This window comes from Chloroflexota bacterium, assembly GCA_016235055.1.
Taxonomy (GTDB): domain Bacteria; phylum Chloroflexota; class Anaerolineae; order JACRMK01; family JACRMK01; genus JACRMK01.
Genome location: JACRMK010000004.1, coordinates 1 through 57,671 on the forward strand (window position 1 = coordinate 1; position 57,671 = coordinate 57,671).

Sequence of the window (57,671 nt, forward strand, 5' to 3'; positions counted from 1 at the left end):
CTAACCGCAGAGCACGCAGGGAAAATAGAACTGACCGCAAAGGGCGCAAAGAGCGCAAAGCAAACCAACCTAACCGCAGAGCACGCAGAGTGTGCAGAGAAAACAAAACTAGCCGCAAAGGGCGCTAAACAAACCTGCCCAACCGCGGAGGACACGGAGGGCGCAGAGAAAACAAAACTAACCGCAAAGGGCGCAAAGATCTCAGAGGAAAACCGCAAACTGATGGATTTCTTTGCGTTCTTCGCGTTCGTAGCGGTGAAAGTGGAACTGCGCAGTCCCCGAACTATCGCTCGTGCTGCTTGCGATACTCCTCGATCGAACTGATCGGCGGGCGCTCGTGATCACGGATCTCCTGGATTTCCAGCCGCATGCGCTGCTGCTCGTGGCGGATGAGCTTCAGGCTCGTGTTCATCGCGTCCAGCAGCGCAATCTGCCGGCTGTCGCTCACGCGCTGCATGATAACCTGAATGATGGCGAACGCCATCTGGCTCAGCGCGCGCAGCGACTGGTTGCCATGGATCCGCTCCTCCAGATCGACCTGGCCGATTGCGTGCAGGCCGTGGCGCTGCAGGATGTCGATCAGCAGTCCGGTCTCGACGCCGTAGCCGGTGAAGAACGGGACGCCGGCCAGCGCCGCGCGGCGTCCGGCATATTCGCCCGCGAGCGGCTGCACTATGCCCGAAAGCTCCGGGTAGAACAGGTTGAGGAGCGGCCGCGCGACCAGTTCGGTCACGCGCCCGCCGCCGCGCGCTTCGAGCCGGCCGCCGACGCGCAGCGGGCGATGGTAGAAGCCCTTGATGTACATCAGGTGCGGGTGACGGATCAGCGGGCCGAGTATCCCGTACACAAAGCGCGGGTTGATGTTGACGATATCGGTGTCGATCCACGCGATCAGGTCGCCTTTGAGGACGTGCAGGCTCTTCCAGAGCGCCTCGCCCTTGCCGGTATACGCGCCCAGGCGCGGCAGTATCTCCGGATGGCGATAGACCGGCACGCCGAGTTGCTGCGCGATCTCGACCGTCTTGTCGGTAGAGTTGGAGTCGATCAGGACGATCTCGTCGAGCAGGCGGTGCGGGTGCATCAACGTCTGTACGGTCTGAATCACGTGACCGACCGTTTTGGCTTCGTTGAGCGCGGGCAGGCCCAGGCTGATCGTCAGACCTTGCCGTTCCTTCAATTCGACCAGTTGCGCGATGTCCGCGAACTCGGCCGCGTCGAACGTGTTCTCCGCGAACCACTTGTCCACGAGCACGGAGATGGTATAGTCGACCGGCTCGGCCGTCGCATCCGCGGCGGGCGTGAAAGCGCGGTGCGTCTTGACGATCAGCGTCGGCGTCTCGCTGCGCTGCAGCACGCGCGTCACCATCTGGCCGGCCGGCGGCTCGCCTGCCTGCGGGCGCGCGACGGCGCCCATTACCAGCAGTTGGTAGGGCAGCGTGCGCGCTTCGCGGGTGATCGCGCGCGCCGCGTCGCCCCGCATCTGCACGCGCCGCGTGATTTCGTCCAGTCCATGCAAGTGGTCGAGGAATTGCTGGTACGGGTGCCGTGGGGAGTGTGTCGCCCGTTCGGCGTGGAGCAGGGTGATGCCGGCCGCGTGAGCCTGCGCGACCGCAAGCGCAAGGCCGAGCGCCAGACCGGCGTAGCGCCCGCCGCGCACCGGCAGCAGGATGCGCCGCACCTTCGCGGGCAGGCGTCCGCGCAGAAACCCCAAGTCGCACGGCGTCTCGTTAAGAAACGAGGCCGGAATCGCGGACGACCAATTCGCCAGCAGCAGGCTGGCGCGCTCGCGTCGCACGATGTGCCGGATCTCGCGCCACGGATCGTGGGTGACGTGCACGCGCGGCGGCTCGTCCGGCGCGACCAGCGTCTCCAGTTGTTTGCGCAGCCGCTGGGCGGGCCGCGCGCCCGCGCTCAGCGTCTCATCCGCATCGACGCGCACCATCCCGACGACCCGTACTTCGCAGCGGCGTGCGCGCGCCAGCGGACGCGCGAGTCTCAGTAGGTTCGCCGCTTCCGTGCGCGACGTGCTCATGACGATGACGGGGCCAACACGCTTAGGCATCAGCGCCTCCTGCCAGCAACGGCTCGATGTGAAGCCGGAAGATCTGGTCCCAGGTGAAAGTGTTCGCGATCTGGCGCTTCAAGCGATAACGGGCGTCTCGTTCCAGCACGTCGCCGATGCGCGCGGCGATCGTCGCCGGCGGCTCGTCGAGTGCAAAGTAGTGCGCCCAGGCGCCTGCCGTCTCGCGAAACGGCGCGATGTCGGCGCAGAAGATCGGCAGGCGCGCCAGCCCCGCCTCCAGGATCGGCAAGCCGAAGCCTTCGCTCTGACTGGGGAATAGCAGCGCGTCGGCCAGCGCGTACAGGTCGCGCCGCGTTCGATTGTCCACCGCGCCGTGCTGCTGCAGGAAGATGATCCGGTCGGCGACGTTCTGCTGCACGGACTGCGCCTGCAGCGCATCGAGGTATGCGCGATTGGTCGGGTTGTGCGGCCCCAGCGGCCCCATGATGATGAGTTTGGGGCCAAGCCCGCTGTCGCGCAGCGCGGCGATAATCTCGATGGCCAGTTCGATGTTCTTGCGACGCGTGATGCGGGCGGGCAACAAGAACAGCGGGTTGGCGGCGGGCAGGTCGAACTGCCGCGCCCAGCGGATCGCCGGGTCGCCCAGTTCCAGGAACTCCGCGGCGTCGATGCCCGGCGGGACGACCGCAATCGCGTCGGCGGGCAGGCCGAGCAGGCCGGCCAGTGCAGCACGGCGGGACGTCGAGACCGTCACATAGCGTGCGCCGGGCCAGGCTTGTCGCAGGAGGTCCCAGGGCCGGCCGTCGTGCAGATCCGGCGCGTAGGTCGGATCGCACCACGCGAGATCATGCGCCCATTGGATCAACTGCATATGGGAGGACTGCGCGCACTCGTGCAGCGCGGCGGTCAATGCAAGATTCTTGTGTAGCGTGGCGATATTGTGGGCGATGCAGATGTCCACGCCGGCCAGCGCCGCCCGCAGCGACTGGCGCAACGCGCTCCGCACGGCGCGGAACTCATCGCCGACCGTGCCGGCCGCGAGCGCGCGGTTAATGGCCGTCACGCGCGGATGGCGCGAATCGGCCAAATCGATGCGCACCAGCGGCACGCGCGCGTCGCACGGCTCGCCAGCGCCCGCGACGACTTGCACGCTATAACCGGCATCGGCGAGCAAGCGCGCGTGGGCAGCGATGGTAGACTCGACGCCGCCGATCACCGGCGGCGCGCTGTAGTGCACAATGGCAATCCGCGGTTTGTTCATACGCTTCCCCCTTTCCAAACAAGCCACGTCAACGATCGCCAAACGCCTGCACTAAATTGTAACAGAGGGTGAGGGAAATGCGGCTTTGTGGGGATTGCCCGTGTCGGCGACTCGTTGCCGACTTTCAAGACTTGCTCGGCCTGCGGCCGGATAGCCAAACCGCAGAGCACGCAGAGATCGCAGAGAAGACCACGTTAACCGCAAAGGGCGCAAAGCAAACCAACCTAACCGCAGCAGCAATTCTCAATTTGGCTTTGTACGGGTACTTTCCAATGCCGCTTGCGATGCGCTGGCTCTCAGGCGCTTGTCACGCAAGCTGGCCCGCCGAAAAAATGGCGCTGCCCTCCCCCTCATCCCCTCCCAACGAAGTTGGGAGGGGATGAGGGGGCATATTGGCAGCCGACTCCAAAATGAGAACTGCTGTAACCGCAGAGCACGCAGAGGACGCAGAGAAAACAAGCCTACCCCGAAGGTCGCAAAGATCGCAAAGCAAACCTGCCCAACCGCGCAGGACGCAGAGCGCGCAGAGGAATAGCGCATGCTTATTGGTTTCTCTATGTTCTCTGCGCTCTCTGCGGTTAGATGCGGTTCAATCTTGCCTTTGACCAATCCCGCGGTGTCGCCTATAATGAATGTCGCATGAGCCCTTAGCTCAGTTGGTTAGAGCATCTGCCTTTTAAGCAGAGTGTCGTGGGTTCGAATCCCACAGGGCTCATCAGTGCAAAGCACAACGCGGCGAGTCATCACGACTCGCCGCGTTGTGTGTTTTCCGGCGCAGCCCGTTACGGCGCCGACAGGATCTCGTCGGCCACCTGGCGCATGCCGACCCGCCGCGTGCGGGCCATCTGCTGGATTCTCAGATATGCCTGCCGCTCGTTTAGTCCGTCCGACGCCATCAGCCGCCGCTTCGCCTCGTCCACCCGGTCGCGCGTCTCGAAGCTCTCCTGCAGGCCGGCCACCTCGGCGCGCAACTCCTTCCACTCCGCGAAGCGCGCCACGGCCAGTTCGAGCGTCGGGCCGAGCATCTCCTCCTTGACTGGCTTGACCAGGTAGGCAAAGACCGGCGCGCCGCGCGCCTGGTCGATGAGTTGTCGGTCGCTGTAGGCCGTCAGCAGGACAATCGCCGTCGGCTGCTGGTCCATGATCTGCCGCGCGGCGGTCAGGCCGTCCATCTCCGGCATCTTGATATCGAGGATGACCACGTCAGGGTGCGTCTCGTGCACCAGCGCCAGCGCGGCGCGGCCGTTAGTCGCCGTGCCGACGACCTCGTGGCCGGCTTCGGCCAGGATCGTCCGCAGTCCGATTCGAATGATCGCCTCGTCGTCTGCAATCAATACACGCATCTATCGTACCCCTTTGATGATGAACCGCAGAGAACGCAGAGAGCGCAGAGAAAACATCTGCTTCAGACTATCCATTTATGTGCTTCTGCATGCGTTGCGTCGCCATGGATTTATTGGCGTAAATTCGCATCATTCGCGGATAAGTTGGTGTGTGCTTTGCGGTCAGCCTTATACGTTGTGCCCGGATGCGAGCAGCATCTGCTTCGGCATCCGCACCTGGGCGGTGGCGCCCCGGCCATCGTCATTGTTCACCAGGCTGAACTCGCCGCGCAGGTCTTCGATCACCAGCGCCTCGACGATTTGCAGGCCGAGGCTGCGCGTGCGGTCGAAGCCGGGCGGCAGGCCGGTGCCGTCGTCGCGCACGCTCAGGCTGATGCGCTCTGCCTCCTCGCGCAACTCGACCAGCACCGCGCCCTCGCTGCGGCCCTCGAAGCCGTGCTCCAGCGCGTTCTGGATCAACTCGTTGGTCACAATGGCGATGGTCGTGGCCGGCTGGGATGGCATGCGCACCTCGCCGCCCGCGACCTGCACGCGCACGGTCTGGCCCGGCTTCAACATGGTCTGCGTAGCGATCTGCGCCGTCTGCCGGATCAGCGTCGTCACGTCGATCAGTCGGAAGCCTTCCTGCGAGAGCGCGTCATGCACGGCGGCGATGCTCATGATGCGGCTGACCGTCTGCTGGAGCGCGTCGCGCGCGGAGATCTCGCCGCCGCCCTGCAGTTGCAGGCGCAGCAGCATGGCGACCGTCTGCAAGTTGTTCTTGATGCGATGGTGCATTTCGCGCACCAGCATCGCGTTCATCGCCAGGTTGGCGTTCTCGATCGCCAGCGCGGTCTGGTTGGCGAGCGTGGTGAACAGCTCGATCTCGCGCTGGCTGAAGTCGTGCACGCTGCCCATGTAGCAGTTGAAGACGCCGATGATCTTGTCGCGCACGGTCAACGGCACGGCGAGGAAGGAGAGCAGGCCCTCCTGCTCGGCCAGCTCGCGGTTGCGGTAGAGCGGGTCGGCGCGCAGGTCGCGCACGGCGACCGGGTGGCCGCTCATGACGACGCGGCCGGTCAGGCTGTTGTGCACGGCCAGCGGCGCCTGCGTAATGTGCGCGCGCGTCAGCCCGTGCGTGGCGCGCATGACCAGCTCGTCGCGGTCCTTGTCGTACAGCATCAGCGCGCTGGCGCGCGCCTGCATGATCGCGGCGGCCATCTCGACGACGACCGACAGCATCTCGTCGAAGTAGAGCGGCGCGGTGACGGCGCGGCTGACCTGCGCCAGCGTCGCCAGCTCCTGGATCTGCCGCTGCATGCGGTCGTGCAGGTCGGCGCGCTCCAGCGCGCCCGCGGCGAGCTCGCCGATCAGCGACATCAGCTCGATTTCGGGCTGTCCGTAGTCGTGGTACGCCATCGTCTGCACGTTCATCGCGCCGATGGTGTTGCCCTGGCTGATCAGCGGCACGGCCAGCAGCGACTTGAAGCGCCGCTCGCGCGTGCCGCGCACATACTTGAAACGCGGGTCGCGCGCCGCGTCGCGTACGGCGACCGGCTCGCCGTGCTGTGCCGCGTAGCCGGTGATGCCTTCGCCCACTTCCAGACTGGCGTGATCGACCGCCGTCGGCGCCAGGCCGGTGCTCGCCTTCAGGATCAGTCGGTTTTGCGCGCGCTCCAGCAGGTAGATCGAGCAGGAGTCCATGCGCATCACGGCGGCGGTCGTGCGGCTGATCGCCTGCAGCGTCGCCTGCACGTCGTGCGCGGCGCTCATGGCGCGGCCGATCTCACGCAGTGCCTCCAGTTCGGCGTGCAGGTCGGATGGGGGGCGCAGGTTGGCGGGCTCGGGCACGGCGTGTGGCGGACGGTGCGTCATGGAACTGGAGACTGACTCAGTCAAGGTTGGCCGGGATCAGGCGCTCGATGATGACCACGTCACGCCAGAGGCCGTCGAGCTTGCCGTGCTTTTCGTAAACGCCGACCTCGCGAAATCCGACCGCGCGCAGGAGCGCACGGCTGGCGGTGTTCTCCACGAACGCGCGCGAGACGAGTTTCCAGAATCCGGCGCGCCCGGCGGCTTCGATCAGCGTCACCATGGCGGCGCGCCCGGCGCCCCGACCGCGCGCCTCGCGTGCTGTGTAGACCGAGAACTCCGCGATGCCGGCGTAGCAGTCGCGCGGGCGGTAGGTGGAGGTCGACGCAAACGCCAGCACCTGATCGCCGTCGACTGCCACGACAATCGGGTGCTTACCGTCGAACCAGCCGCGGATGTCGTCGGCGGTGCGCGGGCGCGTCTCGAAGGTTGCGACTCGGTCTTCGATGCCCTGGTTGTAGATCAGCGCGATCGCGGCGCTATCGTCCGGCGTGGCCATACGCGTCTGCATCGGGGGCCGTCCTTGCGTGGGATGGGATGCCGCGAATTATAGCGGGGCGCGCGGGGCGGGTCAAGCGAGATTGGCTGCTGCGACGGCCTTTTCAAAGCCGATGTTGCCCTCTCCCTAACTCTCTCCCGCGACGCTATAACGGCGCCGCAGGAGAGGGGATTGGCCCCATCCCCTGTTCGCGTCGTGTGCGAACGGGGGATGGTATGCCCTATGCCGCGGGGAGTACGCCCCGCCTGCACGCACCGCGTGCGGCATAGGGTGCGGAAGGGGGCACATAGGCACGGGACTCTGGAGAAGCCAAGGAGAGCGGGAAGCGACAACCTGTGCTTGAGAATTCGCCCGACTTGTTATATGATCTCCTTGTAATTGCGTGCTGGATACCCATCCGCGCGGCCGTGGCCGCGCCGTCTCTTGGAAGGAGAGCCAACGTATGAACCTGCGTATTCCCGGCCCGACGCCGCTGCCGCCCGAAGTTTTCGCCGCCATGCAGCGCCCGATGGTCGACCACCGCGGCGCGGAGTTTGCCGCCATGACGCTGCGCATCGTCGCCGGACTCAGGCAGATGATCGGTACGAAGGGCGACCTGTTCCTGATCACCAGTTCGGGCACCGGCGGGATCGAATCCGCGCTGGTCAACACGCTGTCGCCGGGCGACAAGGTGCTGGCGCTCGCGGCCGGCACGTTCGGCGACAAGTTCGCGACGATGGCGCGCGCGTTCGGCGCCGATGTGAAGACGGTGCGCTATGCCAACGGCGAAGGGGTCGATCCCGCGCGCGTTGCCGCCGAGTTGCAGGCGATGCCCGACTGCCGCGCCGTGGTGCTGACGCACAACGAAACGTCGACCGGCGTGCTGCACCCGCTGCGCGAGATCGCGGCAGCGGTGCGCCAGCACTCCGAGGCGGTGTTCATGGCCGACAGCGTCAGCGGGATGGGCGGCGTCGAGATCGACATGGACGCCTGGGGCGTCGATGTGCTGATCACCGGCTCGCAGAAAGCGCTGATGGCGCCGCCGGGCGTCGCCGTCATCGCCGTCGGTGAGCGGGCCTGGCGCGCCAACGCCGCCGCGAAGACGCCGCGCTACTACTTTGACTGGCGGATGCACAAGGAGAACATGGACAGCGGCGGCTTTACGCCGTCCACGCCGACGCTGCCGATCTTCTTCGCGCTCGATGCGGCGCTGACGCTGATGGAGAATGAAGGGATGCCGGCCATCTATGCGCGTCATCGCCGCCTGATGGCGCTGACGCGCCGGCGCGCGCGCGAAATCGGCTTCGCACTGCTGGCGAGCGAGCGCGTGGCGTCGCCCACGGTCACCGCGCTGCGCATGCCGGCCGGCGTGGACGCCGACGAACTGCGCCGCATGGCGCGCGAGGAAATGGACGTCGTCTTTGGCGGCGGTCTCGGCGATATGCGCGGACAGGTCATCCGTGTCGGTCACATGGGTTACACGAATGAAACCGACATCAACCAGGCGATGGATGCGCTGGCGGAGATCGCGCACCGGGTACTGCCGCACGCCTGACACGCGCGCAGGCGCCGCCGATTCCGCGCCAGCAATTCTCATTTTGAAGTCGGCTGCCAATATGCCCCCTCAGCCCCTGCCCCTGCTCCCCCGCGCGCGCGGGGGAGCAGGGGAAAAGCTAACGGGGAGGCGCGCGGCGGCGCAGCCGCCGCGCACCTCCCTTAAGAACCTCGCCCCCTCCCAACGAAGCTGGGAGGGGGTCGGGGGGAGGGCAGCGCCACTTTTTCGGCGGGCCAGCTTGCGTGACAAGCGCCTGAGAGCCAGCACATCGCAAGCGGCATTGGAACGTACCCGGCCAAAGCCAAATTGAGAATTGCTGGCAAAACAGATTGCGCCTTTCATCGTTCCCCCGTATAATAACAAAGGAACGGGGCCGGATCGGCGCGCCCCGTTATTCGTTTTGCGCCCATGCGGGCATGCGGAAGCCGGAACGATGAAAGGACGTGCATGAGTTCGCGCAGTTGGCTATTGGCTTTGGTCGGCCTGGTCGTCGTGTGCACGGGCGTGTTTGTGCTCGCGCTCGTCGCCGGGGCCGTTATGCTGACCCGCCGGGACATTCCGGAGGTGGTAACCTATCCCGCCTGGCAGGACCCCGCGCAGGTGGACAAGCTCAAGGTTGACCCGATCTTGAGTGCGGCGATGCTGGCGGGCGCCAACGATGTGGCGACGATCGGCCAGATGGTGGCGCGCGGCGAGATCGACTCGGCGTACACGGCCGCCATCTACTCGCCGAACCTGACGGACCGCCAGCGGCTGGCTCAACTGCAACTGGTGGGCGAGCGCTATACGGCGCTGGCCAAGACCGACCGCGCGCGGGTGACGTACCAGGCAGTGATGGATGTCGCCGCGCTCAGCCCGGCGCTGTCCGACTTTGAGCGCGCCGACGCGCTGGCCCAGACGGCCGCGGCATTCTACCGCCTGAACGACCGCAATTTGGCGCGGCTGGCGCTCGACAGCGGGCGCGACATCGCGCTGCGCAGCCCGTTCCTGAAAGACGCCAGCCGCTTCACGCTACTGAGCCGCCTGCTGCTCGCCGCGCAGAAGGGCGACGACCGCACGCGGGTGCAGACGCTGAATGACGACCGGTCAAGCTTCGTGGATCAGAGCGACGCCAATTCGCCGGCCGGCGCCGATTTGCCCGACCTGCTGCCGGCCGTCGACGCAATTAAAAAGGATGCAGCGCTGACCGCCGCCGAGACGAAGCGTATCGAGGCGGCCAAGCAGGTGGCCGCGCTGCTGGGCAAGAGCCAGACAGTGCCGGACGAACTTGGTACGGCGCTCGGCGATGCGTTGTTCGACGAGGATGAGCAGTACAAGCGCGTGTTCGCCGCGCCCTCGACGCAGACGTCGCTGGCGCAGAAGATCGCGCTGGCCCAGGCGCAGGTGAACTGGCTGACGATCAAGTACCGTGTGGCGCGCAAGGCGCTTGGGATCAGCCTGGTGGGCGAGTGGGAGATCGATGAACAAGTTGTCCGCGATGACCTGGCCCGCGCCAGCGAGACGCTGAATCTGCTGCGCAACGAACAGGCGGCCGGCCTGCCGAAGGGGCAGGATGTGGAACTGGCGACGAATGAACTGCTGCGCCGGCTGGTGCTGGCCGGGCGTTTGGGTCTGTACCCGGACTTTGACGAGGGCGCCCTGGTCGGGTCGTTGAACGACTCGACCGACCAGTTGATCGCCAGCCAGCCGCAGGCGAGCCTGCGCGTGAAGGTCGACGGCGGGACGGGCAAACGTTTCTATCATCTGGTGGACGACGACGGCTGGTACGGACAGACCGGCGCGACGCCCGTGCCGAAACGCACACCGGGACGCGGTACGCCAACGCGCCGCCCGGCCGCGACCGCGCCGCCTACGCAGGCGGGCGCGACACCGCAAACTCAGCAGACGGCGACGACCCCGGCGCGCACGCCGGCGGCAGGCAGCACGCCCGCCCCGCAGAACACGCGCGCCGCCAGTACGCCTGCGCCCGTGCCGCCGACCAACACGGCGCCGCCGGCGCCGCCGACGAATACACCCGTGCCGGCGCCGCCGACGAACACGCCGCGCCCGGCGCCGACCAACACACCGGACAAAGCGTATCCTTAACGCGGCAAGGAGCGAGCCATGCAGACGAACCGTGATGTCGCCGAGCCCGAAGTCGTCGTCGAAGGGGGCGAGTCCGCCGCCCGTTCGGAACGCACGTGGCGCATCGCCACGATTGCCGTCATCGTGCTAACGCTGTTCGTCTGCCTGTGTTTCGGCGGTATCCTGGTGCTGAACCCGTTCCAGCCGGGCGGTTCAAACGCACTGGCGGCGCCGACGGCCACCCGCCGCGGCGCAGGTTTCGCCGCCACGTGGACGCCGACGCCCACCGACACGGCGACGCCGACCGCGCCGCCGCGCCCGACGGCTACCTCGACGAGCACGCCGACGGCCACCGCGACGGCGTCGAACACGCCGGTGCCGGCGACGCCGACGCGCACGCCGCCGCCGCCGACGAACACGGCGCGCCCGCGGCCGACCAACACGCCGCGCCCGCCGACCAGCACGCCGGTGCCGCCGCCGACGGCGACCAACACGCCGTCGTACCAGTTCAGTGTGTCGTCGCCGACGTCGTACTTCAACCAGGGCAGCATGGGCGTGTTCGGCACGGTGCGCGATCGTAATGGTAACCTGGTCGGCGACGTAAAGATTGAAGTTATTGCGCCGTCCGGCAGTGGTCTTGAGGCCACAACTACACCAAACTTCAAAACTGGCAGCACGGATCGCAATTTCGAAGTTAGCAACGCCGATGGACTGACGCCGGGCACATATGCGGTATTTGCACGCATCAAGGTGGGAAGTGACTATATGGTCGTGTCGCCGTCGGTCACGGTGAACATCACGCCGCTCAACGACGCGTGCAACAAGGCGGGCGACGCGTGCACGCAGTGGTGGAAGATCGAATTCAAGCAGAACTGACATCGTAATACTGTTTCGATCTATCGGTATCCTAGTTTGTCATGTTGAGCGCGAAGGCAGGGCTTATGTCCTGTGGCTCGTTACGCGCGCGAAACATCTGAAATGCGCCAGTCCAGATTCTTCGCGCGCGAAACGTGTTGCACGCCATCGGTCTGGCCTCCGCGCTTCATCCTGCGCCCGCGCTTGCGGCGCGGAGCGGGGCGTAAGCCCCGCTGCGCAGGACATGAATGACAGTGGATTAGGACATGCTCATCGCAAATCAGTATAACGACGCTGGAGGGTGAATGGAAATTACGTGGTATGGGCATTCGTGCTTCCGCCTGCGCGGCAAAGAGGGCACGGTTATTACGGATCCGTTTGGTAAGGATTGTGGCTACGAGTGGTCGCGTCCGCGCGCCGATCTGGTAACGGTCAGCCACGCGCATGATAATCACAATGCGTGGTCGCGTGTGGCGGGCGATCCGAAGGTCGTGCACGGCCCGGGCGAGTATGAGATCAACAACATCTTTGTGACCGGCATCGGCTCGTTTCACGACAACAAGAAGGGCGCCGAGCGCGGCAAGAACACGATCTACCTGATCGAGTTCGAGGACCTGCGCATCTGCCACCTGGGCGACCTGGGGCATACGCCGAACGATTCGCAGGCCGAGGCGCTGGCGGATCTGGATGTGCTGTTCGTGCCGGTGGGCGGCCAGAGTGCGCTCAGCGCATCGCAGGCGGCTGAAGTCGTCAGCCAGTTGGAGCCGCGCGTCGTGATCCCGATGCACTACAAGACGAAGGCGTTCGAGGGCAAGCTGGATGGGCTGGACAAGTTCCTGAAGGAGATGGGGCTGAAGACCGTAGAGGAGCATGAGACGCTGAAGATCACCCACTCGTCGGATGACGAGGAGACGAAACTCGTTGTGCTAAAGTATTGACCGGCAGGCGGCATGGGCCGTACCGCCAGAGCGCAACAGATAACCCGCCGCGACTGATCCAGTCGCGGCGGGTTATCTGTTTGCTGACACAGCTTGCACGTACCTATGGATCGGCGCCCCATTCTTGCAGGGCGGCGCGTGCCGAATCGCGCCACGGCGGCTCGGCTTCAATGCGGAGCGATGTGCGCATGGTATCAATGGCAAGGTTCCGCTCGTTTGATTGATCAAGCGCAAGAGCGAGTTTGTACAATGTGCTCCCTTCACCGCGCTGGAAGCCGATCTCGCGATGGATGACGAGCGCTTGTTCGTAGTATTCGACGGCCTGGCTCGAATTGCCCGTCGATTGATAGGCCGATCCAATGCTCTCCATGCTCATGCCTTCGGAGCGCCGGTCGCCCAGGATGCGCGCATCAACCCGCGCCTGTTCGAAGAAATCGATGGCTCTCTGGGTGTCCCCATCGTCGAGGTAGGCGCGTCCGAGTTCCACCAGGACCCGGCACATGTTGACGCGATCGCCCGTCTCTCCATATATGGCATGGGCCTGCTCGTAGCAGTCTATCGCCTGCTTGACATCGCCAAGTGCCAGGCGGGCTGCTCCCAGGCTGTGCAGGGCCTTTCCTTCATCTCTACGATTGCCCGTGTCCCGCGCAATCTTGAGCGCCTGCTCGTAATGCTCAATAGCCTGTGTGCCGTTGCCTTGCCACATGCAGAGGTTGCCGAGACCCTGGTGTGCGTCCGTTTCTCCGCTTTGATCGCTGTGCTCGCGTGCGATGTTGAGTGCAAGCGTGTGGTTATCGCTTGCAAGATCGAACTCCCCGAGCACCGAGTGCGCGCTCCCCAGGCAATTCAACGCACTGGCCTCTCCAGTGTAGTCTCCCGTCTCACGCGCGCATGCAAGCGCCATGACAGCATGGTTTGCTGCCTGCTGGGTATCACCCCGCGCAAGGTGTGCATAGCCGAGGAGGTTGAGCAATTCGGTTTCTTTGCGGCGATCATGCGCATCCCGAGCGAGGGTCAGTTCGCTCGTATATTGTTTAATGGAACGACCGATGCTGACCTGTGTCCTGGACATGTAGCCAAAAATTGCGGCTGCAATAAGCCCCAGGATGATGAGGACGACAAGTGAAAAGGAATCCATGTTTGTGTGCCAATTCCAATGTGGCCGACTGCTGGAATGATAGTGAACTACCATTTGGTCTGTCAAGCTGCGTGCGCTTGCTGGGTATACCACCAAACTGTGAGGACTCACAAGTTCGTCATGCCGGCATGTAGTAAGCCGGCATCCACTCTGACCGCGCATCGCCCTTACAAGTGGATTCCGGCCAAAAACGAGCCGGAATGACGTCGGCGTAGGTCCCGCCAGCTTTGTTCCGACACTTTTGCGGTATACCCGCGCTTGCTGGCACCGTTGCCTGCTCACTGTATTCTCGCTCATACGACTGGCTACTGATCGATGCGGTCTGCGGTATAATCTTCGGGACATCATTTCGCCATTATGGGAGCCGCCCATGCAGAAGCCCGGTGGCATCGCGTCGCTGCTTAACGCGCTGATCGCGGTCGCCAATCTGGTCATCGTCTTCGCGGTGCTTGGCCCGGCGCTGTCATACGCGCCGCGCGACTCGATCGCCGCGACTGCCGCGCTCGTCAAATTGAACCCGGCGCCGCTGATCGCGCTGGAAGTCCTGAAGCTGCTGTCGGCGGCGTGCGGGCTGGTGATTGTGCTCGCCATCCGCGAGCGGATGACGGCGCGAACCGCGCCGAATGTGCGCTGGGCGATGCTGGCCGGGTTCGCCGGAACGGCCCTGCTGTCGCTGGCCGGGCTGGTCGGCGTCTTCGCGATCGCGCAGGCGGGCCGCGCCGGCGCGGCTGACGCGGTGGTCAGCGCCTACGAGGAGCTCAGCGCGCAGGTGACCTACATCGGCCTGTTCGCACTGCTGGCCAACGGCGTCTGGCTGCTGCTGACGGCCAGCGCGGCGATCAAGCGCGGCGGCCTGCCGCTGCGGCTGGCGCACTTCACGTTCCTGTTCGGCGCGCTCAACGTGCTCGGCTTCCTGCTGCCGCCGCTCGCGATCGTGGTGCTGCTGATCGGGCTGGTGTGGAACGTGACGTTTGGGCTGTTTGTCCTGCGAGAAGGGGAGTCTGCGTAGTGCCTATGGAACTGCATCGTCAAGTGATCCGGCTTGTGGTGCAGGGCTTATCCGAAGTCGGATTTGCCCCCTCCCTAACCCTCCCCCGCGACGCGTTGGTCAGCGGCTTCGGGCCGCTGACCGATAAGCGCGGCGGGGCCCGAAGCCCCGCCGCATCGGCGGCGTCGCAGGAGAGGGAATTGGCTCCTTCCCCTGTTCGCTGCATTTGCGAACGGTGGAAGGTTGGGATGGGGGCAAATTGGGCTTGGGTTATCGGAATGTCCAGGCTCCTACTGGTCACTGGCGTGCTGTTTGCCGTTTCGGCCTGTGGCGCGTTTGCGCCGCCGACGCCCACGGTCGCGCCGACTGTTACACCTACCGCGACGGCCACGCCGCTGCCGACGAGCACGCTGGCGCCGACAGCGACCGCTACGCCGACCGCTACGTCGACGCCGCTGCCGACACGCACCCCGACGCCGACGCCCCGGCCGCCGCACCCGCTGCAGATCGACCAGATGCGCAGCCGCAGTTACCCCGGCAGCGACTTCGTCTTTGAGGAGACGCTGGAGCCGGGCAGCAACTTCGCGCGCTACATCGTCTCATACCTGTCCGACGGCTACAAGATCCGCGCGCTGCTGACCGTGCCGAACGGCCCGAAGCCGCAAACCGGCTGGCCGGTCATCATCTTCAACCACGGCTTCATCGCGCCGAACGTCTACAAGCTGACCTCGAGCTACGTCTCGTTCATGAACGTGTTTGCACGGCTCGGCTATATCGTCGTCAAGTCGGACTACCGGGGGCACGACAAGTCGGAAGGGCCGGCGACCGGCGGCTATGCGACGCCGGACTACACGGTGGACGTGCTGAACGCGATCGGCGCGGTCAAGCGCTACGCCGAGGCCGACCCGAACCGGATCGGCATCTGGGGGCACTCGATGGGCGGGCAAGTCACGCTGCGCGCCCTGGTCGTGTCGAAAGATATCAAGGCGGCCTCGATCTGGGCCGGTGTCGTCGGCTCGTACCCCGATCTGATCGAGAACTGGGGCTCGCGGGGCGGCGCGCCTGATATTTCCGGTTCGGCGCGCGGCTGGCGGCAGAGCTTGATCAACCAGTACGCCACGCCGCAGCAGAACCCGCAGTTCTGGGCGTCGATCTCGCCGAACAGCTACCTGGCCGAGGGCGTCGCGCCGGTGCTGATCCACCACGGTACCGCCGACAAGAGCGTGCCGCTGATCCTGTCGGAGCACCTGGCGCAGCAACTGAAGGACGCCGGGCAGACCTACGCGTTCTACACCTATCCCGGCGACGATCACAACCTGTCGACGTCGTACAACACGGCGTTCGTGCGCGACATCGCCTGGTTCGACAAGTACGTCAAGCAGGCCGTCGCGAAATAAGCAAAGACCACCACAGAGACACAAAGAAACCCTCTTGTAGTTCTTTGTGCCTTTGTGTCTTTGTGGTGAGATTGGATTCTGGGGGAACGAGCATGGAACTTATAAAACCAAGAGCGCTGCGGCCGGGCGACACGATTGGCATCCTGTCGCCGTCGTCGGCGACGCCCGATGCGGGCAAGCTCGACCTCGCTATTGAGCGCCTGACGCGCAAGGGCTACCGGGTCGTGCTCTCGCAGAACGCGCGCAAGCGGCACGCGCACATGGGCGGCACCGATGCCGAGCGCGTGGCCGACATCCACGAGCTGTTCGGGCGCGACGACGTGCACGCGGTGTTTTCTGCGCGCGGCGGCGACAGCGCGCCGCGGCTGCTGCCCGACATCGACTACGACCTGGTCCGCTCACACCCCAAGATCTTCGTCGGCTACTCCGACATCACGTCGCTGCATCTGGCGTTCTTCAAGCGCGCCGGGCTGGTGACGTTCCACGGCCCGATGCTCGGCGAGCAGTATGCCGCCGAGTACAACCACGACTACTTCTGGCGCGCGGTCAGCCCCGCGCCGGTCGGCGTGGTAGGCGATCCGCCGGGCCCGGCCGAGTTCGGGCAGGAGTATCCGCCGCCGCGCATGGTGATCCGCGAGGGCGAGGCGAGCGGAACGTTGGTCGGCGGCAACCTGACGCTGATCGAGCAGACGCTCGGCACGCTGTACGAGATCGAGACGCGCGGGCGCATCGTCTTCATTGAGGACACCGGCGAGGAACCGTACGCGATCGACCGGATGCTGACGCACCTGCGCAACGCCGGCAAGCTGCAGGAGGCCGCCGCGATCCTGTTCGGCGAGAGCACCGACTGCCGGATCGGCAAGACGTTCGTCAGCAACTTCACGCTCGAGACGGTCGTGCGCGACCGGCTCTCCGACCTGCGCGTGCCGGTCGTGTACGGCATGCGCTTCGGGCACGGCAAGCATCTGTTCACGCTGCCGCTCGGCGTGCGCGCCACGCTCTCGGCCCGCCCCGGCAATGTGACGTTCTCCATCGACGAAGCGGCGACGGTCTGACCCCCAACGGACAATGACGCTATGCACAAACCGACACTGCTGAAACCCGGCGACACCGTCGCCCTGATTGCACCCGCCGACCGCCTGCGCGAGCCCAGCGAGGTATCCATCGCCGCGCGCGCGCTTGAAGCGCTTGGCCTGCGCGTAAAGATCGGCGCGCACGTTCACGGCCGGCACGGCTACCTGGCCGGGACCGACGATGAGCGGCTGGCTGACTTCCACGCCGCCTGGGCCGACGAAGACACGCGGGCGATCTTCTGCCTGCGCGGCCGCTGGGGCGCGTTGCGCCTGCTGATGCAGCTCGACTTTGACCTGATCGCGGCTAACCCGAAGATCATCGTTGGCTGCGGCGACGTGACGGCGCTGCTGGTCGCAATTCACCTGTCGACCGGGCTGGTGACGTTCCACGGGCCGAACCTGGTTAACCTGCGCTCGCCCGAGACGCGCGAGTCGCTACGGCGCGCATTGATGACGACCGAGCCGGCCGGCGCGATCCGGCGGCTGGACGACCCGGCGCCGACGGCGACCCTGCGCGGCGGCACGACGACCGGCAAGCTGATCGGCGGCAGCCTGGCGGCGCTCGTCGGGCTGAACGGCACACCGCACGCCTTGCGGCCACAGAACACCCTGCTGTTCCTCGAGGAGAGCGAGCAGCGCTTCAGCCAGTTCGACCGCGACCTGACGACCCTGCGCCTGTCAGGCATCACGACGGCGACCAACGGCATCGCCATCGGCGAGTGCGTTGGCGCGTTCAACTCATCGCCGACGTTCCTGTCGCTGGAGGAGATCTTCGCGGAGCAAGTCGCGCCGCTGAGCGCGCCCGCGTTCTACGGCCTGCCGATTGGGCAGGGTCTCGTGCAGCAGACGCTGCCGATCGGCGTGCACGCTGCGCTCGATGCCGACGCCGGCGTGCTGGAGATCGCCGAGAGCGGCGTCGCGCCGTAAAACCCGTCCACGAAGGGACACGAAGGAACAGCACGGCTATCCGCAAATAACGCGAATCTTCACGAATAACGACTACCCCACAAATCGGTGAGACCTGTGGGGTGTATATTTATGTTCGTGTCCGCTTCGTGTTTCTTCGTGGATAGCGGTTTGGGCATATCGCAAAAGTGTCGGGGCCGCACGGCTGGTCAATCCGTCATTCCGGCATGTTTCTGGCCGGAATCCACTCAAGCGGTTTGCACCAGTGGCCCAGGATTCCGGTTAGCGTGGATGCCGGCTAACTACATGCCGGCATGACGATCGATTGAGTCCTCGACAGTTTGTCGGTATACCCCGCGGTTTTCAGATGTTGGCATCTACGCGGCGTTTCGATTAGAATGATTGCACTAACCCAATCGCTATGACGCCGTGACCATGACGCACGCTACACCTGAAGGCACCACCCGCTACCAGTCTCGCCTAGGCGCGCAGGCCGACGCGACGCATTTCACCGAATTCGGCGGTCTGCGGCTGTCGTCACTCGGCCTGGGCACCTACCTGGGCGACCCTGACGACGCGACCGACGAAGGCTACCGCGACGCCATCGCACAGGCGTTGTCGCTCGGCTGCAACGTCTTCGATAGTGCGATCAACTATCGCTTCCAGTTGAGCGAGCGCGCAGTCGGTGCGGTGCTCGCCGGTACTCCGCGCGACGAGGTATTCGTCTCCACGAAGGGCGGCTATGTGCCGTTCGACGGATCTCCGCCGGCCAACTTGAACCGCTATCTCGACGAGACGTACATCCGACCCGGCATCGCCCGCGCCGAAGATTTCGCGCAGGGCGGCCGGCACTGCATGGCGCCGTCGTACCTCGCGCACCAACTGGCGCAGTCGCTGCGCAACCTGCGCCTCGACGCCGTCGACCTGTATTACATCCACAACCCGGAAGGTCAGCTTGGCGAACTGTCGCGCGACGACTTCAATGTGCGCCTGCGCGCTGCGTTCGTGTGCATGGAGGAGGCGGTCGCGGCCGGGCAGATCGGCGCCTATGGCGTCGCGACCTGGAACGGCTTCCGCACGCTGCCGTCGGCGCGCGACTACCTGTCGCTGGCTGAGATCGTCTCGCTGGCGCGCGACGTGGGTGGCGCGAACCACCACTTCCGTGCGATTCAACTGCCGGTCAATCTAGCCATGACCGAGGCACTCGACCATCGCAACCAACTGGTGGGGGAGCCGTGGCAGACGGTGCTCGACGTGGCGCGCGATCTCGGTATCGCGGTCTTTGCCAGCGCGTCGCTGATGCAGGCGCGGCTGACCCGCAATCTGCCGGGCGGTGTGCGGCGCGCCTTCGGCAGCGACCTGACTGACGCGCAGCGTGCTCTGCAGTTCGCGCGCTCCGCGCCCGGTGTCACGACTGCGCTGGCCGGCATGAGCCAGATCGGGCACGTCGCGGAGAACCTGCGCCTGGCGCAGCGCCCGCGCCTGTCCGAACCCGACTTCAAGAAAGCGCTGGCCGGCAAGTAGCCGGCAGAACAGGCAAACGCCACACGATGCTTGACCGGGCCGCTCTCCTGCACATTCCCGACCTGATGTTCTCCGCGCGCGTGGCCGACACGCTCAAGCCGCTCGGCCTTACGACGCGCGACCTGCGCCCGCGCGAGCCGCTGGAACCGCAGATCAGCGGCGCGGTGCTACTCGTCCTTCAGTTGGCCGGTTCGCTAGAGGCGTGGTCCGCGCTGATCGCGGCGGCCAAAGCGGCCGGTGTGCCGGTGCTCGCCTTCGGCGCGCATGTGGAGGCGGCGACGCTGCGCGCGGCGCGCCAGGCCGGCGCCGACCTCGCGGTGCCGAACTCGCAACTGGCGGCCGAACTGCCCGCGCTCGTCTCTTCTTTACTGAACCTATGAACACACTCGACTCGATCATCACGCACTACCAGCCGCAGGGCCGCGCGGGGCTGCTGCCCGCACTGCAGGCGGCCCAGGTGCTGGACGGCTGGCTGTCGCGCGAGGCGATTACCGCGATTGCACAGGGATTGGGCGTGCCGCTCGCTGAGGCGTATGGCACGCTCAAGTTTTATTCGATGTTATATGATGCGCCGGTCGGCCGCCAGTTCGTGCGCGTCTGTGACGACGTCATGTGCCGGATCGCCGGCTCCCGGAAGGTGCTGGGCGATCTGGAAACGCGACTGGGTGTGTCTGCGGGGCAGACGACCGCCGACGGCGCGATCACGCTCGAAACCGTGACTTGCCTCGGCGCGTGCCATCGCGCGATCGCGGTGCTGGCGGGCGACACGCTGTACGAGGAGGTGACCGGCGCCGACGACGTGCTGGCCGACGGCATGGCGCCGCCACGCAACCGCCACGCGCCGCCGACCGGCCCACACCTGCTGCGCGACATGTCGCTGCTGGCCCTGCATCACCTGCGCGTGGCGCTGGAGCAGGGGCGCTACCAGGCGCTGCGCAAGGCGCTGTCCACGCCGCCCGAGCAGATCGTTGCGGAGGTCAAAGCCGCCGGGCTGGTTGGCCGGGGCGGCGCGGCGTTCCCGACCGGTGTGAAGTGGGAGGGCGCGCGCCGCGAGATCGCCGCGCGCGAGCCGGGGCCGGGCGGCGTGACCGGCTACATCGTCCTCAACGGCGACGAGAGCGAGACCGGCACGTTCAAAGACCGCCTGCTGATGGAGCGCGACCCGCACCGCTTGGTCGAAGCGATGGCGATTGCCGGCGTTGCCACCGGCGCGAACCGTGGCTTCATCTACGTGCGTGGCGAGTACCCGCTGGCGCTGGCGCGAATTCGGGAATCGCTGGACGAGGCGCGCGCGGAAGGACTGCTCGGCCGGAATCTCCTCGGCAGCGGCATCGACTTCGACATTGAACTGCGCTCCGGCGCGGGCGCGTACGTCTGCGGCGAGGAGACGGCGCTGTTCGAGTCGATCGAGGGCAAGCGCGGCGAGCCGCGCGTCAAGCCGCCGTTCCCGACCGAGCGCGGGCTGTTCGGCCGCCCGACCGTCATCAACAACGTCGAAACGCTGGCCAATGTGCCGGGCATTGTGTCTAACGGCGCGTCGTGGTACCGCCAGTGGGGCACCGCACAGTCGCCGGGCACGCGGCTGGTCTGCCTGAGCGGCACCGTACGGCGGCCCGGACTCTATGAAATCTCGATGGGCTTGCCGCTGCGCGATCTGATCTTCGACCTCGGCGACGGCATGCGCGCCGGGCATACGCTGCGGGCCGTACTGGTCGGCGGCGCGGCGGGTGCGTTCCTGACACCGGATCAACTCGACGTGGCGCTGGATTTCCAGTCGCTCAGCGCGGCTGGCGCGACGTTCGGTTCCGGCGCGGTCATGGTCTTTGACGACAGCGTCGACCTGTGGAGCGTGCTGGGCGGCATCACACATTTCTTCGCGCACGAATCGTGCGGCAAGTGCTATCCGTGCCAGCTTGGCACCTGGCGGCAGATGGAGATCGTCGAGCGACTGTCGCATGGCGACGCGCGCGGCGGCGACGAGGCGCTCCTGCGCGGCCTGGGCCAGACGATGAAAGATGCCAGCCTGTGCGGGCTGGGCCAGGCCGCGGCGAATGCGCTCCTGAGCGCGTTCGACCGCAGGCTGGTGCATCTGCCCGCAGGGCAGGGGTGATCCATGGACGATATCACGCTCACGATTGACGGCCAATCCGTCACCGTGCCGGCCGGAACGACGATTCGCGCGGCGGCGGCGAGCATCGGCATCACGGTGCCGACCGTCTGCTTTCACTCGCACTTCACCGCCAACTCGCTTTGCCGCGTCTGCGTCGTCGAGGTCGAGCGTTCGCGCGTGCTGATGCCGGCCTGCTCGCGCGCCGTCGAGGCGGGCATGGTCGTGCGCACGGACTCGCCGCGCGTGCGCGAGGCACGCCGCACCATCCTTGAACTGGTCGGCTCGACGGTCGACCTGTCGCAGGCGCCGGAGTTGCAGGCGCTCTGCCGCGAATACGGCGCGGACCCGGCGCGCTTCGCCGGCGGCGAGCGGCGCGAGTTCCCGTTCTACGACGACAACGCCCTGTACGTGCGCGATTACAGCAAGTGCATACTCTGCTGGCGCTGTGTGCAGGCGTGCGGCACCGACGTGCAGTACACGTTTGCGCTGACGCTGACCGGCCGCGGCTTCCACACGCGGGTCAACACGTTCGCGGGCGTGCCGATCCCCGAATCGACCTGCGTCTACTGCGGCAACTGCGTGGCGGCGTGCCCGACCGGCGCGCTGAAGGGCAAGCGCGAGTACCAGATCGAGAACGGCCTGCCGCTGGATGCGATGCCTGCCGGGCCTGGGCGGCGTCGCCGGCGCGACGCGGCCGGCAAGCTCGACCTGACGCAGAACAAAGACCAGGTGTAACCGCGCATGGCCCGTTACGCCGCGCGCGGCGAACCGGTGCGCTATCGCGTTGAGGGCACATGGATCGGCGCGTGCCTGTTCCGGCCGGACTTGCAGCCGCCGCAGCCCGCCATCGTGCTGTTGCACGACGAGCCGGGCGTCGATAACCATTTCCTCGGCCTGGCGGAGCGCTTCGCGCATGTCGGTTATGTGACGCTGGCCGTCGACCTCTATCGCGGGACGGTGCCCGCGTCGCCCGCTGAAGCCGCCACGCTGGCCGCACAAGTTGAACCGGCGGCCGTGATGGCGCACTTAAGCGACGCGCTGCGCTGGCTGCGCAGCCAGCCGTTCGTGCGGCGCAAGCGGATCGGCAGCGCCGGCATCGGGCTGGGCGGCGCGTATGCGCTGCTGCTGGCTGTATGTGACGAGCCGGTACAGGCCGCCGTGTCGTTTGGCGGCGCGCCCGCGCTGGTGGCCGCCCGCGCCGACGCCGTGCAGGCGCCGCTGTTGGGGCTGTTTGCTGCGCAGGACGATCGCATCAGCGCGGCCGACATCGAAAATGCGGGCCTGCGGCTGGCGGAGCACGCCAAGCCGCATGACTTCGTCGTGTACCCGGAGCGGCAGCGCGGTTTCTTCGATGAGCGTAATCCGTCGTTTCACTTCGATAGCGCCGAGGACGCCTGGTCGCGGTCAAACAAGTTTTTCTATCACTATCTCGGCGAACCCGGGGTTGACTAACCGCAAAGCGCGCGAAGAACGCAAAGAAAGACAATTGATGCGCGAATAACGCGAATAGGCGCGAACCAAAGCCCGTAAGGTCTTCTTTGCGTTCTTTGCGGTTCAATGTTGTGTGTTTTGAGAACGCTAATCAATCGATAGGGGGAAGATATGGCTGATTCACGCGTCGTCAAGCTGGCGCAGGCACTGGTCAATTACTCGATACCGGTCCGCAAGGGCGACTGGTTTGTGGTGCGCGCGACCGATCTGGCCGCGCCGCTGATCCGCGAGGTCTATCGCGAGGCGGTCAAGGCCGGCGCAAACGTCGATGTGCGCGTGGGCATCGATGGCCTCGACGAGATCTTCTTCAAGCATGCGTCCGACGAGCAACTGACGCACATCAGCGCGGTGGCGCGGTTGACGGCCGAGAAGGCCAATTCGACGCTGAACATCATGTCCGACTACAACCTCAAGAGCCTGTCCGGCATTGACCCGGCGCGGCAGGCGCTGGCCGGGCGCGCCCGCGCCGACCTATCGCGGCTGTTCATGCAGCGGGACGCGTCGGGCGACCTGCGCTGGTGCATCACGCTCTACCCGACCAACGCCAGCGCGCAGGAAGCAGGCATGTCGCTCGCCGCGTACGAGGAGTTCGTGTACGGCGCGATGCTGCTCGACAGCGACGACCCGGTGGCAGCGTGGCAGGCGCAGGCGCGCGAGCAACAGCGCCTGGCCGATGCGCTGACGACCATGCGCGAACTGCGCATCCTCGGCGAGGGAACCGATCTGCATTTGGCTGTCACCGGACGCACCTGGATCAACGGCGACGGCACCAAGAACTTCCCGGACGGCGAGGTATTCAGTGCGCCGATCGAGGACTCGGTGAGCGGCGTCATAACCTATACGTACCCGGCCATCTTCAACGGGCGCGAGGTGGACGGCGTCCGGCTGACATTCGACGGCGGGCGTGTGGTCAAGGCTGAGGCGCGCCAGGGCGAAGCCTTCCTAAATGAAATGTTGAACATGGATGCCGGCGCGCGGGTGCTGGGCGAGATCGGCATCGGCACCAACTACGGCATCCAAAAGTTCACGAAGAACATGCTGTTCGACGAGAAGATCGGCGGGACGGTGCACCTGGCGCTGGGCGCGGCCTATGCCGGGTGCGGCGGGAAGAACGAGTCGTCGCTGCACTGGGACATGCTGGTCGATCTGCGCCGTAACGGCGAGGTGCAAGCCGACGGCCGCACGGTGATGAAAGACGGCAAGTGGCTGGTTTGAGGTTGTCATCCTTCGCGCGCGCAGCGCGTCGAATTGAGACAGTGAGGCCTTCGCGGTGCTCGCATACGTCGCCACTGCCAGGGCTCGGTCGCACGCTCCGGGTCGTCATGCCGGCATGAGCCGGCATCCATGCCATCATCTGGCATGAGCACAGGCCCGTGTTACGCGCGCCTGGATGCCGGCTCCCATGGAAATAGGCAACTCCAGGCGTAGGGCCAGGTCTCTGACCTGGCCAACCGGACGGGTCAAAGACCCGTCCCTACACCGACACGGCCATTTCCATGCGCGAGTGTGCGTCCCTGGCGCATCACCAACTTTCGCCGGAATGACGCCTTGTATACGGCGGTTAGATTTCTACCGCATCGCATACCGCGCGGTATGGACATTCTCAGCATGAAAAGCGCACCGTAACGAAATCTTTCGACAGGAGAGAGAATGCAATGATCCAACTAACCGATCGGCAGCACTGGACGTTACTGCTGGCGCGCGGGCGCGCCAAGCTGATCGAAGCCTATGTCGGCGTGAGCGACGAGTCGCTGCGCGCGCTGACGGACGAGGGCGGCTGGACGCTCGGCGACATTTTCGCGCATGTGGCGATCTGGGAGGCGCGCGTCGCCCGCCTGCTGCCGGACATTCTGGCGAGCGACACGCCCATGATTCCCGCCGTGGCAGATGGCGCGCTCGAACAGCGCGCCTTCGCCGATATCCGCGCGCGCGGCTTCGAGGCGGTGCTGGCCGACGCGTCGCGCGACCGCGCGGCGCTGCTGGTCGCGCTGGCGGGCGCGCCGGATGACGCGATTGCCCGCGCGCGCCATCTGCCGTCCGGCCAGCCGTTCACCGTGCGCCAGTGGGCGATCCAGGAGTTGGCCGACCACGACGCGGAGCACGCCATCCACGCGCGGGCGGCGCGCAAGGCGCGCGGCGTCAAATTCGCCATCGGGCCGAAGGCTGTGCTGGCCGAGGCGTTTGCCACGGCGCACGCATATCTCTCGGCTTGCGCGGCGTGCGTGCCGGCGGGCGAGGAGGCGACGCTGCCGGTCACCGGTGACTGGACGCTGAAGGACGCGCTCGGCCATCTGGCCGACTGGCACGAGACGATCGCCTCGGCGGCGGACGGCGCGCGGTCCGGCCAGCCGCTGACGCGCGTCGAGTTCGGGCGCATCCAGGAGTACAATGACGCGCATGCCGCGGCGCGCCAGGCCGATTCGTGGGCGAAGGTTTCGGCGGACTACGCGGGGTCGTGGGCGCACGTGCAGGCGGCGCTCAACGCGGCCGAGCAGGCTGACTTCACGCGCGAAGCGGCCGCCAACGAGCGCGGGCCGATTTCACTCTACTCGTGGCTCAATATCGCATCGGAACACGAACTCGAGCACGCCGAGTTTCTGTTCGAGGGATTTGTCATGGGCTAGCTGACCCGGGCGGTCAGCGCCTTTTTCCTCGCCATCGAGCATGTGATACAATCGCCGCGAAACATTGGGAATCGGGGGAGCCATGTACTTCAAACAGTTCTCGCTTGACGGGCTGGCCTGCCAGTCGTACTTCATCGGCGATGACGGCGCGGCAGTGGTCGTCGACCCGCAGCGCGATGTGGATATGTATATCGCGGAGGCGCGCGAGCGCGGCTTCGCGATCAAACACATCGTCGAGACGCATATTCACGCCGACCATGTGTCCGGTAACACGGAACTGGCGGCGCGCACCGGCGCGACGGTCTACCTGCCCGCGAAGGGCGGCGGGACGTTCCCGCACGCGCCGCTGGGCGACGGCGACGAGATCCGTGTCGGCGCGGTGACGCTGAAGGCGCTGTTCACGCCCGGCCACACGCCCGAGCATATCGCGCTGGTCGTCACCGATGCCAGCCGCGCCAACGAGCCGTGGTTCGCGCTGACCGGCGACTTCCTGTTCGTCGGCGACGTGGGCCGGCCCGACCTGCTCGGCGCGAACGAGAGCCGCGCGCTGGCGACGCAGTTGTATGATTCGCTACACAGCCGCCTGCTCGACCTGCCCGATGGTCTGGAGGTCTATCCGGGCCACGGCGCGGGTTCGCTGTGCGGGCGCGCCATGTCGGCCAAGCTCTCCACGACGGTTGGCTTCGAGCGTCGTTTCAACTATGCTTTGCAGGTGGACGACCGCCAGCAGTTCGTGCACCTGATGACCTCGGACCTGCCGACGCAGCCGCCGAACGTGCCGTACATCAAGCGGCTCAACCGCGAGGGGCCGCCGGTGCTCGGCGCGCTCGAGGCGAAACGGCTCAACGCGGGCCAGGCGCGGCGGCTGATCGGCAAGGGCGCGGTCGTGGTCGACACGCGCTCGTCGGCATCGTTCGGCGCCGGGCACGCGCGCGGCGCGCTGAACGTGCACCTGTCGTCGGGCCAGTTCTCGACGCGGCTCGGCTTCCTGGTGTCGCCGGAGTCGCCAGTCATCTTTGTCGCGCGCAACGAACACGAAGCGCACGCCGCGATGGTTGCCGCCACGCGGGTCGGACTTGACCGGCACGCCGGCTTCCTGACGCCTGCCGATGCGCTTGGCCTGCCGCAGGCGAGCTTGCCGCAGATGACGGCCAGGCATCTGCACGGCGCGCTGCAGAAGCACGCTGTGGCAGTGCTGGACGTGCGCGAGAAGAGCGAGTACGATCTGGGGCATGTGCCGGGCGCGCAGTTGATACCGCTCGGTCAGTTGCCGGCGCGCATAAGCGAACTGCCGGCAGATACGCCCGTCGCCATCATATGTGGCAGCGGCCAGCGCTCCAGCAGCGCGGCCAGCCATCTGTTGCGCCATCACAATCTGCACGTAACCAACGTCGTTGGCGGGTTCGACGCCTGGGCGGCGGCGGGCCTGCCGGTCGAAAAATAACCTACCAGGGGAGGAGTTCACATGAAGATCGTAATCGAATACTGCGCGGAGTGACACTACGAACCACAAGCCGTCAGGTTGACGGAAGAAATCATCAAGGGCATGGAGTACGGCATGCTGTCGTCGGTGACGCTGATTCCCTCGGAGGGCGGCGTCTTCGAGGTGACGGTCAACGGGCAGTTGGTGCACTCGCGGAACGAGACGGGCACGTTCCCCCAGCCCGGGGCGGTGCTCGCGAAGATCAAGGAACGGTCGCCAGCCGAGTAAACGCAGCGGCGCAACACGACAGTCAAACGACAGGCACGATGGCGGACCGGTCCGCGTCGTGCCTGTCCTATGTTATGTTGTCGCGATCCGGCGGCGTCATCTGCATAGCTGAAGTGCTTCGCGCGTGTGAGGTGGCCGTATGGCACGCGTACCCTTGCTCGAACATACCGTGGGTGGTATACGATGCAACGGGATCTTGGGCGCGGCCCATTAAACTCGTCATTCCGGCGCAAGCCGGAATCCAGGCGGGCGTAACATGGGTCTGTCCGCGTGCCCGGTGTAGGCGTGGATGCCGGCTAACTACATGCTGGCATGACGACTCGGAGAGCGCGGCCGCGCTCCAAGGGCCGAAGCAGTTGCAACCCGAAACATAGGAACGTTTAACAGATCATGTTCGACCACCAGTACACGCACTCTATCGAAATCGCGGCCCCGCCGGCCGCCGTCTGGCGCATCCTGAGCGACCTGCGCCGCCTGCCGGAATGGTACTACCCGTCGCGGCGCGTTCAACTGCCCGACGACGGCCCGATCGCGCCCGGCAAGCAGTTCCTGCTCACGATCCGTACCGCGGTCGGCATCGAAGTGCCGGCGCCGGGCGAGATTGTCGCGGTCGACCCGGAGCGCATGTTGAAGTGGCGCGGTCGCTCCAGCGGCATCGCGGCGACGGCCACGTGGCGGCTGGAGCCGAGCGGCGCGGGCACGCGCCTGACGCACGAGTTCGCCGGCGGCGGCTGGATGATGATGCTGTCGGTGCTGTCGGGCAACGCGCCCAAGACGGCCGCGCGGCGTCTGAACGGGCTGAAGCACATCGTCGAGACGGAGCGGGGGCGGTAACATCAATCCACGAAGCGACACGAAGAAACACGAATTGAGTTAGGGGTCATATTCGCGTCGATTCGCGTTATTCGCGGATTCATCATAAGGAGCTGCCATGCTTCACGCCGATACAATCTACCTCAACGCCAACGTCATCACGCTGGACGCACAGGAGCGCCGCGCGCAGGCGCTGGCCATGCGCGACAGGCGGCTGGCCGTGGTCGGCACGAACGACGACGCGCTGGCGCTGCGCGGCCCGCAGACCGCCGTCAGCGACCTGCACGGGCAGACGGTCATCCCCGGCCTGATCGACGCGCACAATCATCTACTGGCGACCGGCAAGGTGCTGCGTGCGATCCCGCTGTTCGGCTCGCGCTCAGTCGGCGATGTGCAAGCGAAGCTGCATGAGCGCGCGGCCGTCACGCCGAAAGGGCAGTGGATCACCGGGCGCGGCTGGGACGAATCGCTGTTCGCGGAAGGCCACATGCCAACCCGCCACGACCTCGACGCCGTCGCGCCCGACCATCCGGTGGTGCTCTACCGCGTCTGGAACAAGCTGGTCTGCAATACGCTCGCGCTCAAGGCGGCCGGCATCAACCGTGACACGCCGGAGCCGCCCGCCGATCTGCTCTATGCCGGGCGCATCCTGCGCGACGAGCACGGCGAGCCGACCGGCGTCTTCACCGACCGCGCCAAGGCGCTGATCGACAAGGCGGTGCCGCTGCCGAGCGACGCGGAACTGGAAGCGTGCGTCGAGACCGCCTGCCGCGCGTACAACGCCGTCGGCCTGACGGCCGCAGTCGATCCGGGATTGCTGCCGCATGAGATGCGCGCCTACCAGCGCGTGCATGCGCGCGGCGCGCTGACGGTGCGGGCGCGGCTGTGCATCGCTGCGTGGGGCATTGCGCCGCTGGAGGACGAGCCGCTGCTGAAGGAGCGCATCGCCGGTATGGGCGTCACAAGCGGCTTTGGCGACGACGTGCTGAAGATCGACGCGATCAAGTTCATGCCCGACGGCGGCGTGGGCGACCGCACGGCGCTGATGTTCGAGCACTACCTCGACGAGCCGCACAACTACGGCCAGAACACGGTCGATCTGGAGACGTTCTACGATCTGGTGCAGTGGTGCCACGACATGGGCTGGTCGGTGGAAACGCACGCCTGCGGCGACCGCATGATCGAACTGACCGCCGAGGCGTACGCCGACGCCGTCAAGCGCAACCCGAACGTGCGTGTGCGACATCGCATCCATCACGCCTACCTGCCGACACCGCGTGCGCTGGAGTTCATGCGCGCGGCCGGCACGGTCGCCATCGTGCAGCCGGCATTCGTCTACAACCTGGGCGAGTCGTACGTCAAGTCGATTGGCCTGGAGCGCGCCCGCCGCATCAACCCGTACCGGACGTACGTCGAGCACGGCATCCGGCTGGCCGGCTCGTCGGACTCGGCCGTCACCGACTACAACCCGTGGGTCGGCCTGTACGCGGCAGTGCGGCACCAGACGGTGCTCGGCACGGATTACGACCCGCGCGAGCGGTTGACCGTCGGTGAGGCGCTGAAGATGTACACGCGCGGCTCGGCCTACGTCACGTTCGAGGAGAACGTCATGGGTTCGCTGGAAGCGGGCAAACACGCCGATTTCGTCGTACTTGAGAAGGACGTGCTCGCACAGCCGGTCGAGGAACTCAAGGACATCAAGCCCCGCCTGACCGTGATGGGTGGGCGCGAGGTGTTCAGCCGTTAGGCGCTCGCCATGAACGTAACTCTGGGCATCGTCGCCGGGCTGCTGTCAGCCTTCACCTGGGCGGCCACGACTGTGATGATCCGCTCGCAGTCGAGCCGGATTGACGCGATCTCGATCAACGCCTTCCGCAGCCTGGTGGCGGGGCTGTTCTTTGTCGTTGCCACGCTCGTGCTCGGCAAGCTGCCCGCCTTCGCGGAGTTGACGCCGCTCTTGTTGGCCGCGCTGGGCGCGTCGCTCGTGGTCGGCTTCATCATCGGCGACACGCTGTTCTTCCGCGCCATCACGGAGGTCGGCGTGTCGGTCGCCATGCCGATCGCGATGTCGTATCCACTGTACGTGCTGATCGTCGCGTGGCTCTTCCTCAAGGAGCACATCACCATCGCCACGGTGCTCGGCACGCTGCTGGTCGTCGGCGGCACCATCGTCGTGGCGCTCTCGGCGCCGCCGGCGCCGGCCGGCGCGCACAAGTCGCGCCGCCTAGGCATCATCCTCGCCATCGGCGCGGCGTTCGGCTGGGCGTTCTCGACGGTCTTCCTGCGCATTGGCGTGCAGTCGCTGGATGTGTTCGTGGCCGGCACGGTGCGTTTGAGTCTGACGTCGCTGATCCTGCTGATTTGGCGCGCCGTGTGGATGGACGTACGGCCGTTCCGCAGCTACGGCTCCCGCTCGCTGATCGTGCTGACTGTGGCGGCGCTGCTCGGCACCGGCCTTGGCTCGGTCTTCTACCTCACGGCGGTGCAGCAGGCAGGCGCCGCGCTGGCGGCCACCCTGTCGACTGCCGCGCCGCTGTTCGCGACGCCGATCTCGGTGATCTTCCTCGGCGAAAAGCTGAACCGACGCAACGTGCTCGGCATGTTGATGTGCGTCGCGGGCGTCTGGGCGGTGACGGTGCAATTATGAAGCTCGGCTGACGCAGGCGGGAGGTGTGATACTCATGGCTCAAGCACTGTGGCTACCTCAAACGAAGCTCTATCCGCCCATCATGCGCGCCGACGCGCTCCTGCGGCCGCGGCTGCAGGACGCGCTGCAGCAGAGCATCGAGTCGCGCCCGCTCACGCTCCTCTCCGCGCCCGCCGGATACGGGAAGACCAGCCTGCTGATGGCGTTTCTGCGAACCCGCGCCGACATGCCGGCCGCCTGGCTTACGCTGGACGCCGATGACAACGACCCGGCGCGCTTCCTGAACGCACTCATCGGCGCGCTGCGCCGGCTTGACCTCGCTTATGGAGCAACTGCCCTGGCCGCGCTGGAAGCGACACCCAACCCCAGAGCCGACGTTCTCCAAATCAGCACCATGCTCATCAACGACATAGTCGAGCGCGGCGGGTGTGATTTCGTGCTCGTGCTGGATGATCTTGAAGTCATCCAAGAGCCGGTCGTGTACGATGTACTTGAACACTTGCTCGATCACCTGCCGCCGCTGATGCGCCTCGTGTTCGCTTCCCGTCGCGACCCGCCGTTGCCGCTGGCGCGATTGCGGGCGCGGGGACAGATGAGCGAATTCCGTGTCGCCGATTTGCGTCTGACGCCGGACGAAACACGCACCTTCTTGAACGGCCAGTTGGGACTCGGCCTGACCGCCGATGCGCTCGACACTTTGCAGAAACGAACGGAAGGGTGGCCCGCCGCGCTACGACTGGTCATCAGCTCGCTGGAACGGACGCCTTCGTCCGCCGAGCGGGAGGCCTTTGTGCGCGATCTCGCACACACGGATCGCAGCGCTTCGGAGTTTCTGGCTGAAGAGGTGCTTGACCGGCAAGAGACCGAGGTCCAGAATTTCTTGCTGCAGACAGCCGTGCTGGAGGAACTCACCGCGGCGTCATGCCGCGCCGTGATGGGACGCGATGACGCCGCCGACATGCTCGACACGGTATACCGGCGCGACCTGTTTGTGACGCAACTGGAGAGCGCCCAGCACACTTACCGGTATCATACGCTGTTTGCCGACTTCCTGACCAGGGAACTGGCGCGACGACAGCCCGGCCAGGCCGCCATTCTGCACGGCCGGGCTGCCGCATACTATGAACAGCGCGATCCGGAGCGTGCGGTCCGCCACTTTATTCTGGCGGGACTGGATGAACGCGCCGCCCGGCTCATCGAAGAAACGGGCGAACCGTTGCTGCAGCAGGGCTTTGCGGAATCACTCCAGAAACGGCTGGCCCAACTGCCCGCCGCGGTCCTCGAGCGCCGACCCCGCTTGCTCTACCTACAGGGCGCTTGCGTGTACGAGCGCGGCGATCCGGTTCAGGCGCGCGCACTCCTGCAACGCGCCGCCGAGCAACTGGCCGCGTCCGGCGACGAGGCGTGGCGCGGCCGAGCGATCGCGCTATTGGCTGGCATGTCACTCTACCAGGGCGACCTTGACCGAAGCCGCGCGCTCATCGAGCAAGCGCTCGCGTGCCCCATTCCGCCCGACCAGCGCGTGACGCTGCTCATCGGGCGCGCCCGTTTCGGGCTCCTGCAGCAGCGCTGGACGGATTCGGAGCGCGACCTCGATGCGGCGTTGCGGGCTGCACAAGATCATGGAAAAATCGCGGTCCTGCATACCGTGCTCCAACTCCACCCTACGTTCGCGTTCCTGCCGCACGGCCTCGAATACATCGAGCGCGTTTGCCTGCTCGTGCGAGCCCAGTTGGGCGATCCGCCTCCGGCGATCCCGCTGCGGGTCGCCTACGACGGGTTGATGGCGCTGGCCCACCTGCTGCGCGGGCGGTTGGCGGATGCGGCGCAAGCCAGCCAGGACGGACTCTTCCTCATTCAGCGGTTTGGCGCCGACGCGTCCGGCTCGGCTTCACTGCTGGCTATGGCCGCGGTAAATGTGGAGCAGGCGCGGGGCAACGACGCGGCGATCGAAGCCATGCTGAACGCGATTTTCGCGAGTATCGAGCACGGCGGTATGGGCGAAACGATGGTACCCGGGCCGCTCTACCAGTTGGGTAGGCTCCGCTGGCGGCAGGGACGCTTGCCTGAAGCACGGCAGATCTACGACCGCATGGCGCCCGCCGAAGCGAGCGGTAAACTGCCCGGCGCGCCCGTGCTGCGCGCCATGTTGGGCGGCCTGCTGGAGATGGCCGACCGGCAATTCGAGGCAGCGGAGCAGACGTTGCACCGTGCCGTCCAACTCGAGGCTGAACGGCGGGCTTCACTAGCCTTTGGCAACGCACGTCCTCTGCTGGCGCTGCTCTATCTGAAGTGGCAGCGCCCCCAGGCCGCTATCGATGCACTCGCACCGCTCTTGGCGGAATGTGAATCCCGGGGAACGCCGGGCCTGCTCCTCCGGGAAGGTGATCTCGTCATTCCGCTCCTGCATCTCGCCGAGCAGACCAACGTCCATGCCACATTCGCTCGGCGCCTGCTCGCCATCCTCGGTGCGGACCAAGCACCCCAGCCGGTGCGGGTGCCGAACACGGGCGAAACGCTGACCCCGCGCGAAGTGGACGTGCTACGACTGATGGTCGCGGGCGCCGGCAACCAGGCCATTGCCGATGCGCTGGTTATCAGCCTGCACACGGTGAAGCACCATGTCGCCCAGATCCTTGCCAAACTCGCCGTTTCCTCGCGCACGGAAGCCGCCGCGCGCGCGCGCGATCTGCGCATCGACTAAGCACAACTCCTGCTCCAATCGGTTTCCGGACCGCAAATAGCTCTTTAGAGCGATGCGCACGTTGACGCGCTTCGCTATACTGCCTGCATGTTGGATCGGCTGCGCGAACGCGTGGCGGCATGCCTGGCCCATGCCCCGGTGTGCCTCTTGAGCACGCAAAGCGCGGATGGCGTCCGGGCCCTTCCGGTGCGCTGCCGGAGTTCCGGTTTGGACGTGGAATGCCTGGTGCCGCGCTGGGCTGACGTCGTTTTCGACTTGGAGCGCGACCCGCGCGCACTGCTCATATTCCACAATACCGAAGTGCCGGACATGCGCTGGCTGCAATACCGGGGCCGCGCCTGCGTGTTGTCCATGTCCGCCAACGTCGGTCAGTGGCCGGCCGGCATCGCCGTTCACAACCGTGCCGATCGCTTCGTTGCCGTGCAAATCATGCCCAGCCGCATTGATCTCATCGACGAGAGCCGGGGATGGGGTATCCTCGAGACTCTCGAATTCTAATCTTCCCAAGGAGGATGCTATGAATCGTCTGAAGTGGTGGTTCCGTCTGTACGGAGCGTTCTATCTGCTCCTCGGCGCGATGAACATGTACGGCACGTTTGTGGATCCAAGTTTCTTTGCCCAGACCCTGCCATATCCGGCGCCGGCGGACGTCGTCAAAGCGTTCGTGGATGGCTGGTCACCTTTCGCTTTCGAGATCGTCGGCATTGGCACCTTCCTGCTCTGGGCGTCGCGCAATCCGCGCCGGTACGTCGGCACCGTCTGGCTTGCCGTGTGGCTCGAGCTGTGGCACGGCATTGTGGGTGACCTGTATCTGATCGCCAAGGGCTTTGACGCGGCGAGCTACATCGTGTTCATCGTCATACACCTCGTCATCATCGCCACCGGCGTAATGTTCGCGCAGCAGGTTGAGGCGGACTCAGCCAAGGCATAAAGCGCTGGAACCGCGGCCGGTGATTGCGGAGGCGAGTCGTCGGGGCGCGTGCAACGCGCCCCGACGACATTCATGCACAGAAGTACTCGTTGACCGCCTTCGACAGCTTGCCCGCGGCGGCGCCGCTGTTCGCGACGCCGATCTCGGTGATCTTCCTCGGCGAAAAGCTGAACCGGCGCAACGTACTCGGCATGTTGATGTGCGTGGCGGGCGTCTGGGCGGTGACGATCCAGTAGACAGTCGTCAGAAGTCAGTAGCCAGAAGTCAGTAGAAAGTGAACAGCTAACGGTGAACCGTGAACGGTCAACGCTGGCCCTTCCGTTTGTCCGTTTGTTGTCCGTTGTCGCCTTTGACACCCCTCGTCCGAATCTGTTACCATCGTCCCATGAGCACCGAGCACCAGTCCGATCCCGCCAAAGCTGTCCTGCGCGTTCTCAAAACCGGCATCCATCGCGGCGGCAATGTCCTGCTCTTGTCGCTCGCCGCCTGCGCTATCGCCAGCCTCCTCGGCCTGCCGCTGTCGCCCGCTGTCGCCGCGTTTGGTCCGCTCCTCGAGATGCTCAAAGGCGGCGCGCTCGCCAAGGTCCTCGAGCGCGTCGCATTCGGACACGACGTCACCGACGCCCAGATCAATGCCGCCTTCGACGAGGCGCTGGCCAGGACAAACCTCGACGCGCTCCTCACCGACAAGGATTTCCAGCGTGCTTTGGCACGCCAGATGAGTGAGCTGCACATCATCGAAATGGCGGTCAAGGAAGGCGATGGCGAAATCATCGCCCGTATTCTCGTGGAGTCCCGCCGCTTCGACGCCTTCGCCGACGAGATGCGCGGCGAGTTTCAGCGTCTACATGATCGGCTCGACACCCTTGCGACCAGCGCGCAAGCCGAATCGATCATCGCTTTACTGAAAGAACTTCTGGCGCGAGACCAGACACGACCAGCCACCGCCCTCCATCAACTCCCCTCGCCGCCCGGCGACTTCACCGGCCGCGAGGCCGAACTCGCGCAACTGCGCGCCGCCTTCGACCCCGCGCGCCGTCATGTCGGGGCCGCCATCAGCGGCCTGCGCGGCATGGGCGGCGTCGGCAAGACCGCGCTCGGCCTGGTCATCGCAAACGAATTGAAGGCGCAGTACCCTGACGCGCAACTCTTCTTCGATCTGCGCGGCCAGCCCGACAGCAAAGACCCGGCTTCGCCCGCCGAGGCACTGTCTCACGTCATCCGCGCCTTCTCACCCGATGCCCGCCTGCCGGAGGACGAGGCGCAGTTGCGCGCCATCTATCTCGATCTGCTGAACGACAAGCGCGCGCTCATCGTCATGGACAACGCCCGCGACGCCGCACAGGTCGCGCCGCTCATCCCGCCACCATCCTGCGCCCTGCTCGTCACCTCGCGCCAATCGTTCACCCTGCCCGGCATGCGTGCCGTCGAGCTGGGCGTGCTGTCCCGCCGGGAATCGAAGGCGCTCCTGCGCAGTATCGCGCCGCGCATATGCGGCTTTGCGGGCGGGCTTGGGAAACAGTGCGGCGACCTGCCGTACGCGCTGCGCATTGCCGGCGACTACATCGCCAACAACGAAAACGTCCGCGTGCCGGCCTACCTTGCCGACTTGCAGACCGAGCAGGGTCGCCTCGGACTCATCGAAGGCACCCTTGCGCTCTCCTACAATGGCCTCACTGCTGATCAGCAGTTGCGCTGGCGCGAACTCGCTATCTTCCCCGATACCTTCGACGATTCCGGCGCCGCCGCTGTGTGGGGTACGGATTTCAACGAGCAGTCGCGCAAGACCGCTGCCACCTATCTGGGTGAACTTCTGCGCTTCTCGCTTGTGATTTACGATGTCGCCACCTACCGGTACCGCCTGCACGACCTCGCGCGAATCTATCTTTATCCGCACCTTTCTACGGATGAGCAAGCCACGATTGCCCGTCGGCATGCAAGCCATTATGCAGACATGCTTGTCGTTGCTCAAATGCTTTATGATAAGGGGGGCGAAAACATCTATTATGCCCTGCGCCTATATGACCTAGAAGTCGTCAACATATCGACGGGGCAACGTTGGGCTAGTTCAAATGCTGCGAATAGTGAAGTCGTTTCCGAAATTTGTCTTGGTTATGCAGGAAAGGGGGGCGTCATACTTTCGCTGCGCCTACATCCCAAACAACATATCGGATGGCTTGAAGCTGGTCTTTCCTCGGCCCGCTTGCTCAAACGAAAACAATCAGAGGCCGCCTTGTTAGGCGGGCTCGGCCTGCGTTTCGCAGCGCTTGGCGACTATCGCCGAGCACTCAATCATCACGAAAAGAGTTTGTCGCTTGCGCGGGAGACAAATGACAAACAATTGGAGAGTCATGCGCTTGGCAATCTTGGGAATGTGCAACTTCACCTCGGTTCTGGGCGAAAGGCACTGAAGCTGTTTCGGTGGCAACTTGATCTTGCTCTTTCGATCAATGATCGTAGAGGACAGGCCAATGCGGTCGCTGGCATAGGACAAGTGTTTCTCGATAACAAGGAACTTGTGAAAGCGTACGCTCACTTTAGACAGGCTTTCTCAATGTACCAGTCAATCAGCGACCTTCGTGGTGCTGGAAACTCCGTTGCGAACATGGGCAATGTAAATCAGGCTGCCGGCAAGATTGAGGAGGCTCGCGCCCTCCACTTGCAAGCCCTTGAATTCTATCGCCAAATAAGAGATCGTGCGGGTGAAGCAACTATACTGCGTGCTATTGGAGATGGTTACGCTACACAGGGCAATTTACTTAGAGCAATAAACTACTTTGAACAGTCGCTTGCCTGTTCACGCCAGATCGGCAGACTATCCAGCGAGTGTGCCACGCTGTTCTCAATGGCAATTGCTGAAGACCTGTCAGGCAATCGTGGACGCGCAATTTCTCTAATGCGTCAGTCGTTTCGCATCTCCGAGACCATTAATTCACAATTACACAGGAGCGCCCGCAAGAAACTCCGCGAATGGGGCGTGGAACCGTAGGGGCTCATTGCTTGTCGTCCTGAGCGCGAACGCAACGCTCTGTGCCGGCAAGTGTCTGCGCGCGCGAAGGACCTGAAATCCTCACTGTCTGTGCCTGCATTGTCATGCTGCCGTTCCGCGCCGGCGCAAAGCCGCTTTCAGATCGCCCACAGGACGCGGCGGCACGCGCGTGTCGCCGCGGCTCGGCGTGCGCTGGGTTTGGGTCCTTCGCGCGCGAGGCGGGGCTGGAAGGGGCGGGTCGTACGTTCGCGCTCAGGACGACAATCGGGCGCGTGTGCCTGCCCTCTCCCTAACCCTCTCCCGCGACGGGGGTTCGACAGGCTCACCCCCCGCGCATCGCGTAGGGGCAGGGCTTGCCCCTGCCCGTGAACTGCGCCCATCCGTTTGTTGTCCGTTGTCGGCGACGGGGGTTCGACAGGCTCACCCCCCGCACATCGCAGGCGAGGGGACGGGCGCCGTCCCCTTGATGTTGTACCGTGGATCAGCCGTGTCCCATCCGTTCATCCGCTAAGTATCCGTTGACCCCCTTCCAACGCCGCTCTAACGCCGCTCTTATGATTCTCCAACGCCATGCACGTATAATGAGGGCGACTGCTTATGGCTATGTCGAATATCAACCCTCGTCGTAGACGAGACGGCAGAGGTGACTTATGAGGATGGATAAATTTACCCAGAAAGCCACGGAAGCGATTGCGGCCGCCGAAGAAGAGGCGCGCGCACGCAACCATGCACAGATGGAGCCGGAGCACCTGCTTTATGCATTGCTGCAACAGCCGGACGGCGTTGTGCCGCAGATCGTGCACAAGATCGGGGCGAACGTCGATGCGCTGACCGAGGAGACGGGGCGCGCGCTCAACAACCGCGCGCAGGTGTACGGCGGCAAGACGCAGATCGGCGCGTCGCGCGAGCTGATGCAGGTGCTGAACAAGGCGCAGAGCGAGGCGAGCGGCCTGCGCGACGACTATGTCTCGACCGAGCACCTGCTGCTGGCGATTGTGGACAGCGTGCGCGAGCCGAACCTGAAGCGCAGCGGCATCACGCGCGAGGCGATCCTGCAGGCGCTGCAGGCGATTCGCGGCGCGCAGCGCGTCACCTCGCAGAACCCGGAGACGACCTACCAGGCACTGGAGAAGTACGGGCGCGACCTGACCGATGCCTCGCGGCACAACAAGCTCGACCCGGTCATCGGGCGCGATGAAGAGATCCGCCGCGTGATCCAGGTGCTGTCGCGGCGCACCAAGAATAACCCGGTGCTGATCGGCGAGCCGGGCGTTGGCAAGACGGCGATCGTCGAAGGGCTGGCCACGCGCATCGTGCGCGGCGACGTGCCGGAAGGACTGAAACAGAAACGACTGGTCGCGCTCGACCTCGGGGCGATGGTCGCCGGCGCGAAGTACCGCGGCGAGTTCGAGGAGCGCCTGAAGGCGGTGCTGAAGGAAGTGACCGAGGCCGAGGGGCGCATCATCCTGTTCATCGACGAACTGCACACGGTGATCGGCGCGGGCGCGGCCGAGGGCGCGATGGACGCCAGCAACATGCTCAAGCCGATGCTGGCGCGCGGCGAACTGCACGCGATCGGCGCGACGACGCTCGACGAGTACCACAAGCACATCGAGAAGGACGCCGCGCTGGAGCGCCGCTTCCAGCCGGTGCTGGTCGGCGAGCCGAGCGTGGAGGACACGATCTCGATCCTACGCGGCCTCAAAGAGCGCTACGAGGTGCACCACGGCGTGCGCATCCAGGACGGCGCGGTGATCGCGGCGGCCACGCTGAGCGACCGCTACATCAGCGACCGCTTCCTGCCGGACAAGGCGATCGACCTGATCGACGAGGCCGCCTCGCGCCTGCGCACCGAGATCGACTCCAAGCCGCAAGCGCTCGACGAGGTTGATCGCCAGATCATGCAACTGGAGATCGAGCGCGCCGCGCTGAAGAAGGAGCGCGACGACGCATCCAAGGATCGGCTGGCCAAGCTCGAAAAGGAACTGGCCGATGTGCGCGAGAAGTCGAACGAGCTGCGCGCGCGCTGGGACCTTGAAAAGCAGGCGATCCAGTCGATCCAGCAGACGAAGGAGAAGATCGAGCAGACGCGCGGCGAAATCGAGGAGGCCGAGCGCCACGCCAACTTGGAGAATGCGGCGCGCCTGCGCTACGGCACCATGCGCGACCTGGAGCGCGCCTTGCAAGACCAGGAGCGGAAGTTGCGCGAGCGGCAGGAGTCCGGCGCGCTGCTGAAGGAAGAGGTGGACGCCGAAGACGTGGCGGCGATCGTCTCGAAGTGGACCGGCATCCCGGTCACCAAGCTGGTGCAGGGCGAGATGGACAAGCTCGTGCACATGGAAGACAATCTGCATTCGCGCGTGGTCGGGCAGGACGAGGCGATCCGCGCCGTAGCCAACGCCGTGCGGCGCTCGCGGGCGGGCCTGCAGGACCCGAACCGGCCGGTCGGCTCGTTCATCTTCCTCGGCCCGACCGGCGTCGGCAAGACCGAGTTGGGCCGCGCGCTGGCCGAGTTCCTGTTCGACGACGAGAGCGCGATGGTGCGCATCGACATGAGCGAGTACCAGGAGAAGCACACCGTCTCGCGCTTGATCGGCGCGCCGCCGGGCTACATTGGCTACGAAGAGGGCGGCCAGTTGACGGAAGCGGTGCGGCGGCATCCGTACTCGGTCGTGCTGTTCGACGAGATCGAGAAGGCGCACGCCGAAGTGTTCAACGTGCTCCTGCAACTGCTAGACGACGGGCGATTGACCGACGGGCAGGGCCGCACGGTCAACTTCAAGAACACGATCGTGATCATGACCAGCAACATCGGCTCGCAGTTCATCCGCGAGTTCGCCAGTGACGAAAAGGCGATGCGTGAGATGGTGCAGAGCGAGATGACGCGCTTCTTCCGGCCGGAGTTCCTGAACCGCGTGGACGAGATCGTGATCTTCCACCCACTGCATAAGGACCAACTGGTGGAGATCGTCGGCATCCAGTTGAAGCGCATGGAGCGACTGCTGGCCGGGCGCAACATCACGCTGACGGTAACGCCCGCTGCGAAGCTGTGGCTGGCCGAGTCCGGCTACGATCCGGTGTACGGGGCGCGCCCGCTCAAGCGCGCCATACAGCGCGAGTTGCAGGACCCGCTGGCGCTGCAGATACTGGGCGGCCACTTCCACGACGGTGACTCAGTGGTGGTCGATGCACAGGACGGGCAGTTGACGTTCACCCGCGCCGCGCAGGCCGTACAGGCGAACTGAGAAGTACAGAGCCAACCGCAAAGCACGCAAAGAGCGCAAAGGGAAGAAGGTTTTCTTTGCGCTCTCTGCGGTCTCTGCGGTTACTTTTTGACCCCGCGAGTTTGCAAAACCGCCGTGGTCTCTTATAATCTCGCCGGATGACGCGCATCAGCGCGTAGCGCACGAAATCGCCATGCCCGACACCCTGCTGATCACCCGCGCCGACACCGTCGCGACGGTGATGCTCAACCGTCCCGATCTGCTGAACGCGATCAACTCGGCCATGGTACGCGAACTGGTCGATGCGTTTCGCACACTCGACGCCGACGAGGGCGTGCGCGCCGTGGTGTTGACCGGCGCGGGCGAGCGCGCGTTCTGCACCGGCATGGACCTGAAGGAACGCCACGGCATGTCCGATGCCGATCTGGTGGATCAGCGCGTGGTCATGGCCGCGATGTTCGGCGCGCTGCGTCGCTGCGGCAAACCGGTCATCGCCGCCGCCAACGGTTACACGGTGGGCGGCGGGCTGGAACTGGCGCTCAGCGCCGATTTCATCTACGCGGCGACGACCGCCGTATTCGGACTGCCGGAAGTCACGCGCGGCATCATGCCGGGCGGCGGCGCGACCGCGCTGCTGCCACGGCGCATCGGCGCGGCACGCGCCCGCGAGTTGATCTACACCGGCGCGCTGATCGACGCCGACGAGGCGGCGCGCATCGGGCTGGTCAATCGCGTGCTGCCGCCCGCTGAACTGCTGGCCGCCGCGCAGGAAACCGCGCGCGTGATCGCGGCCAACGCGCCGATCGGCGTGCGCCAGTCCAAGCGCGCGATGCTCTACGATCCGGCCATCGAGGCCGGCATCGCATTCGAGGGCGAGGCGTACCGGGCCGTGCTGTACAGCGCCGACCGCCGCGAAGGGTACGCCGCATTCAACGAGAAACGACCGCCCAGGTTCCAAGGCCGATGACCGTACCCGCTCCGCATAACCACAACCCGTTGCAGCGGCTGCTGCACCCGCATGTGCAGCGCCTGCCGATGCAGCGCCTGTTCAGCTTCGCGCTCAGCACGCGCTTCCTGACGGCGATCCTGCTGCTGCTCGGCGTTGCCGCGCTCGGCACGGCCGGCTACATGCTGATCGAGGGCTGGGACTTTCTCGATTCGCTCTACATGACGGTCATCACGCTCGGGACGATCGGGTACGGCGAGACGCACCCGCTATCCGACCCGGGGCGCATCTTCACCATCGCCCTGATTGTCGTGTCGCTGATGACGATCGGTTATGCGGTGTCCACCATCGTCGCGTTCCTGGTCGAGGGCGAGTTCAACCGGATCATACAGGGGCAGAGAATGGAAGATCTGATCGCCAAGCTGAACAACCACGTCATCCTGTGCGGCGTGGGCGACACCGGCCGCTACATCGCCGACGAGATGTACAAGACGCAGACACCATGCGTGGTCGTCGAGCGCAATATCGAGACGATCAAGGCGCTGAAGAACATCGGCGAGGTGGTGTATGTGCTGGGCGACGCCACCGACAACGACGTGCTGATCCGCGCCGGCATCGCGCGCGCCAAGGGCTTGGTGACGGCGCTGAGCGACGACAAGGACAACGTGTTCGTCGCGCTGACGGCGCGCTCGCTCAATCCCGGCTTGCGCATCATCGCGCGCCTGGTCAACGAGGAGAACCGGCAGAAGCTGATGATCGCCGGCGCGAACGAGGTCGTCTCGCCGAACGCCATCGGCGGCCTGCGCATGGCCTCGGTCATGCTGCGCCCGTCGGTTGTGACGTTCCTGGACGAGATGCTGCGCGCCACCGGCCAGGTGCTGCGCGTGGAAGAGCTGCTGCTCGACGAGGCGCCGACGCTGGTCGGCCAGACGCTTGCCGCGGCACGCATCGAAGAGCGCACCGGCGTGCTGGTCGTTGCGCTCAAGTCGGCCGACCGCGGCTACCAATTCAACCCTTCCAAAGAGACCGTCTTGCGCACCGGTGACGTGCTGATCGTCATGGGCCCGCGCGAGCGGCTTGCGGCCCTGCGGCAGATCGAAGCCCGGGCCGGCTAGAAAGCATTGCCCCGTTGAACAAAATACTTGTCGCGCTCGACACCGAGACGACCGGGCTGCGCGCCGCCAATGATGCGATCATCGAGATCGCGGCGGTGAAGTTTCGCGGCGACCAAGTGATGGATACCTGGTCGTCGCTTGTCAACCCCGGCCGCGAACTGCCGCTCAAAGTGGAGCGCCTGACCGGCATCACGCGCGAGCAACTGCGCACCGCGCCGCGCATCGAGCAGGTCGCGCGGCACGTCGCGCGTTTCGTCGGCGACCTGCCGGTGGTCGGCCACAACGTCGAGTTCGACCTCGCGTTCATGCGCCAGCAGAACCTGCTGCTGAACAACCCCGGCGTCGATACCGACGAGCTGGCGCGCATCGTCATGCCGCACGCTTCGCGCTTCAGCCTCAAACAACTGGCCGCCGAGCTGGAAATCGACCTGCCGGAAAGCCACCGCGCGCTGGCCGACGCCACGACGACGATGAAGCTGTTCCTCGCGCTGTGCGGGCGCGCCGAGAGCCTCGACACGCGCATTATCGACGAGATCGTGCGCGCCGCCGACCGCAGCAACTGGGGCCTGCGCGATGTATTCAAGGAGATCCAGCGCGATGCGGCGCGCAACGCCTTTAGCGGCTCGTCGATCGGCGAGCAGTTGCGCGCCAAGGGCTTCTTCAAGGGCAACCGGCTGAAGGTACTCGACGACGAGGACGAGGCGCCGGCGCTGACACCCGCCGCGCAGGCCGAGCCGCTCGACGCCGACGAGATCGCGTCGCTCTTTGAGCCGGGCGGCGCGCTGGCCGACCAGTTCCCGCGCTACGAAAAGCGCGAGCCGCAGATCCAGATGCTGCGTCAGGTCTGCGCGACCTTCAACGACGGCGGCCGCCTGCTCGTCGAGGCCGGTACCGGCACCGGCAAGAGCATGGCGTACCTGGTGCCCGCCATCGAGTACGCGTTGGCCAACAGCCGCCGCGTGATCATCTCGACGAACACGATCAACCTGCAGGATCAACTGATCGAGAAAGACATTCCCGATCTGCGCAAGATCCTGCCCGGCGACTTCCGCGCGCTGGTGATCAAGGGGCGCAGCAACTACCTCTGCCGCCACCGCTTCGAGCAGTTCCAGCGCAAATCGGAGAAGAGCCCGATCGAAATCCGCCTGCTGGCGAAGGTGCTGGCCTGGCTGCCGACAACGACGACCGGCGACCGCGCCGAGTTGTCGATCTCGCCGGATGAGGAGCGCGTCTGGGCGCAGGTCTGCGCCGACGAGACGTGCAACGCGCAGTCGTGCCCTTACTACCAGCGCGGCACCTGCTTCTTCTTCCGCTCGCGCCGGCGCGCCGACAGCGCGCACGTGCTGGTGGTCAACCACGCGCTGCTGCTCTCGGACATGGCGGTCGGCAATCAGGTGCTGCCGGAGTACAAGCACCTGATCATCGACGAGGCGCATCACCTGGAGGCGCGCGCCACCGAGGCGTACAGCGTGGAGGTGCGGCAGAGCGGTATCGAGGCGCTGCTGAACGAGGCGGGCGCCGAGAAGGGCGGTTTGCTGGCGGCCATCGCCGCCGCCGCCGCGCGCGCCAGCGATGCCGGGGCGGCCGAGAAGGAGAAGCTGGCCGACCTGATCGAGAAGACGCAGGGGACAGTCGCCGAGGCGCAACGCGCCGTCTACCCGCTGTTCGGCCACCTGGGCGACTTCCTGAAAAGCCAGCACCCGCCGCGCGGCGAGTTCGACCAGCAGGTGCGGCTCGTCGCGGCGCTGCGCGCGCAGCCGGCCTGGTCCACGGCGGAGATGCTGTGCGAGACGCTGACCGGCGCGCTGCTGCGGCTGTCCACGGCGCTGTCGCGCATCGGGCAGGGCTGCGACGAGGCCGAAATCCTGACCGGCGACGAGCGCCTGTTCCAACTTGGTATCCTGCGCCAGCGCACCGATCAGTTGCGCGCCAACCTCATCGCAATCATTAACCAGCCAGGCCCGAACGGTATCTACTGGGCGGTGCTGGCCACCAATCGCGACGAGATCGTCTTGCGCTCTGCGCCGCTGCACGTCGGCGAGATCCTGCAAAAAGGGCTGTTCGCGGCGTGCGACTGCGTCGTGCTCACGTCGGCCACGCTGCAGGCGGCCAACAGCTTCGCGTATGTGCGCGGTCGCCTGGGTCTGGCCGAGGCGGACGAATTGGCGCTTGAGTCGTCGTTTGACTACAAGCGCTCCACGCTGCTCTGCTTGCCGAGCGACATCGCGGACCCCGACACACCGGTCTATAACAAGATGATGCCGGAGACGCTGGTCGCGCTGTGCAAGGCGACCGGCGGGCGCACGATGGTGCTGTTCACGAGCAAGAGCGCCCTGCAGCGCGCCTACGATGCGATCAGCAAGCCGCTGGAACAGGCCGGCGTGCTGGTCATGGCGCAGTATATCGACGGCTCGCGCCGGCAACTGCTCGATAACTTCAAGACGATGCCGCGCAGCGTCCTGCTCGGCACGCGCAGTTTCTGGGAAGGCGTGGACGTGGCGGGCGACGCGCTGTCGTGCCTGGTCATCACGCGCCTGCCGTTCGCCGTGCCGAGCGACCCGATCATCGCGGCGCGCAGCGAGACGTTCACCGACGCGTTCAACGAGTACCAGGTGCCGCAGGCGATTCTCGCCTTCCGGCAGGGCTTTGGGCGGCTGATTCGCAGCGCCAGCGACCGCGGCGTGGTCGTGATGCTCGACCGGCGCGTGCAGACCAAGGCGTACGGCAAATCGTTCATCGCCTCGCTGCCGGAGTGCACGCAGGTGCGCGGGCTGTGCAAGGACGTGCCGGCCGCCGCCGCCGACTGGCTCAAGTAGCGACTACCACGCGCCGCGCCGTTGGGCGCGCCACGCACATCATCCAGCGAGAGGATATCAGCACATGAAAGAAGCACCAGCAGCGATCCGGCGCATCGCCGACGGGTTCAGCGGCACGCTCGGCGTCGCCGCGCACAACATCAAGACGGGCGAGCAGATCTTCCACAACGCCGACGTGATCTATCCGACGGCCAGCATGGTCAAGATCGGCATCCTGCTCGAGCTGTTCCGCCAGCGCGAGGCAGGCAAGCTGGCGCTTGACGATATGCTCACGATCGGCAAGCAGGACAAGACCGGCGGCTCCGGCCTGATCGAGAACATGGGAGAGAAGGTGCCGCTCTCGCTCTACAACATCGCGGTGCTGATGAACGCCATCAGCGACAACACCGCCACCAACGTGCTGATCGGCCATCTCGGCAAGGATGCGATCAACCGCGCCATGCGGGACGCCGGCATGACGAAGACCGTGCTGAACGAGAAGATCGCGTTCACGCCCGCGCGCAAGCTAAAGAACGCGCGCTTTGCCGTTGGCACCCCGCGCGACTTCATGACGCTGATGATCAACCTGCACGAAGGGCGGCTGCTGAACGCCGAGAATACCGCCGACATGCTCACGATCATGAAGATCCAGAAGAACATGGGCAACCTGACGCGCTACATGGAGTTCAATCCGTACGGGCGCGACGACAAGTCGTGGGTGGCGAGCAAGACCGGCGGCATCACCGGCGTGCGCAACGAGACTGGCATCATCCACACGAAGCGCGGCGCGCACATCGTGTCGGTGATGACGAAGGCATGCAAGGACGGCAAATGGACGCCCGACAACGAGGGCACCGTCGCCGTCGCGAAGATGTCGAAGGCGGTCAACGACTACTTCTGGCGATAAGATTACCATCAAGCCCGCCGGGGCGTTATGCTCCGGCGGGTTTTGCGTTGTCGTCCCGTTTCAATTTGCACGGGCTCCGTAGTTGTCATGCTGAACGCGGAGGCAAGCCCTCGGCCAGTGGGTTCGCTATGCGCGCGCAGCATCTCGAATGCGACACCTCAGGTGCTTCGCGCGGGAAGGGCGTAGTAGGCCAACATCATGACCTTCGCGCTCACCATGACGCCTTTGGATGCACCTCACAACTCGAAACGCGGCAAGCTGATTGGTCAGCATGGTCATCTTCAGTAGGGAACCGTTGCTGCCATCCTCTCGGAAGATTAGCTCCGTGGCACCTTGCCTCACGTTGTAGCGCACCTATCTTCGTCGCTACCTCAAGGCCTACAAACTAGCCCGATTTCAAGTTTCAAGAGCTGTGATTCAGCAATACTATTAGTTTGCATAATATATGACAAAAAATGATAAAATTGAGTAAATATTTTAACTTCACCTTGACATTATTTACAATCTGTTGTATATTGTGATCAAGAAATGATATGAATGACGAAAGGAATGCTATGTACCCGGCGCGCTCTATATGCCCAGTCTGTAACGGCGAAATGACGGTAACGCACCTGGAGTGCCGTCAGTGCGGCAGCCAGTTGATCGGCTCGTTTGAGCTTCCGATGCTCTCAAAGCTCGATGTTGACCAATTACATTTCGTGGAGACGATGGTGCGCTGCCGGGGAAACATCAACCGCGTGAGCGACGAGTTGGGCATCGCGTATTCGGCCGGGCGCGCCCAACTGGATGCCATCATCGCGGCGCTCGGCTTCGAGCGTGACGACGAGGAGGATGCGCCCGGACTGCCGGCCGAGGAGCGCCAGCGCGTGCTGCAAGAACTGCGTGACGGCAAACTGACGTCGGAACAGGCACTGAAACAACTGCGCGGGCGCTAAGGCGCACCGGCCCAACCCTTACCCTTCAAAGGAGGGTGCCATGAACCTCAAAGAAGAACGGATGCAGATCCTGAACATGATTCGCGACGGCAAGATTAGCCCGGAAGAGGGCGCCAAGCTGTTGAGCGCGCTGGAGACGAGCCAGAAGTCCGAGACGGCGGCCAACAAGAGTGCGACACAAGGCAAGTTCCTGCGCGTGCGCGTGACTGACATGGCGACCGGTAAGACCAGGGTCAACGTCAACCTGCCGCTGGCGCTGGTCAATGTCGGCCTGAAGATGGGCGCGCGTTTCGCGCCGCAGATGGACGGCATGGACACCGGCGAGTTGATGGAGGCGATCCGCGCCGGCGCGCAGGGCAAGATCGTGGATGTCGAAAACATCGAGGATGGCGAGAAAGTCGAAGTGTATATCGAGTAGCGGTTCGCGCTTGAAGGAGGCGGGCATGTTGGAACATCATTTTCTCGATATGGCGGCGTTGGATCAGAAGCATCGCTACGCCGAACTGCGCGAACAGGCGGCCCGCGAGCGCCTGCTGGCCGGCCCGGTGCGGACGCCGGCATGGCCCCGGCGCGCGCTGGCGCGGCTGGGTGTTCTGCTGGTGGCGTGCGGTCACGCGCTATTGCGCATGAGCGGCACCCGAGCAGCGGCCGCCGGAATCAACGGATAGAACTACACGGAGGAAGCGATGTATCAGCAATCATTCTCAACCGGCGGCGAGAGCACGCTGCGGCTGCATGTGCGGCGCGCCGGCGGCGACCTGCGCCTGATCGGAACCGACGAAACCTATCTGCGCCTGCAGGGCGATGGCGATGAAGGCGACTTTGAGCCGCAGTATCAGAACGGCGACCTGACGCTGGACGTGCGCGAGGACTGCACGCTGTTCGTGCCGTACGCGCTGGCGGTTACCATCGACGGCGTGATCGGTGATCTGAAAGCGGTCGAGCTTGCCGCCAAACTGTCGGCCGATCGCATCAATGGCGATGTGACACTCAACGCCATGACCGGGCAGGTTCAACTTGGCGCGGTGTCCGGCGATCTGCGGGTGGCCGGGGCCGGCAACGTCAACACGGGTCTGGTGCGCGGCGACGTGTCGGCGACCGATATTGCCCAATTGCTGCAAATAGGTGGCGTGATGGGCGACGTCTCGGTGCGTTCGGTGCACAGCGTGCAGCTGGGCAATGTGCAGGGCGACCTGCGCGCCGTGACCGTGGTGGACGGCTTCGCGGCCGGCTCGGTCAATGGCGACGTGAACCTGGCGGCGATCGGGGGCCGTGTCACGCTCGGTACGATCAGCGGCGACGCGCGGCTGGCCGACGTCGGCGCGATTGCCCACGTGCAGGCGGGCGGCGATCTCTATGTCGACACACGGCTGGATGGCGAGTCGGCCTGCCAGTTCACGGCCGGTGGCGACGCGACGCTTACGGTGCCGGGCGACTCGCAGGCGCAAATCACATGCCAGGCCGGTGGCGACATTGTCAACGAATTCGGCGGCGGGCGGTCGCGGGCCGGCAGCAGCGCGACGTTTACACTCGGCGAAGGCGGCGCCACCGTGCGCGTGCAGGCGGGCGGCGACATACGCATCAAACCACGCGAAGGAGAGGCGATGGAATTCCGGTTCGAAATCCACAAGGAAGAGATGCAGCGCGCGAAGGACGAATTGAAGCGGGCGAAGGAGGACATGCGGCGCGTCCAGCGCGAGATACGCGACCAGATGCGCGCGACCAAGCATGAAATCCGTCGGACGGTGCGCGAGGACGTGCAGGGCGCGGTGCGGCACGCCGTCACGTTTCGCGTCCCCGGCTTCGCGTTCGGCGGCGGACCGCACGGCGGCGCACAGAAGCCGATGCGCGAGACGACCCCCGTCAAAACGGGCGCCAGCGAGGACGAGCGGCTGGAAATCCTGAAGATGCTGGAGCAGAAGGCGATTACGACCGAACAAGCCGAGCTGCTGCTGGCCGCGCTGGGCGACGAATAAGGAGAGAGGCATGCTAGCGGTATTGCGCCAACGCAACTTCGGGCTGCTTTGGTTTGGGCAGGCGATCTCCATGATCGGTGACTGGGTGCTGTTCATTGCCCTGCCGTTCCATATCTATCAGGTGACCGGCTCCGCGCTGGCGACGGGCGGTATGTTCATGGCCACCACTCTGCCCGGCATTCTGCTTGGCTCGGTAGCCGGCGTGTTCGCCGACCGCTGGGACCGCAAGCGCCTGATGATCGTCTCCGATATTGCGCGCGCGGTGATGCTGCTCGTGCTCATGCTGGCGCAGACGGCCGATACGATCTGGATCATCTACATCGTCGCGTTCCTGCAATCGACGGTTAGCCAGTTCTTCTTTCCCGCCAAGTCTGCCGTCATTCCGCTGCTGGTCGGCGAGCGCGACCTGGTGCAGGCCAATGCGCTCAACTCCGTCAGCGACTCGGTGACGCGCCTGCTGGGGCCGTCGCTGGGCGGGCTGCTGATGGCGTGGGGCGGCTTGACGACGGTCGTGCTCGTCGACTCGGTGTCGTTCGCGGTATCGGCGCTGATGATTGCGCTGATCGTGATGCCGGGCCCGAAGGCCGTGCACGGCGCTGCATCGCACGGCGCGCCCGGCATGACGGCCGTCTGGCGCGACTGGCTGGCGGGCCTGCGGCTGGTGCGCGCCAGCCGCTCGCTGAGTGTGGTGTTCGTGGTCGTTGCCGTACTCAGTCTGGGCGACGCCATCCTCACGGCGCTGCTCGTGCCGTTCTCGAAAGATGTTGTCGGAATTGACGCGCAAGGGCTCGGCCTGATCATGGCAGCACAGGGACTGGGCGGCCTGGTTGGCGGTGTGCTGATCGGGCGCTTTGCGCGGCGACTCACGCCGGGGCAGTTGATGGCCATCGGCGGTCTGGGCAACGGGGCCGTCTTGCTGGTTATCTTTAACGCCCCCACCTACCTGCTGGCGCTGGCGGCGATGGGTCTGGCCGGTGTGTTGATGAGCGGGTTGATGATTGGCATGAACACAGCGATGCAGGCTGGAGCAAGCGATGCGTTCCGCGGGCGGGTGTTTGGCGCATTGATGGCGTTGGGCGCGGTCATGCGGCTGGGCGGCATTGCGGCGGGCGGCCTGCTGGCCGACCGCGTCGGCATCGTGCCGATGCTCGATATCGGCGCGGTGCTCTTTCTGCTGTGCGGCGCAGCGGCGCTGCTTATGCCCGGTGTGGCAGAGACGGCGGTGCGGCCGGCGCCGGTGCCAGCCGTTGAATAGCCTCAGTTCGATTGGACGCCCCGCCGCGTGCGGGGCGTTTTTGCGCGTGGCCGCGCCTGCGGCATACTAAGGAGCGGCGGCGCAGCGCCCTGCGTGAGGCCGAGCCACATTATAGTGTTTTGCGAAGAGTATGTCCCCAAGCGATTGTTGTATGTGTCAGCGCTGAATAGCAATCGTCGCCCTCCCCCCGGCCCCCTCCCAGCGAAGCTGGGAGGGGGAGTGAGTCAAAGGGGATTGGCGCGGCGGCTTTGCCGCCGCGCCAATCCCCAATCAGCTTTTCCCCTTCTCCCCCGCGCGCGCGGGGGAGAAGGGGCCAGGGGATGAGGGGGTGACAACCGCACTTACCACCAGGTATGGGGACATAATCAAACTGAAACAGCATTACCTTGGAGATCGTCACCATGGAATACCGAATACTGGGCCACACGGGCCTGCGCGTTTCGACGCTGGGCTTTGGGTGCGGCAGCATGGGCGGCCTGCTGGTGCGCGGCGCGTATCCGCAGATGCGGCAGACGGTCGCGCGCGCCATCGAACTCGGCATCAACTACTTCGACACGGCATCGAGCTACGGCGACGGGCAGTCGGAGGCCAACCTCGGCGCCGTGCTGCGCGAGCTCGGTTCGGACGTGCTGGTCGGCACCAAAGCACGCGTGCTGCCGCACGAGTTGAACGACATTGAGAACGCGATCATCCGCTCGGTCGAGGGCAGCCTGCGGCGACTGGGGCGCGATGCAGTCGATCTGCTGCAATTCCACAACCGCTTCGGCCCCGCGCGCCGCGATGACTATGTTACCGTGTCCGACCTTGAGCCGGTGCTGAACGCGTTCCACAAGTTGCAGCAGCAGGGCAAGACGCGATTCTATGGCATCACCGCGCTGGGCGACACGGATGCGCTGCACCAGATCGTGGCGGGCGGCGGGTTTCACACCGCGCAGATCTGCTACAACGCGCTGAACTTTACGGCGGGTGAGCCGCCATCGCCGAATTTCCCATTCCAAGACTACCGCCGGTTGATCGACCGCGCGGCCGAGGCGCAGACGGGCGTCATCGCCATCCGCATGCTAGCGGGCGGCGCGTTGAGCGGGGTGCTGCCGCGCCATCCGGTCGCGTCGCCGCTCGTCGATCCGATCGCAACGGCGCCGGACTACGCCGCCGACGTCGCGCGCGCGCAGCGGCTGGCCTTCGTTGTGCACGAAGGGGTGTGCGACAGCCTGGTCGAGGTGGCGATTCGCTTCACGCTCAGCAAGCCGGCCGTCTCGACTGCGCTGATCGGCATTTCGAGTATAGAGCAACTGGAGCAGGCGGTTTCATACGCGGAGCGCGGCCCGCTGCCGGCAGACGTGCTGGCGCGCATGGCGCGAGTCTGGGCGTCGTAGGCGAGCGCCGCGTGGAATGGAGTGTGATGCTGATCGAGCCTTTCGACCCGCGGCGCGCCGATGAGCGCACGGTGGCCGCGTACAATGCGCTGATGAACGTGATTCGCGATGAGCGGTTCCCGAACGACCCGCCGTTCAGCGCGGCCGATGAGCGGCGCCAGATGGAAAGCCACCTGGCATTCATCGATGTGTGGCAATGGGGTGCCTGGGCCGGCGAGCGGATGATCGGCGCGGGCACGGCGCTCGTCATGCGCGACGACAGTAACCGGCACATCCTCAGCGGGCGGATTGACATTCTGCCGGCGTACCGCCGCCAGGGCATGGGCCGCCAGTTGCTGGCGCACATCGCCGACGTCGCGCGGGCGGAAGGGCGGCGGCTGATCTACCTCGAGACGTATGCGACGGTGCCGGCCGGCGAAGCGTTTGCGCGCCGGCTTGGCGGCGGGCTGGGCATGACCGAGCGCATCAGCCAACTGGACCTGCGCGCCGTCGACCGGGGCCTGATTCAGACTTGGCTGTCTGCCGGCGCCGCGCTGGCGCCGGAGTTCGCGCTGGAGTTCCGCGCCGGCTTTCCCGACGATGCCGACCTGCCGCGCGTGGCCGACGTCTGGAATGTGATGAACAGCGCGCCGCGCGAGTCCATGGACATGGAAGACGAGGTGATGACGCCGGCGAAGGTGCGCGACATCGCCCGTTCGGTGACGGCGCGCGGCGGCGAGCACTGGGGCTACTACGCGCGGCACATGCCGACCGGCGTCTTCGCGGCATTCAGCGAAACATGCTGGCACCCGGCCATGCCGGCGCCGGTCGAGCAATGGGCGACCGGCGTACGCCCGGAGTTCCGCGGGCGCGGACTGGCGCGCTGGTTGAAGGCGGCGATGATCGACCGCATCCACCGTGAGCGGCCGGCGGTCCGCTATGTGCGGACCGAGAATGCCGGTTCCAACGAGGGCATGCTGGCGATCAACACGGCGCTTGGGTTCCGCCCGTATGTTGACCGGTACTACTGGCATGTTGAGACGCAAGGTGCGCTGGATTACCTGGCTGCCTCGATGGCTATCGGTTAGGGGGCAGGGACATGACTCGCTTTGAGATTACGCGGGCCGATCCGCGCAACATGACGGACGCGGAGTACGCCGCCGTGCACGAACTGGACACGCTGCTGGACGCGGAACGGCTACCCGGCGATCCGCCGGTGCCGTACGCTGAAATGGTTCAGGGCATGCGCAACATCCCGGCCTTCGTGGACGTTACAGCCTGGGGCGTGCGCGATTCGAATAGCGGCCGGCTAGTGGGCACTGGCGATATCGGCGTCACGCGGCTGGAGCAGAATCGCCACCTCGCCGAGTTCAACATCAATGTGCATCCAGACTACCGTCGCCAGGGCATCGCGCGGCGGCTGCTGCCGCTGATTGTGGAGCGCGCGCGCACCGAACAGCGCACGCTGCTGCAGGGCAACAGCAACAGCAACGTTCCGGCCGGCGAGGCGTTCCTGCGGCGCATCGGCGCAACGCTCGGGCTGTCGATGCACACCAACCAGCTCATGCTTACCGACCTGAACCGCGCCCTGCTGGCCGAGTGGCTGGAACTGGGGCGTCAACTGACGGCGGAGTTCGAATTGGCGTTCTGGGACGGCGACTACCCCGAAGCCGACTTGCCATCACTCGCCGACCTGCATAACGTCATGAATGATCAACCGAGGGAAGACCTGCATGTGGAGGATTGGCACATCACACCGCAGATGCTGCGGGATTTCGAGCGGTCGTGGACGGCACACGGCGGATCGCACTGGACGCTGGCCGCGCGCCATCACGAAAGCGGCGAGCTGGCCGGTTTCACCGACGTGATCTGGTACCCCAGCCACCCGGAGTTGCTGAACCAGGGCAACACCGGCGTCTGGCCGCGCTATCGCAATCGTGGCATCGGTCGCTGGCTGAAGGCGGCGATGCTCGACAAAGTCATGCGCGAGCGCCCGTCGATCACGAAGGTGCGGACCAGCAACGCATTTTCGAATGCGCCGATGCTGAAGCTGAATCACGCGCTCGGCTTCAAGCTGCATCACGCCAGCCTGGCCTGGCAGGTGCCGGTCGAGCGCGTCGAAGCGTACCTGGCGATGGCGGCCGGGCGCTGACCAGCCATCAAAGCAAACGAAAGGGCTCTCATGATTCCTGAAGTCAAAAAGCTGGCCGACAAAATGCAGGCCGCACGGGCGAAGCTGATCGACGTGCTTGAGTCCGCGAGCGAGGCGCAGCGCAAAGCGCTGATCTACGAGGAAGGCTGGAACCTGTACGATCTGCTGTCGCACATTGCGACCGCCGAGAACGAGAATGTCCGCTTCCTGTCGGACGTCATCGCCGCGGATGGCGCGCGCCACCAGCCGCGTGAGAACGTCAGCGATGTGAACGAGTGGAACGCGCAGGCCGTCGCCGGCCAGCGCGGCCTGACATGGGCCGAGCGCATGGCGGCATTACAGGCGGCGCGCGCCACTACGCTCGCCGTGCTGGAGGGCGTCGACGCGGCGGCGTTCGCGCACCGCGGGACGCACGCGGTCTGGGGCGAGAAGGATGTCTCCGCGCTGGTGAAAATCCTATACCTGCACGACATCATGCACCGCAACGATATTGTCAGCAAGCTCAAGGCGGGCGCCGCGTGAAACTGGGACGCGAGCGCTTCGAGGCGCTGGTGGCCGAGGCGCTTGACGCGTTGCCCGGGCCGTTCACGCAGCAGATGCGCAACGTCGAAGTTGTGATCGAGTTGTGGCCGTCGGCGCGGACGCTGCGCGATGCCGGCGTGCCGCGTGACGAGACACTCTTCGGATTGTACGAAGGTATTCCGTTGACCGAGCGCACGTCTGCGTATGGTAACGTGCTACCTGACAAGATCACCATCTTCCAGGGACCGATCGAAGCGGCCTGCGACAGCGAGGACGATGTGCGCGCCGAGGTGAGCCATACCGTCGTTCACGAGTTTGCCCACTTCTTCGGCATCGGCGACGAGCAACTGCGCCGCTGGGGGGTGTATTAACAATCTGAATCGTGGCCAGTATCGTGCGGGCCTGTGAGGCGGTCTCAAGGGCCTGGGAGTAGTCCTCCTCGAAGCTTCTTGTCTCCGCTCAGCAATTCTCAATTTGGCTTTGTACGGGTACTTTCCAATGCCGCTTGCGATGCGCTGGCTCTCAGGCGCTTGTCACGCAAGCTGGCCCGCCGAAAAAATGGCGCTGCCCTCCCCCCGACCCCCTCCCAACGAAGTTGGGAGGGGGTCGGGGCATATTGGCAGCCGACTCCAAAATGAGAACTGCTGGTCTCCGCTTTGGATTATGGCAGGTTTCGGCGTATAGTCTCTCCTACGATTAACTGACGGCGCTTGCCAAACAGCGCCAGCCAGTCTCTGGGGCCGGTTGCCTCAATAAGCCGGCATCAAATTGGGACAGGTGTCTCTCAGAAATAGGGACAGATGTCCATACTTGGAGCGTTGCTACCGTATTATCGTGGGTCAAACTGTGCGCGCCGAAGGGTGTCAAGAAACGGCGCCTTAATTCTCAGGAGGAACTGTGATGTTCAGATTGGGAAGAGTCAAATGGCTGGGCGTCGTCGCCACGATCGTGGCGCTGGCGCTCACCGCGTGCGGCGGCCCGGCTGCCACCAGCGCGCCGACAACCTCGCCGACCAAACCGCCCGCCGTGCCAACGGCGGCGCCCGTGGGTGCGGCTACCACCGCGCCCACCACCGCCCCGGCGGCCACCAAGAAGCTCGTGATCGGCTACACCGCGTCGCAGACTGGCGCACAGAACGTCGCCTCGGCCAAGCAGGTAGAAGGCCTGAAGCTCTGGGCGGCCGATGTGACCAAGGCCGGCGGCATCAAAACGAAGGATGCGATCTACATGCCGGAGCTCAAGTCGTATGATGACGAGAGCAAGACCGACCGCGTGCAGGCGCTCTACACGAAGCTGATCTCCGATGACAAAGTCGACCTGCTGATCAGCCCGTACAGCAGCACGCTGGTCAAGGCGGCCGCGGTCGTCTCCGAGCAGAACGGCAAGCTGATGATCACGGCCGGCGGCGCGGACGACCTGACAATGGAAGCCGGCTTCAAGAACATCTACCAGGTCTACACCCCCGCCAGCCGCTACCTGACCGGCGTGGTGGACATGCTCAAGAAGCTCGACCCGTCGGTCAAGAAGGTCGCCATCGTGAACGAGAAGGACTCGTTCTCGACCACGGTCGCGGCGGCGCTGCTGCCGTACGCCAAGGCGCAGGGCTATGATGTTGTGTTGAACGAAAGCTACGACAGCAACTCGACCGACTTCGTGCCGTTCATCAACAAGCTGACCCCGCTGGCGCCGGAAGCCATTCTGGGCGGCGGCCACTTCCAGGACGGCACGACGTTCGCGAAGCAGATGAAGGAACGCAACGTGTCGGCGAAGTACGTGGCCCTGCTTGTGGCCCCGCCGGAACCGACCTTCATCGAAATCGGTGACGCGGCGCAGGGCATCATCGGCCCGAGCCAGTGGGAGCCGCTGGTGAAGTTCAGCGCGGAATCGGCCAAGGCGGCGGGCCTCGCGTGGTACGGGCCGAGCGTCCAGCAGTTCATGGATGGCTATCAGGCCGCTTACAAGTCCGAGCCGTCGTACCATTCGGCGGGCGGCTACGCCGCGGGCATGATGCTGCAGAAGGCGATTGAAGATGCCGGCAGCGCGGACCCGGAGAAGATGAAGGCGGCGCTGGACAAGGTCGACATGCTCTCATTCTACGGGCGTGTCAAGTTCAGCGTCGACGCCAAGACCCACGGCAAGCAGGAAGGTCACGGCATGGTTTACATGCAGTGGCAGAAAGACGCCGCGGGCAAGCTCATGCGCCAGATCGTCTGGCCGCTCGAAGCGAAGTCGGCTGACGTTCAGCCGCGCAAGTAAGCGATTCTCGCACGCGCCCCTCTCGCCGGTTCCGGCGAGGGGGGCGCTCTTTATCACGGCGCGCCCTGGCCGCGCTGTCCATCTGCCCGGATTGAGGTGTTCATGAATCTGGAAGCGTTGCTGGCGTCCTCGCTCGACGGTCTCATGCTCGGCTTCCTTTACGGCCTCATGGCTATGGGGCTGACGCTGATCTTCGGCGTGATGAAGGTGATTAACCTGGCGCACGGCCCGGTCATCATGCTCGGCATGTTCGTCCTGCTCGTGTTGCAGCAGGGGATGGGCATCAACCCGTATCTCGGTTTGCTGGCGGCCATGGCGTTGGGGCTGGTGTCTGGCATTCTCATCTACTTTGTGGCGCTGCACCGCGTGATCAACGCGCCCGAACTGACGACGCTGCTGGCCACATTCGCCGTGAACCTGATGATCATTGGCCTGGCCACCGTGATGTTTACGACGTCGTCGCGTTCCGTGGATGTCAACCTCGGCACGCTACCATTGGGGCCGGCGACCCTGCAGGGCACCCGGCTGGCGGCCGTCGCCGTGGCGGTGGTCGTCACCGTGGCGCTGTACCTGTTCCTGTACCGCTCGCGCATCGGCAAGTCGATCCGCGCGGTGGCCAACAACCGCTCCGCCGCCGAACTGATGGGCATTAACTCGACCTGGATGCTGGCGCTGAGCTTCGGGCTGGGCACGATGCTGGCGGCGGTCGCCGGCGGTCTGCTCTCGACCCTGCTGTCGTTCACCGTGCTGTCGGGCGGCGTCTATGAGACGAAGAGCTTCGTGATCGTGGTTCTGGGCGGGCTGGGCAACCCGACCGGC

General features: G+C 65.3%; 48 protein-coding genes and 1 tRNA gene (1 of these 49 running past the window's edge). 43 read left to right on the forward strand and 6 right to left on the reverse strand.

Annotation, left to right across the window (positions count from 1 at the left end):
* Window positions 1-283: 283 nt before the first annotated feature.
* Together HZB53_00600 and HZB53_00605 are read right to left on the reverse strand one after the other, a co-directional pair.
* Entirely contained in the window at window positions 284-2,062 is a 1,779-nt protein-coding gene (locus tag HZB53_00600) for a glucosyl-3-phosphoglycerate synthase (protein ID MBI5876121.1), read from the reverse strand.
* Window positions 2,055-3,284 carry a glycosyltransferase family 4 protein gene (locus HZB53_00605; GenBank protein MBI5876122.1) on the reverse strand — a complete coding sequence of 410 codons (1,230 nt, stop codon included), beginning with the start codon at window positions 3,282-3,284 and terminating at the stop codon, window positions 2,055-2,057. The genes HZB53_00600 and HZB53_00605 overlap by 8 nt, the downstream gene beginning before the upstream one ends.
* Before the next feature lie 641 nt (window positions 3,285-3,925).
* On the opposite strand from HZB53_00605, the gene HZB53_00610 reads away from it, so the two are divergent.
* A tRNA-Lys gene (locus tag HZB53_00610) sits at window positions 3,926-3,999 on the forward strand.
* A gap of 67 nt (window positions 4,000-4,066) precedes the next feature.
* On the opposite strand, the gene HZB53_00615 is transcribed toward HZB53_00610, so the two are convergent.
* From HZB53_00615 to HZB53_00625, 3 genes are all read right to left on the reverse strand, one after another.
* Window positions 4,067-4,627 (reverse strand): response regulator, encoded by a 561-nt coding sequence (locus HZB53_00615; protein ID MBI5876123.1) that lies wholly within the window; start codon window positions 4,625-4,627, stop codon window positions 4,067-4,069.
* Window positions 4,628-4,795: 168 nt separating this feature from the next.
* A complete protein-coding gene (locus tag HZB53_00620; GenBank protein MBI5876124.1) occupies window positions 4,796-6,481 on the reverse strand; it encodes a GAF domain-containing protein in 1,686 nt (561 codons plus the stop codon).
* A 16-nt stretch (window positions 6,482-6,497) separates the two neighbouring features.
* On the reverse strand, window positions 6,498-6,989 hold the full coding sequence (locus HZB53_00625; protein MBI5876125.1) for an N-acetyltransferase family protein: 492 nt from the start codon (window positions 6,987-6,989) through the stop codon (window positions 6,498-6,500).
* Between the two features lie 430 nt (window positions 6,990-7,419).
* On the opposite strand from HZB53_00625, the gene HZB53_00630 reads away from it, so the two are divergent.
* From HZB53_00630 to HZB53_00645, 4 genes are all read left to right on the forward strand, one after another.
* A complete protein-coding gene (locus HZB53_00630) occupies window positions 7,420-8,511 on the forward strand; it encodes an alanine--glyoxylate aminotransferase family protein (protein MBI5876126.1) in 1,092 nt (363 codons plus the stop codon).
* A 447-nt stretch (window positions 8,512-8,958) separates the two neighbouring features.
* A complete protein-coding gene (locus HZB53_00635) occupies window positions 8,959-10,596 on the forward strand; it encodes a hypothetical protein (GenBank protein ID MBI5876127.1) in 1,638 nt (545 codons plus the stop codon).
* A gap of 18 nt (window positions 10,597-10,614) precedes the next feature.
* Window positions 10,615-11,451, forward strand: a complete 837-nt coding sequence (locus HZB53_00640) for a hypothetical protein (protein ID MBI5876128.1) — start codon at window positions 10,615-10,617, stop codon at window positions 11,449-11,451.
* A 284-nt stretch (window positions 11,452-11,735) separates the two neighbouring features.
* The gene (locus HZB53_00645) at window positions 11,736-12,368 is read left to right on the forward strand and encodes an MBL fold metallo-hydrolase (protein MBI5876129.1); all 633 of its coding nucleotides are present in this window, start codon (window positions 11,736-11,738) and stop codon (window positions 12,366-12,368) included.
* A 103-nt stretch (window positions 12,369-12,471) separates the two neighbouring features.
* On the opposite strand, the gene HZB53_00650 is transcribed toward HZB53_00645, so the two are convergent.
* Window positions 12,472-13,506 (reverse strand): tetratricopeptide repeat protein, encoded by a 1,035-nt coding sequence (locus tag HZB53_00650; protein MBI5876130.1) that lies wholly within the window; start codon window positions 13,504-13,506, stop codon window positions 12,472-12,474.
* Between the two features lie 370 nt (window positions 13,507-13,876).
* On the opposite strand from HZB53_00650, the gene HZB53_00655 reads away from it, so the two are divergent.
* From HZB53_00655 to HZB53_00840, 38 genes are all read left to right on the forward strand, one after another.
* Complete coding sequence (locus tag HZB53_00655) at window positions 13,877-14,515, forward strand: hypothetical protein (GenBank protein MBI5876131.1); 639 nt, start codon at window positions 13,877-13,879, stop codon at window positions 14,513-14,515.
* Between the two features lie 257 nt (window positions 14,516-14,772).
* Window positions 14,773-15,891 carry an alpha/beta fold hydrolase gene (locus HZB53_00660; protein ID MBI5876132.1) on the forward strand — a complete coding sequence of 373 codons (1,119 nt, stop codon included), beginning with the start codon at window positions 14,773-14,775 and terminating at the stop codon, window positions 15,889-15,891.
* 92 nt (window positions 15,892-15,983) lie between these two features.
* Window positions 15,984-16,946: an LD-carboxypeptidase gene (locus HZB53_00665; GenBank protein MBI5876133.1), complete on the forward strand. Its 963-nt coding sequence runs from the start codon at window positions 15,984-15,986 to the stop codon at window positions 16,944-16,946.
* Window positions 16,947-16,967: 21 nt separating this feature from the next.
* A complete protein-coding gene (locus tag HZB53_00670; protein MBI5876134.1) occupies window positions 16,968-17,891 on the forward strand; it encodes an LD-carboxypeptidase in 924 nt (307 codons plus the stop codon).
* A 414-nt stretch (window positions 17,892-18,305) separates the two neighbouring features.
* Entirely contained in the window at window positions 18,306-19,394 is a 1,089-nt protein-coding gene (locus HZB53_00675; GenBank protein ID MBI5876135.1) for an aldo/keto reductase, read from the forward strand.
* A 26-nt stretch (window positions 19,395-19,420) separates the two neighbouring features.
* Entirely contained in the window at window positions 19,421-19,774 is a 354-nt protein-coding gene (locus HZB53_00680; GenBank protein MBI5876136.1) for a hypothetical protein, read from the forward strand.
* Window positions 19,771-21,504, forward strand: coding sequence for an NAD(P)H-dependent oxidoreductase subunit E (locus HZB53_00685; protein ID MBI5876137.1), 1,734 nt, complete (start codon window positions 19,771-19,773; stop codon window positions 21,502-21,504). Before HZB53_00680 ends, HZB53_00685 begins: the two co-directional genes overlap by 4 nt.
* Window positions 21,505-21,507: 3 nt before the next feature.
* Complete coding sequence (locus HZB53_00690) at window positions 21,508-22,239, forward strand: (2Fe-2S)-binding protein (protein MBI5876138.1); 732 nt, start codon at window positions 21,508-21,510, stop codon at window positions 22,237-22,239.
* 6 nt (window positions 22,240-22,245) lie between these two features.
* A complete protein-coding gene (locus HZB53_00695; protein ID MBI5876139.1) occupies window positions 22,246-22,956 on the forward strand; it encodes a dienelactone hydrolase family protein in 711 nt (236 codons plus the stop codon).
* A gap of 150 nt (window positions 22,957-23,106) precedes the next feature.
* Window positions 23,107-24,210 carry an aminopeptidase gene (locus tag HZB53_00700; protein MBI5876140.1) on the forward strand — a complete coding sequence of 368 codons (1,104 nt, stop codon included), beginning with the start codon at window positions 23,107-23,109 and terminating at the stop codon, window positions 24,208-24,210.
* Window positions 24,211-24,650: 440 nt separating this feature from the next.
* Window positions 24,651-25,619 carry a DinB family protein gene (locus HZB53_00705; protein ID MBI5876141.1) on the forward strand — a complete coding sequence of 323 codons (969 nt, stop codon included), beginning with the start codon at window positions 24,651-24,653 and terminating at the stop codon, window positions 25,617-25,619.
* A gap of 82 nt (window positions 25,620-25,701) precedes the next feature.
* Window positions 25,702-27,063, forward strand: coding sequence for an MBL fold metallo-hydrolase (locus tag HZB53_00710; protein MBI5876142.1), 1,362 nt, complete (start codon window positions 25,702-25,704; stop codon window positions 27,061-27,063).
* A 78-nt stretch (window positions 27,064-27,141) separates the two neighbouring features.
* Window positions 27,142-27,330 carry an Rdx family protein gene (locus HZB53_00715; GenBank protein MBI5876143.1) on the forward strand — a complete coding sequence of 63 codons (189 nt, stop codon included), beginning with the start codon at window positions 27,142-27,144 and terminating at the stop codon, window positions 27,328-27,330.
* 390 nt (window positions 27,331-27,720) lie between these two features.
* Window positions 27,721-28,164 (forward strand): SRPBCC family protein, encoded by a 444-nt coding sequence (locus tag HZB53_00720; GenBank protein MBI5876144.1) that lies wholly within the window; start codon window positions 27,721-27,723, stop codon window positions 28,162-28,164.
* 97 nt (window positions 28,165-28,261) lie between these two features.
* Entirely contained in the window at window positions 28,262-29,890 is a 1,629-nt protein-coding gene (locus tag HZB53_00725) for an amidohydrolase (protein ID MBI5876145.1), read from the forward strand.
* A 9-nt stretch (window positions 29,891-29,899) separates the two neighbouring features.
* On the forward strand, window positions 29,900-30,790 hold the full coding sequence (locus tag HZB53_00730; protein MBI5876146.1) for a DMT family transporter: 891 nt from the start codon (window positions 29,900-29,902) through the stop codon (window positions 30,788-30,790).
* A 34-nt stretch (window positions 30,791-30,824) separates the two neighbouring features.
* Complete coding sequence (locus HZB53_00735) at window positions 30,825-33,494, forward strand: AAA family ATPase (GenBank protein MBI5876147.1); 2,670 nt, start codon at window positions 30,825-30,827, stop codon at window positions 33,492-33,494.
* Between the two features lie 87 nt (window positions 33,495-33,581).
* Window positions 33,582-33,992, forward strand: coding sequence for a pyridoxamine 5'-phosphate oxidase family protein (locus tag HZB53_00740; GenBank protein MBI5876148.1), 411 nt, complete (start codon window positions 33,582-33,584; stop codon window positions 33,990-33,992).
* Window positions 33,993-34,011: 19 nt separating this feature from the next.
* The gene (gene bphX, locus HZB53_00745; protein ID MBI5876149.1) at window positions 34,012-34,425 is read left to right on the forward strand and encodes a BphX family protein; all 414 of its coding nucleotides are present in this window, start codon (window positions 34,012-34,014) and stop codon (window positions 34,423-34,425) included.
* An 89-nt stretch (window positions 34,426-34,514) separates the two neighbouring features.
* On the forward strand, window positions 34,515-34,661 hold the full coding sequence (locus tag HZB53_00750; GenBank protein MBI5876150.1) for an EamA family transporter: 147 nt from the start codon (window positions 34,515-34,517) through the stop codon (window positions 34,659-34,661).
* Window positions 34,662-34,810: 149 nt separating this feature from the next.
* Window positions 34,811-37,414: an ATP-binding protein gene (locus HZB53_00755; protein ID MBI5876151.1), complete on the forward strand. Its 2,604-nt coding sequence runs from the start codon at window positions 34,811-34,813 to the stop codon at window positions 37,412-37,414.
* A gap of 650 nt (window positions 37,415-38,064) precedes the next feature.
* A complete protein-coding gene (clpB, locus tag HZB53_00760) occupies window positions 38,065-40,659 on the forward strand; it encodes an ATP-dependent chaperone ClpB (protein MBI5876152.1) in 2,595 nt (864 codons plus the stop codon).
* A gap of 172 nt (window positions 40,660-40,831) precedes the next feature.
* The gene (locus HZB53_00765; GenBank protein ID MBI5876153.1) at window positions 40,832-41,605 is read left to right on the forward strand and encodes an enoyl-CoA hydratase/isomerase family protein; all 774 of its coding nucleotides are present in this window, start codon (window positions 40,832-40,834) and stop codon (window positions 41,603-41,605) included.
* Entirely contained in the window at window positions 41,602-42,699 is a 1,098-nt protein-coding gene (locus tag HZB53_00770; protein MBI5876154.1) for a potassium channel protein, read from the forward strand. Before HZB53_00765 ends, HZB53_00770 begins: the two co-directional genes overlap by 4 nt.
* Before the next feature lie 14 nt (window positions 42,700-42,713).
* Complete coding sequence (locus HZB53_00775; protein MBI5876155.1) at window positions 42,714-45,515, forward strand: DEAD/DEAH box helicase family protein; 2,802 nt, start codon at window positions 42,714-42,716, stop codon at window positions 45,513-45,515.
* 64 nt (window positions 45,516-45,579) lie between these two features.
* Window positions 45,580-46,401 carry a serine hydrolase gene (locus HZB53_00780; protein ID MBI5876156.1) on the forward strand — a complete coding sequence of 274 codons (822 nt, stop codon included), beginning with the start codon at window positions 45,580-45,582 and terminating at the stop codon, window positions 46,399-46,401.
* 596 nt (window positions 46,402-46,997) lie between these two features.
* A complete protein-coding gene (locus HZB53_00785; protein MBI5876157.1) occupies window positions 46,998-47,336 on the forward strand; it encodes a DUF2089 domain-containing protein in 339 nt (112 codons plus the stop codon).
* A 40-nt stretch (window positions 47,337-47,376) separates the two neighbouring features.
* On the forward strand, window positions 47,377-47,754 hold the full coding sequence (locus HZB53_00790; GenBank protein MBI5876158.1) for a hypothetical protein: 378 nt from the start codon (window positions 47,377-47,379) through the stop codon (window positions 47,752-47,754).
* Between the two features lie 25 nt (window positions 47,755-47,779).
* Window positions 47,780-48,004 (forward strand): hypothetical protein, encoded by a 225-nt coding sequence (locus tag HZB53_00795; GenBank protein MBI5876159.1) that lies wholly within the window; start codon window positions 47,780-47,782, stop codon window positions 48,002-48,004.
* A gap of 18 nt (window positions 48,005-48,022) precedes the next feature.
* Window positions 48,023-49,312 (forward strand): hypothetical protein, encoded by a 1,290-nt coding sequence (locus tag HZB53_00800; GenBank protein MBI5876160.1) that lies wholly within the window; start codon window positions 48,023-48,025, stop codon window positions 49,310-49,312.
* A 10-nt stretch (window positions 49,313-49,322) separates the two neighbouring features.
* Entirely contained in the window at window positions 49,323-50,567 is a 1,245-nt protein-coding gene (locus HZB53_00805; GenBank protein MBI5876161.1) for an MFS transporter, read from the forward strand.
* Between the two features lie 401 nt (window positions 50,568-50,968).
* Entirely contained in the window at window positions 50,969-51,943 is a 975-nt protein-coding gene (locus HZB53_00810) for an aldo/keto reductase (GenBank protein ID MBI5876162.1), read from the forward strand.
* 26 nt (window positions 51,944-51,969) lie between these two features.
* The gene (locus HZB53_00815) at window positions 51,970-53,010 is read left to right on the forward strand and encodes a GNAT family N-acetyltransferase (GenBank protein MBI5876163.1); all 1,041 of its coding nucleotides are present in this window, start codon (window positions 51,970-51,972) and stop codon (window positions 53,008-53,010) included.
* Between the two features lie 11 nt (window positions 53,011-53,021).
* On the forward strand, window positions 53,022-54,074 hold the full coding sequence (locus HZB53_00820) for a GNAT family N-acetyltransferase (protein MBI5876164.1): 1,053 nt from the start codon (window positions 53,022-53,024) through the stop codon (window positions 54,072-54,074).
* Window positions 54,075-54,104: 30 nt separating this feature from the next.
* Window positions 54,105-54,596, forward strand: a complete 492-nt coding sequence (locus HZB53_00825; GenBank protein MBI5876165.1) for a DinB family protein — start codon at window positions 54,105-54,107, stop codon at window positions 54,594-54,596.
* A 74-nt stretch (window positions 54,597-54,670) separates the two neighbouring features.
* On the forward strand, window positions 54,671-54,967 hold the full coding sequence (locus tag HZB53_00830) for a metallopeptidase family protein (GenBank protein MBI5876166.1): 297 nt from the start codon (window positions 54,671-54,673) through the stop codon (window positions 54,965-54,967).
* A gap of 529 nt (window positions 54,968-55,496) precedes the next feature.
* Window positions 55,497-56,852, forward strand: a complete 1,356-nt coding sequence (locus HZB53_00835) for an amino acid ABC transporter substrate-binding protein (GenBank protein ID MBI5876167.1) — start codon at window positions 55,497-55,499, stop codon at window positions 56,850-56,852.
* A gap of 102 nt (window positions 56,853-56,954) precedes the next feature.
* Window positions 56,955-57,671: the 5' portion of a branched-chain amino acid ABC transporter permease gene (locus HZB53_00840; protein ID MBI5876168.1), read on the forward strand. Its footprint extends 168 nt past the window's final position; the window shows 717 of its 885 coding nt (coding positions 1-717); it begins with the start codon at window positions 56,955-56,957; the stop codon falls past the right edge of the window.

Bases quoted from the DNA above. Each gene is read 5' to 3' on its own strand.
- HZB53_00600 (MBI5876121.1), bottom strand. From the start codon at position 2,062: ATGCCTAAGCGTGTTGGCCCCGTCATCGTCATGAGCACGTCGCGCACG.
- HZB53_00605 (MBI5876122.1), bottom strand. From the start codon at position 3,284: ATGAACAAACCGCGGATTGCCATTGTGCACTACAGCGCGCCGCCGGTG.
- HZB53_00615 (MBI5876123.1), bottom strand. From the start codon at position 4,627: ATGCGTGTATTGATTGCAGACGACGAGGCGATCATTCGAATCGGACTG.
- HZB53_00620 (MBI5876124.1), bottom strand. From the start codon at position 6,481: ATGACGCACCGTCCGCCACACGCCGTGCCCGAGCCCGCCAACCTGCGC.
- HZB53_00625 (MBI5876125.1), bottom strand. From the start codon at position 6,989: ATGCAGACGCGTATGGCCACGCCGGACGATAGCGCCGCGATCGCGCTG.
- HZB53_00630 (MBI5876126.1), top strand. From the start codon at position 7,420: ATGAACCTGCGTATTCCCGGCCCGACGCCGCTGCCGCCCGAAGTTTTC.
- HZB53_00635 (MBI5876127.1), top strand. From the start codon at position 8,959: ATGAGTTCGCGCAGTTGGCTATTGGCTTTGGTCGGCCTGGTCGTCGTG.
- HZB53_00640 (MBI5876128.1), top strand. From the start codon at position 10,615: ATGCAGACGAACCGTGATGTCGCCGAGCCCGAAGTCGTCGTCGAAGGG.
- HZB53_00645 (MBI5876129.1), top strand. From the start codon at position 11,736: ATGGAAATTACGTGGTATGGGCATTCGTGCTTCCGCCTGCGCGGCAAA.
- HZB53_00650 (MBI5876130.1), bottom strand. From the start codon at position 13,506: ATGGATTCCTTTTCACTTGTCGTCCTCATCATCCTGGGGCTTATTGCA.
- HZB53_00655 (MBI5876131.1), top strand. From the start codon at position 13,877: ATGCAGAAGCCCGGTGGCATCGCGTCGCTGCTTAACGCGCTGATCGCG.
- HZB53_00660 (MBI5876132.1), top strand. From the start codon at position 14,773: ATGTCCAGGCTCCTACTGGTCACTGGCGTGCTGTTTGCCGTTTCGGCC.
- HZB53_00665 (MBI5876133.1), top strand. From the start codon at position 15,984: ATGGAACTTATAAAACCAAGAGCGCTGCGGCCGGGCGACACGATTGGC.
- HZB53_00670 (MBI5876134.1), top strand. From the start codon at position 16,968: ATGCACAAACCGACACTGCTGAAACCCGGCGACACCGTCGCCCTGATT.
- HZB53_00675 (MBI5876135.1), top strand. From the start codon at position 18,306: ATGACGCACGCTACACCTGAAGGCACCACCCGCTACCAGTCTCGCCTA.
- HZB53_00680 (MBI5876136.1), top strand. From the start codon at position 19,421: ATGCTTGACCGGGCCGCTCTCCTGCACATTCCCGACCTGATGTTCTCC.
- HZB53_00685 (MBI5876137.1), top strand. From the start codon at position 19,771: ATGAACACACTCGACTCGATCATCACGCACTACCAGCCGCAGGGCCGC.
- HZB53_00690 (MBI5876138.1), top strand. From the start codon at position 21,508: ATGGACGATATCACGCTCACGATTGACGGCCAATCCGTCACCGTGCCG.
- HZB53_00695 (MBI5876139.1), top strand. From the start codon at position 22,246: ATGGCCCGTTACGCCGCGCGCGGCGAACCGGTGCGCTATCGCGTTGAG.
- HZB53_00700 (MBI5876140.1), top strand. From the start codon at position 23,107: ATGGCTGATTCACGCGTCGTCAAGCTGGCGCAGGCACTGGTCAATTAC.
- HZB53_00705 (MBI5876141.1), top strand. From the start codon at position 24,651: ATGATCCAACTAACCGATCGGCAGCACTGGACGTTACTGCTGGCGCGC.
- HZB53_00710 (MBI5876142.1), top strand. From the start codon at position 25,702: ATGTACTTCAAACAGTTCTCGCTTGACGGGCTGGCCTGCCAGTCGTAC.
- HZB53_00720 (MBI5876144.1), top strand. From the start codon at position 27,721: ATGTTCGACCACCAGTACACGCACTCTATCGAAATCGCGGCCCCGCCG.
- HZB53_00725 (MBI5876145.1), top strand. From the start codon at position 28,262: ATGCTTCACGCCGATACAATCTACCTCAACGCCAACGTCATCACGCTG.
- HZB53_00730 (MBI5876146.1), top strand. From the start codon at position 29,900: ATGAACGTAACTCTGGGCATCGTCGCCGGGCTGCTGTCAGCCTTCACC.
- HZB53_00735 (MBI5876147.1), top strand. From the start codon at position 30,825: ATGGCTCAAGCACTGTGGCTACCTCAAACGAAGCTCTATCCGCCCATC.
- HZB53_00740 (MBI5876148.1), top strand. From the start codon at position 33,582: ATGTTGGATCGGCTGCGCGAACGCGTGGCGGCATGCCTGGCCCATGCC.
- bphX (MBI5876149.1), top strand. From the start codon at position 34,012: ATGAATCGTCTGAAGTGGTGGTTCCGTCTGTACGGAGCGTTCTATCTG.
- HZB53_00755 (MBI5876151.1), top strand. From the start codon at position 34,811: ATGAGCACCGAGCACCAGTCCGATCCCGCCAAAGCTGTCCTGCGCGTT.
- clpB (MBI5876152.1), top strand. From the start codon at position 38,065: ATGAGGATGGATAAATTTACCCAGAAAGCCACGGAAGCGATTGCGGCC.
- HZB53_00765 (MBI5876153.1), top strand. From the start codon at position 40,832: ATGCCCGACACCCTGCTGATCACCCGCGCCGACACCGTCGCGACGGTG.
- HZB53_00770 (MBI5876154.1), top strand. From the start codon at position 41,602: ATGACCGTACCCGCTCCGCATAACCACAACCCGTTGCAGCGGCTGCTG.
- HZB53_00780 (MBI5876156.1), top strand. From the start codon at position 45,580: ATGAAAGAAGCACCAGCAGCGATCCGGCGCATCGCCGACGGGTTCAGC.
- HZB53_00785 (MBI5876157.1), top strand. From the start codon at position 46,998: ATGACGGTAACGCACCTGGAGTGCCGTCAGTGCGGCAGCCAGTTGATC.
- HZB53_00790 (MBI5876158.1), top strand. From the start codon at position 47,377: ATGAACCTCAAAGAAGAACGGATGCAGATCCTGAACATGATTCGCGAC.
- HZB53_00795 (MBI5876159.1), top strand. From the start codon at position 47,780: ATGTTGGAACATCATTTTCTCGATATGGCGGCGTTGGATCAGAAGCAT.
- HZB53_00800 (MBI5876160.1), top strand. From the start codon at position 48,023: ATGTATCAGCAATCATTCTCAACCGGCGGCGAGAGCACGCTGCGGCTG.
- HZB53_00805 (MBI5876161.1), top strand. From the start codon at position 49,323: ATGCTAGCGGTATTGCGCCAACGCAACTTCGGGCTGCTTTGGTTTGGG.
- HZB53_00810 (MBI5876162.1), top strand. From the start codon at position 50,969: ATGGAATACCGAATACTGGGCCACACGGGCCTGCGCGTTTCGACGCTG.
- HZB53_00815 (MBI5876163.1), top strand. From the start codon at position 51,970: ATGCTGATCGAGCCTTTCGACCCGCGGCGCGCCGATGAGCGCACGGTG.
- HZB53_00820 (MBI5876164.1), top strand. From the start codon at position 53,022: ATGACTCGCTTTGAGATTACGCGGGCCGATCCGCGCAACATGACGGAC.
- HZB53_00825 (MBI5876165.1), top strand. From the start codon at position 54,105: ATGATTCCTGAAGTCAAAAAGCTGGCCGACAAAATGCAGGCCGCACGG.
- HZB53_00830 (MBI5876166.1), top strand. From the start codon at position 54,671: ATGCGCAACGTCGAAGTTGTGATCGAGTTGTGGCCGTCGGCGCGGACG.
- HZB53_00835 (MBI5876167.1), top strand. From the start codon at position 55,497: ATGTTCAGATTGGGAAGAGTCAAATGGCTGGGCGTCGTCGCCACGATC.